The 57,671-nt window shown below is 56.1% G+C and carries 45 protein-coding genes, 2 tRNA genes and 1 pseudogene (2 of these 48 cut by a window edge); 21 read left to right on the top strand and 27 right to left on the bottom strand.

All coding sequences use genetic code 11. The features are described 5' to 3' along the window. From pdxH to anmK, 3 genes are all read right to left on the bottom strand, one after another. Positions 1-545: the 5' portion of a pyridoxamine 5'-phosphate oxidase gene (pdxH, locus tag SCU88_RS10855; protein WP_175341386.1), read on the bottom strand. Its footprint begins 112 nt before the window's first position; 545 of the gene's 657 nt are visible here — the first part of the coding sequence; it begins with the start codon at positions 543-545; its stop codon lies off the left edge, out of view. A 57-nt stretch (positions 546-602) separates the two neighbouring features. Next, positions 603-938 (bottom strand): MliC family protein, encoded by a 336-nt coding sequence (locus tag SCU88_RS10850; protein ID WP_175341385.1) that lies wholly within the window; start codon positions 936-938, stop codon positions 603-605. 156 nt (positions 939-1,094) lie between these two features. Next, entirely contained in the window at positions 1,095-2,210 is a 1,116-nt protein-coding gene (gene anmK, locus SCU88_RS10845; protein ID WP_175341384.1) for an anhydro-N-acetylmuramic acid kinase, read from the bottom strand. A gap of 294 nt (positions 2,211-2,504) precedes the next feature. Between anmK and slyB the strand changes: the two genes are divergently transcribed. Further along, positions 2,505-2,972 carry an outer membrane lipoprotein SlyB gene (slyB, locus tag SCU88_RS10840; RefSeq protein WP_175341383.1) on the top strand — a complete coding sequence of 156 codons (468 nt, stop codon included), beginning with the start codon at positions 2,505-2,507 and terminating at the stop codon, positions 2,970-2,972. Positions 2,973-3,064: 92 nt separating this feature from the next. Here slyB and slyA read toward each other — a convergent pair whose 3' ends face one another. Beyond that, positions 3,065-3,505, bottom strand: a complete 441-nt coding sequence (gene slyA / locus SCU88_RS10835; RefSeq protein WP_175341382.1) for a transcriptional regulator SlyA — start codon at positions 3,503-3,505, stop codon at positions 3,065-3,067. A 178-nt stretch (positions 3,506-3,683) separates the two neighbouring features. Between slyA and SCU88_RS10830 the strand changes: the two genes are divergently transcribed. The 3 genes from SCU88_RS10830 to SCU88_RS10820 are packed head-to-tail and all read left to right on the top strand — an operon-like array spanning position 3,684 to position 6,810. Next, a complete protein-coding gene (locus tag SCU88_RS10830) occupies positions 3,684-3,923 on the top strand; it encodes a DUF1656 domain-containing protein (RefSeq protein ID WP_138097288.1) in 240 nt (79 codons plus the stop codon). Next, entirely contained in the window at positions 3,920-4,777 is an 858-nt protein-coding gene (locus tag SCU88_RS10825) for an efflux RND transporter periplasmic adaptor subunit (protein ID WP_175341381.1), read from the top strand. Before SCU88_RS10830 ends, SCU88_RS10825 begins: the two co-directional genes overlap by 4 nt. Positions 4,778-4,782: 5 nt before the next feature. Then, entirely contained in the window at positions 4,783-6,810 is a 2,028-nt protein-coding gene (locus SCU88_RS10820) for an FUSC family protein (RefSeq protein ID WP_175341380.1), read from the top strand. Here the strand turns inward: SCU88_RS10820 and sodC are convergent. Both sodC and SCU88_RS10810 read right to left on the bottom strand, forming a co-directional pair. Further along, positions 6,807-7,328: a superoxide dismutase [Cu-Zn] SodC gene (gene sodC, locus SCU88_RS10815; protein WP_175341379.1), complete on the bottom strand. Its 522-nt coding sequence runs from the start codon at positions 7,326-7,328 to the stop codon at positions 6,807-6,809. The two genes, SCU88_RS10820 and sodC, sit on opposite strands and share 4 nt — an antisense overlap. 101 nt (positions 7,329-7,429) lie before the next feature. After that, positions 7,430-7,669, bottom strand: coding sequence for a DUF1289 domain-containing protein (locus SCU88_RS10810; protein ID WP_138097284.1), 240 nt, complete (start codon positions 7,667-7,669; stop codon positions 7,430-7,432). Between the two features lie 152 nt (positions 7,670-7,821). Between SCU88_RS10810 and eptA the strand changes: the two genes are divergently transcribed. From eptA to rnt, 5 genes are all read left to right on the top strand, one after another. Then, positions 7,822-9,474 carry a phosphoethanolamine transferase EptA gene (gene eptA / locus SCU88_RS10805; protein WP_175341378.1) on the top strand — a complete coding sequence of 551 codons (1,653 nt, stop codon included), beginning with the start codon at positions 7,822-7,824 and terminating at the stop codon, positions 9,472-9,474. 22 nt (positions 9,475-9,496) lie between these two features. Further along, complete coding sequence (locus tag SCU88_RS10800; protein WP_138097282.1) at positions 9,497-10,087, top strand: TetR/AcrR family transcriptional regulator; 591 nt, start codon at positions 9,497-9,499, stop codon at positions 10,085-10,087. 82 nt (positions 10,088-10,169) lie between these two features. Then, a complete protein-coding gene (locus tag SCU88_RS10795; RefSeq protein ID WP_175341377.1) occupies positions 10,170-11,273 on the top strand; it encodes an N-ethylmaleimide reductase in 1,104 nt (367 codons plus the stop codon). A gap of 99 nt (positions 11,274-11,372) precedes the next feature. Next, the gene (gene gloA, locus SCU88_RS10790) at positions 11,373-11,780 is read left to right on the top strand and encodes a lactoylglutathione lyase (protein ID WP_175341376.1); all 408 of its coding nucleotides are present in this window, start codon (positions 11,373-11,375) and stop codon (positions 11,778-11,780) included. A 96-nt stretch (positions 11,781-11,876) separates the two neighbouring features. Further along, complete coding sequence (gene rnt / locus SCU88_RS10785; RefSeq protein ID WP_138097279.1) at positions 11,877-12,530, top strand: ribonuclease T; 654 nt, start codon at positions 11,877-11,879, stop codon at positions 12,528-12,530. 61 nt (positions 12,531-12,591) lie between these two features. Here the strand turns inward: rnt and SCU88_RS10780 are convergent, their stop codons facing one another. Further along, a complete protein-coding gene (locus SCU88_RS10780) occupies positions 12,592-12,939 on the bottom strand; it encodes a Grx4 family monothiol glutaredoxin (RefSeq protein WP_138097278.1) in 348 nt (115 codons plus the stop codon). Between the two features lie 330 nt (positions 12,940-13,269). Here SCU88_RS10780 and SCU88_RS10775 point away from each other — a divergent pair, with 330 nt between their 5' ends. After that, positions 13,270-13,941 carry an NlpC/P60 family protein gene (locus SCU88_RS10775; RefSeq protein ID WP_175341375.1) on the top strand — a complete coding sequence of 224 codons (672 nt, stop codon included), beginning with the start codon at positions 13,270-13,272 and terminating at the stop codon, positions 13,939-13,941. Between the two features lie 31 nt (positions 13,942-13,972). Here the strand turns inward: SCU88_RS10775 and SCU88_RS10770 are convergent, their stop codons facing one another. Further along, positions 13,973-15,145, bottom strand: coding sequence for an MFS transporter (locus SCU88_RS10770; protein WP_175341374.1), 1,173 nt, complete (start codon positions 15,143-15,145; stop codon positions 13,973-13,975). A 191-nt stretch (positions 15,146-15,336) separates the two neighbouring features. Further along, positions 15,337-15,426, bottom strand: a complete 90-nt coding sequence (locus tag SCU88_RS10765) for a YnhF family membrane protein (protein ID WP_138097275.1) — start codon at positions 15,424-15,426, stop codon at positions 15,337-15,339. A 300-nt stretch (positions 15,427-15,726) separates the two neighbouring features. Between SCU88_RS10765 and purR the strand changes: the two genes are divergently transcribed. After that, positions 15,727-16,752 carry an HTH-type transcriptional repressor PurR gene (gene purR, locus SCU88_RS10760; protein WP_175341373.1) on the top strand — a complete coding sequence of 342 codons (1,026 nt, stop codon included), beginning with the start codon at positions 15,727-15,729 and terminating at the stop codon, positions 16,750-16,752. 35 nt (positions 16,753-16,787) lie between these two features. Here purR and punR read toward each other — a convergent pair whose 3' ends face one another. Then, a complete protein-coding gene (gene punR / locus SCU88_RS10755; protein ID WP_138097273.1) occupies positions 16,788-17,699 on the bottom strand; it encodes a DNA-binding transcriptional activator PunR in 912 nt (303 codons plus the stop codon). Positions 17,700-17,818: 119 nt separating this feature from the next. On the opposite strand from punR, the gene punC reads away from it, so the two are divergent. Beyond that, entirely contained in the window at positions 17,819-19,003 is a 1,185-nt protein-coding gene (gene punC, locus SCU88_RS10750; RefSeq protein WP_175341372.1) for a purine nucleoside transporter PunC, read from the top strand. Positions 19,004-19,318: 315 nt separating this feature from the next. Beyond that, on the top strand, positions 19,319-20,467 hold the full coding sequence (gene cfa / locus SCU88_RS10745; RefSeq protein WP_175341371.1) for a cyclopropane fatty acyl phospholipid synthase: 1,149 nt from the start codon (positions 19,319-19,321) through the stop codon (positions 20,465-20,467). A 47-nt stretch (positions 20,468-20,514) separates the two neighbouring features. On the opposite strand, the gene SCU88_RS10740 is transcribed toward cfa, so the two are convergent. Then, complete coding sequence (locus SCU88_RS10740) at positions 20,515-21,165, bottom strand: riboflavin synthase subunit alpha (RefSeq protein WP_175341370.1); 651 nt, start codon at positions 21,163-21,165, stop codon at positions 20,515-20,517. A 263-nt stretch (positions 21,166-21,428) separates the two neighbouring features. On the opposite strand from SCU88_RS10740, the gene mdtK reads away from it, so the two are divergent. From mdtK to SCU88_RS10720, 4 genes are all read left to right on the top strand, one after another. Further along, positions 21,429-22,802, top strand: a complete 1,374-nt coding sequence (mdtK, locus tag SCU88_RS10735; protein WP_138097269.1) for an MdtK family multidrug efflux MATE transporter — start codon at positions 21,429-21,431, stop codon at positions 22,800-22,802. Between the two features lie 151 nt (positions 22,803-22,953). After that, positions 22,954-23,030, top strand: a tRNA-Val gene (locus SCU88_RS10730). Positions 23,031-23,033: 3 nt separating this feature from the next. Then, positions 23,034-23,110 (top strand) — tRNA-Val (locus tag SCU88_RS10725). Between the two features lie 136 nt (positions 23,111-23,246). Beyond that, a complete protein-coding gene (locus SCU88_RS10720; protein WP_138097268.1) occupies positions 23,247-23,387 on the top strand; it encodes a hypothetical protein in 141 nt (46 codons plus the stop codon). Between the two features lie 46 nt (positions 23,388-23,433). Here SCU88_RS10720 and SCU88_RS10715 read toward each other — a convergent pair whose 3' ends face one another. From SCU88_RS10715 to SCU88_RS10685, 7 genes are all read right to left on the bottom strand, one after another. Beyond that, a complete protein-coding gene (locus SCU88_RS10715) occupies positions 23,434-24,705 on the bottom strand; it encodes an HlyD family type I secretion periplasmic adaptor subunit (protein ID WP_138097267.1) in 1,272 nt (423 codons plus the stop codon). Continuing rightward, the gene (locus tag SCU88_RS10710) at positions 24,698-26,962 is read right to left on the bottom strand and encodes a type I secretion system permease/ATPase (RefSeq protein WP_175341369.1); all 2,265 of its coding nucleotides are present in this window, start codon (positions 26,960-26,962) and stop codon (positions 24,698-24,700) included. Before SCU88_RS10710 ends, SCU88_RS10715 begins: the two co-directional genes overlap by 8 nt. Positions 26,963-26,986: 24 nt before the next feature. Next, positions 26,987-28,516 (bottom strand): TolC family protein, encoded by a 1,530-nt coding sequence (locus SCU88_RS10705; protein WP_175341368.1) that lies wholly within the window; start codon positions 28,514-28,516, stop codon positions 26,987-26,989. Next, on the bottom strand, positions 28,516-43,215 hold the full coding sequence (locus SCU88_RS10700) for an Ig-like domain-containing protein (RefSeq protein ID WP_431810130.1): 14,700 nt from the start codon (positions 43,213-43,215) through the stop codon (positions 28,516-28,518). The genes SCU88_RS10705 and SCU88_RS10700 overlap by 1 nt, the downstream gene beginning before the upstream one ends. Before the next feature lie 66 nt (positions 43,216-43,281). Continuing rightward, positions 43,282-44,226 carry an OmpA family protein gene (locus SCU88_RS10695; protein ID WP_175342165.1) on the bottom strand — a complete coding sequence of 315 codons (945 nt, stop codon included), beginning with the start codon at positions 44,224-44,226 and terminating at the stop codon, positions 43,282-43,284. Positions 44,227-44,263: 37 nt separating this feature from the next. Further along, on the bottom strand, positions 44,264-44,857 hold the full coding sequence (locus SCU88_RS10690; protein WP_175342166.1) for a LuxR C-terminal-related transcriptional regulator: 594 nt from the start codon (positions 44,855-44,857) through the stop codon (positions 44,264-44,266). A 20-nt stretch (positions 44,858-44,877) separates the two neighbouring features. Continuing rightward, on the bottom strand, positions 44,878-45,282 hold the full coding sequence (locus SCU88_RS10685; RefSeq protein ID WP_175342167.1) for a hypothetical protein: 405 nt from the start codon (positions 45,280-45,282) through the stop codon (positions 44,878-44,880). Between the two features lie 752 nt (positions 45,283-46,034). Here SCU88_RS10685 and SCU88_RS10680 point away from each other — a divergent pair. Further along, a complete protein-coding gene (locus tag SCU88_RS10680) occupies positions 46,035-46,820 on the top strand; it encodes a winged helix-turn-helix domain-containing protein (protein WP_175342168.1) in 786 nt (261 codons plus the stop codon). After that, positions 46,817-47,278, top strand: coding sequence for a hypothetical protein (locus SCU88_RS10675; protein ID WP_175342169.1), 462 nt, complete (start codon positions 46,817-46,819; stop codon positions 47,276-47,278). Before SCU88_RS10680 ends, SCU88_RS10675 begins: the two co-directional genes overlap by 4 nt. 8 nt (positions 47,279-47,286) lie before the next feature. Here SCU88_RS10675 and SCU88_RS10670 read toward each other — a convergent pair whose 3' ends face one another. Together SCU88_RS10670 and SCU88_RS10665 are read right to left on the bottom strand one after the other, a co-directional pair. Continuing rightward, positions 47,287-47,955: an RES domain-containing protein gene (locus SCU88_RS10670; RefSeq protein WP_175342170.1), complete on the bottom strand. Its 669-nt coding sequence runs from the start codon at positions 47,953-47,955 to the stop codon at positions 47,287-47,289. Next, entirely contained in the window at positions 47,948-48,613 is a 666-nt protein-coding gene (locus tag SCU88_RS10665) for an antitoxin Xre/MbcA/ParS toxin-binding domain-containing protein (protein WP_175342171.1), read from the bottom strand. Before SCU88_RS10665 ends, SCU88_RS10670 begins: the two co-directional genes overlap by 8 nt. A 477-nt stretch (positions 48,614-49,090) precedes the next feature. Between SCU88_RS10665 and pykF the strand changes: the two genes are divergently transcribed. Then, complete coding sequence (gene pykF / locus SCU88_RS10660; RefSeq protein WP_175342172.1) at positions 49,091-50,503, top strand: pyruvate kinase PykF; 1,413 nt, start codon at positions 49,091-49,093, stop codon at positions 50,501-50,503. Positions 50,504-50,816: 313 nt separating this feature from the next. Then, the gene (locus SCU88_RS10655; RefSeq protein ID WP_002908860.1) at positions 50,817-51,053 is read left to right on the top strand and encodes a major outer membrane lipoprotein; all 237 of its coding nucleotides are present in this window, start codon (positions 50,817-50,819) and stop codon (positions 51,051-51,053) included. 236 nt (positions 51,054-51,289) lie between these two features. On the opposite strand, the pseudogene ldtE reads toward SCU88_RS10655, so the two are convergent. The 7 genes and pseudogenes from ldtE to sufA all read right to left on the bottom strand — a co-directional run. Then, positions 51,290-52,302: pseudogene (gene ldtE / locus SCU88_RS10650) on the bottom strand (L,D-transpeptidase LdtE). A gap of 97 nt (positions 52,303-52,399) precedes the next feature. Continuing rightward, positions 52,400-52,828 (bottom strand): cysteine desulfuration protein SufE, encoded by a 429-nt coding sequence (sufE, locus tag SCU88_RS10645; RefSeq protein WP_175342173.1) that lies wholly within the window; start codon positions 52,826-52,828, stop codon positions 52,400-52,402. Positions 52,829-52,841: 13 nt separating this feature from the next. Then, entirely contained in the window at positions 52,842-54,062 is a 1,221-nt protein-coding gene (gene sufS / locus SCU88_RS10640) for a cysteine desulfurase SufS (RefSeq protein WP_175342174.1), read from the bottom strand. Next, a complete protein-coding gene (sufD, locus tag SCU88_RS10635; protein WP_175342175.1) occupies positions 54,059-55,339 on the bottom strand; it encodes a Fe-S cluster assembly protein SufD in 1,281 nt (426 codons plus the stop codon). The genes sufS and sufD overlap by 4 nt, the downstream gene beginning before the upstream one ends. Then, entirely contained in the window at positions 55,311-56,060 is a 750-nt protein-coding gene (gene sufC / locus SCU88_RS10630; RefSeq protein WP_175342176.1) for a Fe-S cluster assembly ATPase SufC, read from the bottom strand. The genes sufD and sufC overlap by 29 nt, the downstream gene beginning before the upstream one ends. A 24-nt stretch (positions 56,061-56,084) precedes the next feature. After that, positions 56,085-57,569, bottom strand: coding sequence for a Fe-S cluster assembly protein SufB (gene sufB, locus SCU88_RS10625; protein ID WP_138097249.1), 1,485 nt, complete (start codon positions 57,567-57,569; stop codon positions 56,085-56,087). A 2-nt stretch (positions 57,570-57,571) separates the two neighbouring features. Next, positions 57,572-57,671 carry the final stretch of a Fe-S cluster assembly scaffold SufA gene (gene sufA / locus SCU88_RS10620; RefSeq protein WP_138097248.1) on the bottom strand. It continues 278 nt past the right edge of the window, so only the last 100 of its 378 coding nucleotides appear in the window; its start codon lies off the right edge, out of view; its stop codon occupies positions 57,572-57,574.

The following is a 57,671-nucleotide window of genomic DNA, read 5'->3' as shown; positions in this document are numbered from 1 at the left end:
CGGAAGCCGCCCCAGAAGCTGGGCAGCGGAATATCGCCCTGACGAAACTTCTGACGCAGTTCCAGAAATTTACTTTCCAGCACGCCGCGCGCGGAAATACGGCTGGACTGTTTCGACACCCAGGCGCCGATCTGACTGTCGCGCGGGCGGCTGTGGAAATACTTCATCACTTCCAGCGTGGAGAGCCGTTCGGCATGCCCCTGTACGATCACCTGACGATCCAGCACGTGCCAGGGAAAGAGCAGGCAGATCCGGGGATTCTGTTCGATTTGCTGCGCCTTGCGGCTGCCGAGATTGGTATAGAACACCATACCGCGTTCGTCGAAGTGCTTGAGCAGTACGATGCGCTGGAACGGCTGGCCGCTGGCATCGACGGTCGCCACCACCATAGCCGTGGGATCGGCCAGCCGCGCTTCACAGGCCTGGCTCAGCCAGCGTTCAAACAGCGGTAATGGGGCATCGGTCAGATCGCGACGACGCAGGCCGCCGTGAGTATATTCACGGCGCAGATGGGCTATCTTCTGTAAATCTTGCTGGTCAGACATGTGGATTCTTCAGGAAATCAGCGGGTCACGCTATTGTGCGCCCGCCTCCCATAAATCTCAACTTTCGCCGTTTTGCAGCTGGCAGTTGTGCAGCACGATGCTATCCTGGCGCCAGACTGTCGCGTTATCGCCCTTCGACCAGAAGACGTAGATCCCGTCGCTGTAACGTGCGCCGGAGGCTGAAATGCCCTGCTTCAGGCGTAGCTCTTTATCGTTATAGAGGAAACTGACCTCATCGCGATTGCTGTTGTGGGTGACCGACAGCGGTTGCTCATCGCACTGGTACTCAAGGGTGTCCGTGTTCATCTTATCCATCACCGAGTTATAGACCGTATGGTAATAGCTACAGCCACCCAGCATGGCTGGCAGCAGAAGAATAAACAGTTTTTTCATTGGAAAATCCTTGAATGCTTTATTATGGCGCGGACAGCCCCCACACCTGGTTAATCAATAAGTCTAGAAGGTTCCGCTACGCTGTGATTTCGTCCCACTCCGAATCTGATGGTCATTCAGCGAATTTCGCACGCATTGCCTGGCCTGTATTCGCGCTCACTTCTCGTTATCCGCCGGATAAATGGCCCCGAGCAGCGTAGGACGCGAAGCGCCGGTCACCGACGGCAGATTCCCCGGCAGGCCTGACATTGTACGGGCCGCCAGCCAGGCAAAAGCCAGCGCTTCCATATCATCGCCGCTAATGCCCGCCTCATCGGTGGTCGACACTTCAATTCCCGGCAATAGTCCCGCCAGTCTGTTCATCAGCAGCGGATTACGGCTGCCGCCGCCGCAGACCAGCAGACGTTCGCAGCCACCGCCCAGCAGAACCTGTTCAGAGATGGTCACCGCCGTGAGCTCCGCCAGCGTCGCCTGGACATCCTCCGGCGCCAGTCCGGGGAAAGCGGCAAGCTGACGTTCCAGCCAGCCGTAATTGAAGTATTCGCGGCCGGTGCTCTTCGGCGGCGTCTGCGCGAAGAAGGGATCGCTGAGCATTTGCTGAAGCAGAGGTAAAACAACCTGCCCCTGACTTGCCCATTGGGCATCGCAATCGTATGGCAAGCCACGGCGACGCCAAATCCAGGCATCCAGTAGCATATTGCCGGGGCCGGTATCGAAGCCGCGTACCGGTCTGTCTGGAAACAGCAGAGACAGGTTGGCAATGCCTCCGATGTTCAACACCATCCGACGCTCCACGGGGTGCGCCAGCAGCGCCTGGTGAAAGGCGGGCACCAGGGGCGCGCCCTGACCGCCCAGCGCCATATCACGGCGCCTGAAATCCCCAACGACGGTGACGCCAGTCGCGGCAACGATCAGGTTGTTATCGCCAATTTGCATGGTGTGCGGCGCATCGCCTTCTGGCTCGTGCCATACGGTCTGCCCATGACAGCCGACAGCCACCACCTCTGCAGGCCGCAGCCCTTCGCGCTGCATCAGGGTCTGTACCGCCTCTGCGAACAGTAATCCCAGACGATGATCCAGCCGTCCCAGGGTCGAAAGCGTCAGAGGCTGTCCCTGACATACCGCCAGGATCTCCTGCTTCAACGCCATGGGAATGGGATGACAGTAACTGGCCTGCTGGGCCACCATGTTTTCATCAATGACGGCCAGTACCACATCCACACCATCCAGACTGGTGCCGGACATAACGCCAATATAGCGACCCGATCTCATCAGTAATTCCTTGATGCCACTCTATGTTGTGCGAATTAGTCCATCATAAAGTAGAGGTTAATACCATGAATTATTAATATTTTTTAACAAAGGCGATGGTTAATTCATGATTAACGGACAAATCATCCGTCGCCATGCTTTGTCGGTTCCGTTTACTCCCGGTTCAGGCGCCGTTTTTTACTATTTTTATCCGTGGGTATAAGAACCGTATGAAACAGAATGCTCAGATGCCGTATAATTAAGGGATGATGGATGCCCATCAGAGCATTTTATTGTGAACAGGAGATTCATAAGATGATTTCACGTGTGCTGGTAGTTTCACTGGTTGGTTTGACGCTGGTGGGTTGTGCTAACACGAGTACCCTTTCTGGCGACGTCTATAGCGCGTCTGAAGCCAAGCAGGTACAGAATGTTACCTACGGCACCATCGTTAGTATGCGTCCGGTGCAGATTCAGGCAGGTAACGATTCTAATATTATCGGTACCATTGGCGGCGCCGTATTGGGTGGCTTTCTGGGTAACACCATCGGCGGCGGCACTGGTCGTTCACTGGCAACGGCCGCAGGCGCGGTCGCTGGTGGCGTAGCGGGCGATCAGATTGAAAGCTCCGTTAACAAAACCCAGGGCGTGGAACTGGAAATCCGTAAGGACGACGGTAACACCATTATGGTGGTTCAGAAGCAGGGTAACACCCGCTTCTCTGCCGGTCAGCGCGTGGCGATTGCCAGCAACGGCCGTCAGGTTAACGTCTCCCCGCGGTAATGTTTCAGGCGGCGTCTGCGAAAGGCGCCGCTTTGAACTGTTGCAGGAAATAGCGTTCCACATCCGTCGGAACGCCTGCAGCAGTCCGGGGATTAGTCCCGAATCTGCAGCGCAATAATATTCTGCTCCAGCCGCGCAATCAGGCTTATCAGCAGCGCCTCTTCCTCCTGGCTAATTCCCGCCAGAATCTCACGACGGGTTTTATCAATAACGCTTTCCATTTCACTAATCAGCGGCTCGGCCTTTTCGGTCAGCTTAATGCGTTTAGCCCGGCGATCGTTAGCACAGGTGTGACGCGAAATCAGCCCCTTCTCTTCCAACTGATCGAGCGTACGCACCAGCGACGGCTGCTCAATGCCTATCGCTTTCGCCAGCTGGATCTGCGACTGTTCCGGCGGCAACTGATGAATGTTATGTAGCGTGACCCAGTGGGTCTGCGTTAATTCCAGAGGTTTCAGGCGATGGTCAATCAGAGCACGCCAGATGCGCACCAGCCGTGCCAGATCGGATCCCAGTGGCGATTCCAATTTCATCTCCTTTTAATATAATTAGTTTGCTAAGTTATTATAGCCATATTAAACTCGCTGCATAGCGCTTTTTTACCCAGGTATTACCCACTTAGCGCCTGTGCAGCCATCTCACATTTTAGCTATTCTATGGTGATGAGACAGTAAAGACAGCCATTATGTTCATTCTAAAGGATTATCGGCCATGAACGCCCTGTTATCCCCCTCCGGTATGCCGCTGCAGGATCTGGTTTTTGGCGCTTCGGTCTACTTTCCTCCGCTGTTCCGGGCCGTGCTGGTAGGTTTCTTTATCTGGCTGGTGGCCCACCGGCTGCTGAGAGGATGGATCTATTCCGGAGAGGTCTGGCACCCAACGCTGATGGATCTCTCCCTGTTCGTTATTTCCGTCTGTTTGGGTATGATGCTGCTGGTCTCGATACGATGAATTTGAAAACATTAAAATACTTTTCCACCCTTTTGGTTGTGGCCGTCGCTCTGGTGGCTGGCTGGTTGCTGTGGAACTACTATATGCAGTCGCCCTGGACCCGGGACGGCAAAGTCAGGGCCGAACAGGTAGGGATTGCCCCTCAGGTTTCCGGCACCATTACCGAATTGCGGGTGAAAGATAACCAGTTTGTCCGTGCCGGCGATGTACTGTTCCGGATAGATGCGACCCCGTTTCACATCGATGTGCTGAACGCCGAAGCGCAACTGGCGAAGGCGCAGTCCGATCTGGCAAAGGCCACCAATGAGGCGAATCGTCGCCATCATCTGCCGAAAAACTATATTTCCGCCGAGGATATGGATACCGCCGATATCAACGTGAAGGCGGCGAAAGCCTCGGTCGCCGTCGCCGAAGCGACCCTGAAACAGGCGCGCTGGCGGCTTTCCCAAACCACCGTTACCGCACCGGTAGACGGCTGGATTACCAATCTTTCCACCCGCCCGGGCAATTACGCTGCCAGCGGCTCACCGGTATTCGCACTGGTGGACAGCCACTCGTTTTACGTTGTGGGCTACTTCGAAGAGACCAAACTGAGCAATATCCGCCCCGGCGCCCGGGCTGATATCACCCTCTATAACGGCCATCAGAAGCTGGAAGGCAAGGTCTCCAGCATCGGACGCGCCATTTACGATCAGAGCGTAGAAACCGACAGCCAACTGGTGGCGGATATAAAACCCAATGTGCCCTGGGTGCGTCTGGCCCAGCGGGTGCCAGTGCGCATTGCGCTCGCCAGCGTACCGCAGAATATCACGCTGGTTTCCGGCACCACCTGTACCGTCTCTATTCAGCGCTGAAAATCATGAATCTGAGCTGGCTGGAGTGGCGCAATACGCCATGGGGCAAGGCGACGGCAGGCCAGTGGCGCTATGCGCTGCGTAACAGTATCGCCATGTGTCTGGCGCTGAGTATCGCTTATGGCCTCGATCTGGATCAGCCCTACTGGGCAATGACCTCCGCTGCGGTAGTGAGTTTCCCGACCGTGGGTGGCGTTATCAGTAAAAGCCTGGGGCGTATCGCTGGCAGTATTATTGGCGCCACCGCGTCGCTGATTATCGCCGGTCATACCCTGAACGATCCCTGGCTGTTCACCTTTGCCATGGCGACCTGGCTGGCTACCTGCACCTGGGTTTCCTGCCAGTACCAGAATAACGTCGCCTATGCCTTTGCGCTGGCGGGCTATACCGCGGCCATTATCGCCTTCCCGATGGTCAACACCCTGGAGACCACCGAACTGTGGGACATCGCCCAGGCCAGGGTATGCGAAGTGATCGTTGGGATTCTGTGCGGCGCCTTTATGATGATGGTGCTACCAAGCACCTCAGATGGCGAAGCGCTGCTTAAGGCACTGAAGAACATGCATGACCGGCTGCTGGAGCACGCCAGCATGCTGTGGAAACCGGAAACCACCGACGCCATTCGCACCGCCCATGAAAGCATTATCGGTCAGATTCTGACCATGAATCTGCTGCGCATCCAGGCTTTCTGGAGCCACTATCGCTTTCGCCAACAGAACCAGTTGCTCAACTACCTGCTGCATCAGCAACTGCGGTTGACCAGCATTATTTCCAGCATACGGCGGATGCTGCTTAACTGGCCCGACGCGCCTGCGCACCTGTGGCCGCTACTGGAAACCCTGCTGCACGATCTGGCGCGCCCGGAGGTCAGCAAATACGAGATCGCCCGACTGCTGCACCAGATGATGCCGGAGAGCCCCGACGATTACCGGCACCGGGCCTTCTGGCTAAGGCTCCGCTATTTCTGCTGGCTGTGGCTGGACGGGCGCCGCTGGCTGTGGCGGCTGGAAACGACCACCCCGGTGGAGTCGCTCAGTCCCCCAGGTGCTCCCTCCCTCGCCCGCCACACCGATAACGCCGAAAACAGCTGGAGCGCATTCCGTACCTTCTGCGTCATTACCCTGACCGGCGCATGGTGTATCGCCACTCAGTGGGAAGCCGGTAGCGCGGCCATGACCCTGGCGGCCATCTGCTGCGTGCTCTATTCTGCCTCGCCCTCGCCGACGGGCTCGGTCAGCATGCTGCTGCGTACGCTGGGGCTGCTGTCGCTGTTCAGCTTTATGGTTAAATTCGGTCTGATGATTCAGATTACCGAACTGTGGCAGTTCCTGATCTTCCTGCTGCCGCTACTGGTCACCATGCAGTTCTTTAAACTGCAGCACAAAAAATATGCCGGTTTATGGGGGCAGTTGATCGTCTTTATGGGCTCGTTTATCTCGGTGACCAATCCCCCCGAATATGACTTCGCCGACTTTCTGAATACCAATCTGGCCAAGGTGATCGGCGTGGCGCTGTGCTGGGTGGCTTTTTCCCTGCTGCGCCCCAGTTCCGATAAACGAAAAGGACAACGCCATATCCGCGCGCTGCGCCGCGGCTTTATCGATCAGCTTAGCCGTAAGCCGCAACGTAATGAGGGCGCCTTTGAATCCCTGGTCTACCATCACGTCAGCCAGCTCAGTAACAGTAAAGACGCGCTATCACGCCGCTGGCTGCTGCGTTGGGGGGTCGTACTGCTGAACTGCTCCCACGTGGTGTGGCAGCTGCGCGCATGGGAAACTCGTTCCGATCCGCTATCGAGAGTGCGCGATATCTGCATCACCACGCTGCGCGATGTGATGAGTGAACGCGGGGTCAGGCAGCGACCGCTGGCCGGGGCGCTGGCGGAACTACAGAAGATGTGCGACACGCTGTCCCGGCATCATAATCCGGCGGCGCGGGATCTGGCTGGGATTATCTGGCGTCTGCACGGTTCGCTCCAGCAACTGGAGCAGGCAGTGCCTGCCGATGAGGCACCGCCACAGGCAAAATCTTAGCCGATTACCCCGCAGGCAAAGCGGGCGCCGCCGCCGCCCAGTGGCTTCGGCATATCAGACATATTGTCACCGCCCACGTGAATCATCAGCGCCTTGCCTTTGATTTCATCCAGCGACTTCAGGCGCGGCGCGGTCACCGGTGAGGTGGCGCTACCATCCTGACTCACCGTCAGCACCGGCAAATCGCCCAGATGCCCGTCGCCTTCCGGCCCCAGATGCTTACCGGTATTGTGAGGGTCAAAGTGACCATCAGCCGCACCGGCGGGCGTCAGCTTACCGTCCACGGTTTTGGGATCGCAGCTACCATTGGCATGAATATGGAAACCATGCTCACCATCCGGCAGTCCTTTCAGATCCGGCGTGAAAGTGAGCCCATTGGCGCTTTCGCTGATGGTCACCGTACCGACAGCTTCACCCGCTCCCTGTTCGGTCGCCAGTTTCATCTCTACTTTCTCGCTTGCAGCCTGCGCTGCGCCACAGGCTACCAGCAGAGCCAGACCCAGAGTTAATCGCTTCATCGTTTTCTCTTCTCCTTAAGTTTTACAGAATGACTGGCTAAGCATAGCCAGCCTGGCCACAACATGCAGCCAGACGAATCATCTTTTTCATCATTGGGAAATTAAAATAGCGTGGGCTGTTCAGGGGTATCCTGCTCCGGCCCTTTCGCGGCACGCAGCTTGCGCAACCAGCGCTGGTGACACAGGCGCAACACCTCGCGCTTTTGGGCATCGCTCATATTTTGCCAGTTAAAGCGCTCGTCGCGACTACGCATGCAGCCACGGCAGTAGCCGCGTTCATCGGACTGACAAACGCCGCGACAGGGGCTCTGGACGGGGAAAAACTCAAGTTGCTCAGCCACGGCACGCCTCTTTAACGGAATTGCTACAATTGAAGCCTCTCAGGCGCCGCGATGCAAGCGCGGCGGCTCAAATTTTATCCATCGAGACATTAAGGTCTGATTAATCTTTTCTCAGCAAACTGTGCGCAGCAACCGTACAGGAAGAGCTCCCGATGCTGCTGAAAAATAAGTTACAGTGTAACGATTCACTATTTAATCTGCTGTGCGCCACCCTATTTACCCTGATTAATGCGCTGTTTATCCGTCGCAGTTGGCAGGCCATTGCCCCCCATTCTCCGCGCGAGTTTTTATTCGCCGCTTCGGTACCGCTGGTGCTGTTTTGCGCCTGGCTGGCAGTCTTTAGTCTGATAACCCTGCCGCTACTGCGTAAGCCTCTGCTGGCAGTGCTGATCGTCGGTTGTGCCATCGCCAATTATTTTATGTACAGCTACGGCGCGGTCATTGATACCAATATGATGCGCAACGTTTTCGAAACCGATACTCAGGAAGCGATGGCGCTGATTACGCCACAGTTCATTATGTGGCTGGTGCTGGCGGGGCTGCTTCCTGCGGTACTCATCTGTGCCCTGCGTATCCGCCGCGCCGCACGCTGGTGGTATCCGCTGTGTACCCGACTGCTGACTGTGTTGCTCAGCCTGCTGGTGATTTTGCTGGTGGCGGCGCTGTTTTATAAAGACTATGCTTCGCTGTTTCGCAATACCAAAGGCATCGCCAAACTGGTCACTCCGGCGAATTACATCAGCGCCCTGACGAATTACGGTAAAGAGCGCTGGTTTAACGGCGATCGGCGTTTGATTCGCATCGGTGAAGATGCCGGACGCGGCGCCACGCTTGCCAAAGAACGGAAAAAGACGGTGCTGATTGTAGTGCTCGGTGAGGCTTCCCGGGCGCAGAATTACTCGCTGGGCGGTTATCACCGTGAAACCAATCCGGAACTGAAAAAGCAGAATGTGATTTGGTTTGATAACGCGACGTCCTGTGGTACCGAAACGGCGGTATCAGTACCTTGTATGTTTTCGGGCATGACCCGGGCAGGCTACGACGCCAGTACCGCCCGCCACCGTGAAGGACTGATGGACGTTCTGGCTCACGCCGGCATCAACGTGCTGTGGCGCGATAACGACGGCGGCTGCAAAGGTGCCTGCGACAGGATCCCCCAAACCAATATGACGCTCTGGAACCTGCCGGAATGGTGCAGTAAGGGAAGTTGCCTGGACGATGCTCTGCTTTACCGCCTGGATAACATACTCGACGGCGTGCAAAGAGATACCACCATCGTCCTGCACCTGATGGGTAGCCATGGCCCTGCCTGGTACCGCCGCTATCCATCGCGGTTCCGGCGCTTTACGCCGACCTGTGACAGTAACCAGATTCAGGAATGCAGTCGCCAGTCGCTGATTAACACCTACGACAACACCATTCTGTACACCGACGATGTGGTCAGCCGCGTCATCGACACGTTAAAGGCCCGTCAGAGTCAACTCAACGGGGCTATGATCTATCTGTCCGACCATGGCGAATCGCTGGGCGAAGAGGGGCTGTATCTGCACGGCACCCCGCGTATGCTGGCGCCGGATGAACAGGTCAGGATTCCCTTTCTGTTCTGGCTGTCGGAGGATTACGCCCGCCAGACCGGTACCGATACCCGCTGCCTACGCCAGAGCGCGCGCAGTACGGCCATCTCACAGGATAATCTGTTCGATACCGTACTGGGCATGATGGATGTCCGTACCCGGATTTACCGCCCCGGACTGGACCTGTTGAACGGTTGCCGCAGCGTGCCCGAGCGCCTTGCGCGGGGGTAAAGAGCCTGGTAAAGTGAAAGCTATGAGCAAACATCCTGAACATGATACCCGCGAACACCTGCTCGCCACCGGCGAGCAGCTCTGCCTGCGCCTGGGCTTCACCGGCATGGGGCTGAGTGAACTGTTGCGTACCGCAGGCGTGCCGCGCGGGTCGTTTTACCACTATTTCCGCTCGAAAGAGGCCTTTGGCGTTGAAATGCTGAAACGCTATTACACCGCCGCCAATCAGCGGATGCGTGATGCGTTCGCCCGGGGCGAGACCCCCGCCAGCACGCTGCTGCTGGACTGGTATCGCCAGGCGCTGGAGCACTTCTGCCACAGTGGCATGATCGGTAACTGCCTGACGGTAAAGCTTTCCGCCGAGGTGTGCGATCTGTCGGAAGAGATGCGCGAAGCGCTGGAACAGGGTTCGTCGCAGGTGATTGCCATGCTGGCCCGGCTGATTACCAGGGCGCAGCAGGAAGAGGGATTAATGAAAGAGGACGACCCGCTCAGTCTGGCTAATGCCCTTTATGCCCTGTGGCTGGGCGCCAGCCTGCAGGCCAAAATTTCACGCAGCGCCATGCCGCTGGAAAGCGCGCAGGCTCAGGTCAGCCGACTGTTGCGCGGCTAAAAGTTCAGGCGACGGTGTACAAGCCGGCGCTTTTTCTTTACCCTGTAACTAGACGACCGGTCTACTCAAATCAGGAGTTAGCATGTCAAATCAACACCAGAAACTGTTTAGTCCCCTACAGATGGGGGCGATTGAGATCCCTAATCGGGTGATTATGGCTCCCCTTACCCGCCTGCGCAGCATTGAGCCGGGGGATATCCCCACGCCGCTGATGGGCGAATATTATCGCCAGCGCGCCAGTGCGGGACTTATCATCAGCGAGGCGACCCAGATTTCCGCCCAGGCGAAAGGCTATGCCGGCGCTCCCGGTCTGCACAGTCAGCCGCAGATTGATGCCTGGCGTCGCATCACCGATGGCGTTCATGCCGAAGGTGGTCATATCGCCGTTCAACTATGGCATACCGGCCGTATCTCCCATAACAGCGTACAGCCGGAAGGCAAAGCGCCGGTCGCTCCTTCCGCTATCCGCGCCGAGGGTCGTACCAGCCTGCGCGATGAAAATGGCAAAACCATTCGCGTGGATACCTCCACGCCGCGAGCCCTTGAGCGGGACGAAATCCCCGGCATTGTCGCCGACTTCCGTAAGGCGGTGGAAAACGCCCGGGAAGCCGGTTTCGATATGGTGGAACTGCACGGCGCGCACGGTTATCTGATTCACCAGTTCCTCTCCCCGGCCTCCAACCTGCGTGAAGACGAGTACGGCGGGAGCATTGAAAACCGCACCCGCTTTGCGCTGGAGGTGGTGGACGCCGCCATTGCGGGCTGGAGCGCCGATCGTATCGGGATCCGTATCTCGCCCCTGGGGCCGTTCAACGGGCTGGATAATGGACCCGACCAGGAAGAGGCCGCGCTGTATCTGATAGACGAGCTGAATAAACGCAAGCTGGCTTATCTGCACGTTTCCGAACCGGACTGGGCCGGTGGTCAGCCTTACAGCGACGCGTTCCGTCGCCAGGTACGCCAGCGCTTTAACGGCGTGATTATCGGCGCCGGAGCCTACACCCGTGAAAAAGCGGAACAGATGATTGAAGCAGGTTATATCGATGCTGCCGCCTTCGGACGCGACTGGATAGCCAACCCGGATCTGGTGGCGCGTCTGCATAACAATGCCCCTCTTAACTCTCAACGTACCGAAAGTTTCTACGGCGGCGGTGCTGAAGGTTACACCGATTACCCCACCCTCTGACCCTCTATCATTGATAGCGGCGCCCGTTCGCCGCTATACTCCTTAGTACGTTCTATTTTATCGACGGATAATAAAAAACCGTTAAATTACGAGGACTTTATGCGCTTACTCCATACCATGCTGCGCGTTGGCGACCTGCAACGCTCCATCGATTTTTACACCAATGTGCTGGGCATGAAACTGCTGCGTACCAGTGAAAACCCGGAATACAAATACTCCCTGGCCTTCGTAGGCTACGGCCCGGAAAGCGAAGAAGCGGTCATTGAGCTGACTTATAACTGGGGCGTGGAAAGCTACGATCTGGGCAACGCCTACGGCCATATTGCCCTGAGCGTGGATAACGCCGCTGAAGCCTGTGACCGTATCCGCAGCAATGGCGGTAACGTCACCCGTGAAGCAGGCCCGGTTAAGGGCGGCACCACCGTGATCGCCTTCGTGGAAGATCCTGATGGCTATAAAATTGAGCTGATCGAAGCTAAAGACGCCGGAAAAGGTCTGGGCGACTAATCTCCACGGGGCGCCACGGCGCCCCGCTTACTGCATTAAGCCCCAAAATTTGCCATAATACCCGCTGCTCGTTTTCCCCGTAACAAGAGACTCCGGATGTCCGACAACGCTCAACTGAACGGTCTGTGCGACCGCTTCCGCGGCTTTTATCCCGTTGTAATCGACGTGGAAACTGCCGGTTTTAACGCAAAGACCAACGCCCTGCTGGAGATAGCCGCCATCACGCTGAAAATGGACGAAGATGGCTGGCTGACAACCGACGAGACCCTGCACTTTCACGTTGAGCCCTTTGAAGGTTCGATTCTGGAGCCGGAAGCCCTGGCCTTTACCGGTATCGACCCCCATAACCCGCTACGCGGCGCGGTCAGCGAATACGATGCTCTGCATGCCATCTTCAAAATGGTGCGCAAAGGGATTAAGGCAAGTCACTGTAACCGGGCAATTATGGTGGCGCACAATGCCACCTTCGATCACGGATTTATGATGGCGGCCGCAGAACGCGCTGGCCTGAAACGCAACCCGTTTCATCCGTTCGTCACCTTCGATACCGCGGCCATGAGCGGCCTGGCGCTGGGCCAGACCGTACTGGCAAAGGCCTGCATCGCCGCCGGGATCGCCTTCGATGCCGAACAGGCGCACTCCGCGCTCTACGACACCGAACAGACCGCTCAACTGTTTTGTGAAATTGTTAACCGCTGGAAGCGACTGGGCGGCTGGCCGTTACCTCAGGTCGAAAGCAACGAGGCCTGATCCCTGGACGTAAAAAAGGCGGTTCATCATGAACCGCCTTTTTGATCGACAACAGAATCAATTATTCCGCGTCTGACTCTTCCGGCTTGTGCTTTGCCGCAGCCTCTTTGATCAGCGTCTGCAGTTCGCCGGCCTGATACATCTGAATGATGATATCGCAACCGCCAACCAGTTCACCTTCCACCCACAGTTGCGGGAACGTCGGCCAGTTAGCATATTTCGGCAGCTCGGCGCGAATCTCCGGATTCTGCAAAATATCCACGTAGGCAAAACGCTCGCCGCAGGCAGCCAGCGCCTGTACAGCCTGAGCGGAGAACCCACAGCTGGGTAATTTCGGTGATCCCTTCATGTACAGCAGGATGGGATTCTCGTTAATCTGACGCTCAATTTTTTCGATAGTGGTGCTCATTGTCATGCTTCCTCAAGCTTTTTACGGCGTTAGCCTTACATTGTAGCCACTCACGGGCAACGGTAAAACACCCACTTTCACAGGGTTATCCCCATCGGGCCACGCGGGGGTAAAGCTGCATGCAGAATAACACTTTAGCCGGGTCGTCGTGAACCGCCTCAGAGCTGCGTCCAGCCTGTTTTGGCGTAAAAACGTTCGCTTTGCTTCCATCGTCACGTCTGGAAACAAAAAAGCGGCTTCCCGCATGAGGTTTCTGTGGATTAGAATCCTCTGACTCCCGAAGCCGACGCCGCCCGGCGCCGCACTAACCATCGTTCAGGAAGTTAACGAGTGGCCCGAAACAGAAAATTTGCGCTTACCGTTTGCGCGCTGTTCCTGAGCAGCGCCCTGGTGCCCCATGCCCTGGCGGCAGGACACAGCCACCAGACGACCGAGCACAAGGCCCGCGCCCATAAATCCGGCGTCAGCCATAAAACGGTACTGCGCACCAGCAAACGCCACACCGGCGCCCGCAGCAAAAAACGCCCGACGCAGCGTAAAACCCGGCCCCATCATACCGGCACTACCTCAATTGCCAGCGCCCATAAGGACAGAATCGAAAAAGCCCGCAAAGTGGCGATGAATAAATTAATGAATCAGCTCGGTAAACCCTATCACTGGGGTGGAAGCTCACCGCGTACCGGCTTCGACTGCAGCGGTCTGATCTGGTATGCCTACAAAGATTTAGTCAATATTCGTATCCCCCGTACCGCCAACGGCATGTACCATCTGCGCGATGCAGCACCAGTGAACCGCAGCGAGCTACAGCGCGGCGACCTGGTCTTCTTCCGTATTCGCGGTCGCGGCACCGCCGATCACGTCGGGGTCTATGTGGGCAACGGTAAGTTTATCCAGTCCCCGCGTACCGGGCGCGACATCCAGATAACCTCTCTGAGTGATAACTACTGGCAGCGCCACTACATTGGCGCCCGTCGGGTGATGACGCCAGACACTCTGCGCTAACGCCCCCACTGACAAGGGGGCGTCGCTGTGGTTATTCGGCATCCGCCGCCAGCGTCTGATGCGGCGCTTTGCGCGATGAGAACAGCACCAGCAGCAGCCCCAGCGCGGCGATAATGCCCCCCATGACCGGCACGAAGCTATATCCCAGGCCACCGGAGATCACCGCCCCGCCCGCCGCAGCCCCCAGCGCATTACCAAGGTTAAAGGCGCCGATATTGACCGACGACGAGAGCCCTGGCGCCTCATGGGCCACTCGCATCACCCGCATCTGCAGTGGCGGAACCACGGCGAAGGTCGCTGCCCCCCAGACCACCATGGCGATGGCGGCACCGACTTCACTACGCGCCAGCCAGGGGATCGTAACCATAATCACGGTCAGCAGCAGTAAAAACCCTTTCAGGGTGCCGTTGACCGAGCGATCGGCAAAACGGCCGCCAAGATAGTTGCCCAGTGAAAAACCCAGCCCAACCAGCACCAGCATACCGGTAATAAAACCCGGCGAAGCATGAGTCACCCGCTGCAACACTGGCGAAATATAGGTATAAAGCGTAAACATCGCCCCCGCCCCCAGAACCGTGGTCAGCAGCGCCATCAGTACCTGAGGGCGCATCAGTACCCCCAGCTCGCGCTTCACGTCCGGACGATCGCCCGCGCCGCCCGCAGGCAGCGACAGCCACAGGCTTAACATCGCCACCACGCCAAGACCGGCGGTGGCCAGGAAGGACATACGCCAGCCAATGGCGCTACCCAGCCAGGTTGCCGCTGGCACGCCGCCGATATTGGCGATGGTCAGCCCCATAAACATGGTGGCGACCGCGCTGGCCTGCTTCTCTTTAGGGACCAGACTCGCCGCCACTACCGAACCCAGCCCGAAGAAGGCACCATGGTTAAGGCTGGTGATAATCCGGGAGGCCAGAAGCCAACCATAGCTGGGCGCCAGCGCCGACAGCACATTACCGACAATAAAGATTCCCATCAGAAACAGCAGCGCGCTGCGTCTGGCACGATGTGACAGCAGCAGCGTCATCAACGGCGCTCCCACCATAACGCCAATCGCATAAGCGCTGATCAGCATACCGGCCACGGGGATGGAGACACCCACCCCATCGGCGATAACGGGCAGCAGCCCCATGGGCGAAAATTCTGTTGTTCCTATACCAAATGCCCCAATGGCCAGCGCCAGTAAGGGGAAATTAAATTTCATTGTTATTTCTCCGGTAAATTCGGGAGACAGCTTCCGCCAGGGCGGAACTCACTGCTGCCGGAAATCGTCAGGCGGAGAATAATGACAGTCTGCGGGGGAAAGTTAAAGACGTGTTAAAAGCAAAAGGCTGTTGCGCAAATAGCAATAATAGAAAGGCCCGGATACGCAACGACGCGCATCCGGGTCGGGGATTAATGCAGTACGGCAGTCAGTGCGCCGCACACAATCACGCCGAGCGCGATAATAGTGGTGACCAGCGAGTATTTCAGTTCGGTACTCATGATTTTCTCCTGTGCTTTTTTCCATATTAGCGTAATGACTGATTCATTTTCCCACAAACGACCCTGAAAATCCTGTATCAAGTGGCCCTGAATGCAGATTTCCTCTTCCACTTTTAGCAAAGATAGGACAAAATCCCCGGCTAACGTGTTTTTACGCCGTCCGGTAATGCCCTCCTCCCGTCCAGTGTCGCTTCCCCGACATACCTGCAACCTGAAAAGTTGCGCCCCGGGATAAGTCCAGGCAAACGATTAACCGGCCGGTATTCAAGGAGACCAGGAAATGGCCGGGAGTGACGACTGATGGCAACAATCAAAGATGTGGCAAAGCGGGCAAACGTCTCCACCACTACGGTGTCGCATGTTATCAATAAAACCCGCTTTGTCGCGGAAGAGACCCGTAATGCGGTATGGGCCGCCATCAAAGAGCTGCACTACTCGCCCAGCGCCGTAGCCCGCAGCCTGAAAGTGAATCACACTAAAACCATCGGGCTGCTGGCCACCAGCAGTGAGGCCCCCTACTTTGCGGAAATTATCGAAGCCATAGAGAAAAGCTGCTTTGATAAGGGCTATACCCTGGTGCTGGGCAACGCCTGGAATAACCAGGAGAAACAGCGCGCCTACCTGTCGATGATGGCTCAGAAACGCGTCGACGGCCTGCTGGTAATGTGCTCGGAATATCCGGAACCGCTACTGGCGATGCTCGAAGAGTACCGCCATATCCCAATGGTGGTCATGGACTGGGGCGAAGCGAAAGCTGATTTCACCGACTCGGTCATCGATAACGCCTTCGAAGGCGGCTATATGGCGGGACGCTACCTGATTGAACGCGGCCATCGTGATATCGGCGCGATTCCCGGCTCCCCGCACCGCAATACCGGCGCGGGCCGTCTGGCAGGCTTTAAGAAGGCGCTGGAAGAAGCGCGCATCAAACTGAATGAAAAGTGGGTGGTGCAGGGAGACTTCGAGCCGGAATCCGGCTACCGCGCCATGCAACAGATTCTGTCTGCCGCCCAGCGCCCCACGGCAGTATTCTGCGGCGGCGATGTGATGGCGATGGGCGCCCTGTGTGCCGCCGATGAAATGGGGCTGCGGGTGCCCCAGGATATTTCGATTATCGGCTACGATAACGTGCGCAACTCCCGCTACTTTACCCCGGCGCTGACCACCATCCACCAGCCCAAGGACTCACTGGGGGAGACCGCCTTTAATATGCTGATTGACCGTATCGTCAATAAGCGCGAGCAGTCCCGCACCCTGGAGGTTCACCCGCGCCTGATTGAGCGCCGCTCGGTGGCCGATGGCCCGTTCCGCGACTATCGCCGCTAAGTACCACTATCGCCGCCAGGCACAGGGGAGCCCGCTCAACCGGGCTCCTTCAGCCACTCCGCATTCAGCGTTTCGCTATCCCCCAGATAATCCAGCAGCCAGCCCAGCACCGGTGAGTCTTCGTTCTGGCGCCAGCTCAGACAGCAGGCGGCATCAGGAAAGCGATTCTCCAGAGCCAGCGCTACCCACTGACCGCTTTTTATCCGCGGTTGCGCAACGTGGGCTGGTACCATGCCGACACAGAGCCCGGCATCCAGGCACTCTCTTGCCGTCTCCCAGTCCGGCACCACCATGCGCCGCTGGTTATCCAGCAGCCAGGTCGTACGCTTGGGGAGTGAGCGCGAGGTATCTTCCAGGACCAGCGACGGCCAGCGTCGCAGTCGTTCATCATCCAGCGCCCCCTCCGCTACCGCCAGCGGATGACCGGACGCCACCACGCAATGCCAGCGCAGCATCCCCATATCCCGAAAGGCGTAACGGCCACCAACCGGTACTGCCCGGGTGGCGCCGATCGCCAGCTCTACGCGCCCGTCCTCCAGCGCGTCCCATACGCCGTTAAACACTTCACGAGAAACCCGCAGCTCCACATCGGGGAAATGGCGGTAGAAATCCAGCACCAGTTGGCGGGTACGCGCCGGTTTAACGATGTTATCCACGGCGATGGAGAGCTGCCCGCGCCAGCCGTTGGCAATCTGCTGGCAGCGCTGACGGGTGGAGAGCATTTTTTTGATAACCTCCCGTCCTTCGCGCAGAAAAAAGGCCCCGGCCTCCGTCAGTTCGACATCTCGATGGCGGCGCACGAACAGCGGAACCGCCAGCCACGCCTCTAACTGACGTACCGTATAACTGACCGCCGAAGGCACCCGGTGCAGCTCCTGGGCTGCCGAACTAAAGCTGCCGTTGCGGGCAACAGCATCCACCACTTCCAGTGAGTATTCCGACCACATATCTGCCTGCAAAAAATTTGAATGCAACAGGCAAATATTAGCGTTTCACAAGCAATGATGCACTCCTTACACTGCGCCCATTCCCTGCATTCACCCAAAAAAGATCTTAGAGAGAAATCATGCAACCTGGAAAAGGATTTATGGTCTGGCTGGCCGGTCTGAGCATTATCGGCTTTCTGGCCACCGATATGTATTTGCCGGCGTTTTCCGCCATGCAGCAGAGTCTGAACACCAGCCCTGGCGCTATTAGCGCCAGTCTGAGCCTGTTTCTGGCAGGTTTCGCGCTGGCGCAGCTGATCTGGGGACCGCTGTCGGACCGTTTTGGCCGCCGTCCGATACTACTGGCGGGGCTGGCGCTGTTCGCCTTCGGCTGTCTGGGAATGCTGTGGGTCAAGAGCGCGACCATGATGTTGGCACTGCGCTTTATTCAGGCGGTTGGGGTCTGTGCCGCCACCGTAAGCTGGCAGGCGCTGGTCGCCGATCGCTATCCCGGCCCGCAGGCAAAACGGGTTTTCGCCTCTATTATGCCACTGGTCGCGCTTTCGCCAGCGCTGGCGCCTCTGCTGGGTAGCTGGCTGCTGGTGCATTTCGAATGGCAGGCCATCTTCCTCGCACTGTTTATCATTACCCTGCTACTGATGGCCCCCGCATTGCGTATGGCGCCGCAGCGTCCCAAACCGCACAGCGAGGTGGCGAAAACCGGGTTCCTGATGCTGCTGCGCTGCCGCAGCTATCGCGGCAACGTCATGATCTATGCCGCCTGCTCCGCCAGCTTCTTTGCCTGGCTGACCGGCTCGCCGTTCCTGCTACGCGAGCTGGGCTACGGGCCAGGCGCCACCGGCCTGAGCTACGTCCCTCAAACCATCGCCTTTCTGATTGGTGGTTACGGCTGTCGCAGCGCCCTGTCGCGCTGGGGTGGCGAACTGCTGCTGCCCTGGCTACTGGGCCTCTATGCCCTGAGCGTACTGGCAACCTGGGGCGTGGCGCTTTCCGGCCACGCAACCCTGACCCTGTTGCTGATCCCCTTCTGCCTGATGGCGCTCGTGAACGGTGCTATCTATCCCATCGTCGTTTCGGCGGCCCTGCTGCCTTTTCCGGGAGATGCCGGTCGCGCCGCCGCGCTGCAAAATACCCTGCAGCTCGGTCTGTGCTTTCTGGCCAGTCTGCTGGTCTCCTGGGGCGTTGAACAACCGCTGCTCACCACCACCGGAGTGATGATGGGAACCGTGGTGCTGGCGCTGGCAGGTTACCTGATGCAGCGCGTTTCGCACCAGCAATGGCACCCCTCACGCCAGGTAAAATAACGGGCTGGATAATGAGAATCGCCTCTAATTAGGGCGCTAACAATTTTTTATTGAATCACTTTTATCAGAGGCATATACTGAAAAACAGCTCTGGATAAATACCATAAATATTATGTATTAACGGGAGCACCCTGCCCCCGTTTTCTCTTGTTTGAGGGTCTTACAAGGAAGACTTCTCCTTTCTTTATTCACGTCGGTTATCAGACGCTCGGATTTTCCGTGAGAATTCTCACAAGGCCAAAATAGCGACTACGCTTTTTCTGATAGCGTGAGTGCTGTAATGGACCCGATCGCACATAGGTGATGGAGAAGGCTATGAGTTCATCGTGTATAGAAGAAACCAGCGTCACTGACAGCGAGTGGTATCGCATCGCCAGTGAAATGCTCGGACGGGCCGGTATCAACATAAATGGCGCCACTCCGGGCGATATTCAGGTTAAGAATCCCGACTTCTTCAAGCGTGTATTACAGGAAGGCTCGCTGGGTCTGGGCGAAAGTTACATGGACGGCTGGTGGGAATGCGACAGACTCGATGTCTTTTTTACCAAAGTTCTGCGCGCTGGCCTGGAAAATCAGCTGCCGCACCACCTTAAGGATACGTTGCGCATCGCCGCCGCCCGCCTGGTCAACCTGCAAAGCAAGAAACGGGCGTGGATCGTCGGCAAAGAGCATTACGATCTCGGCAACGATCTGTTTAGCCGGATGCTGGATCCCTGGATGCAATACTCCTGCGGTTACTGGAAAGAGGCCGACAACCTGGTGGACGCTCAACAGGCCAAGCTGAAGATGATCTGCGAAAAGTTACAGCTCGCCCCCGGTATGAAAGTGCTGGATATCGGCTGCGGCTGGGGCGGCCTGTCTGAATTCGCCGCGCGTCATTACGGCGTCTCCATGACCGGGGTAACGATCTCCGCCGAACAGCAGAAGATGGCTCAGGCCCGCTGTGAGGGGCTGGATGTCACCATCCTGCTCCAGGATTACCGCGATCTCGACCAGCGCTTCGACCGCATTGTCTCGGTGGGGATGTTCGAACACGTTGGTCCGAAGAACTACGATACCTACTTTTCTGTGGTCGACCGCAACCTGAAGCCGGACGGGCTGTTCCTGCTACATACCATCGGCTCCAACAGAACCGACCACAACGTCGATCCCTGGATCAACAAGTACATCTTTCCCAATGGCTGCCTGCCGTCGGTGCGTCACATCGCCGAAGCGAGCGAAGGTCGACTGGTGATGGAAGACTGGCATAACTTCGGCGCCGACTACGATAAGACGCTGATGGCCTGGTTCGAGCGCTTCCAGGCCGCCTGGCCGGAGATCGCCAGCAATTACAGCGAACGCTTTAAGCGGATGTTCACCTATTACCTGAATGCCTGCGCCGGCGCCTTCCGCGCCCGCGACATTCAGCTGTGGCAGGTAATGTTCAGCCGCGGCATCGAAAACGGCCTGCGGGTTGCCCGCTAAAAAAGACCCCGGCACAAACGCCGGGGTCTTTTTTATCTACAGGCGCATCAGGCCTGCTGCGCCTGCTCTGATGCCGCTTCAATCGCCGCTTCCCGGCTGGCCATCACCCGTTCGACGGTATCAACAATAGCCTGGGTTTGCGGATCGATCTCAATATTAATGCTGTCGCCCAGCTTTTTCGCCCCCAGGGTCGTACGTTGCAGCGTTTCCGGAATCAGATGCACGCAAAAGCGGCTGCTGGTCACTTCCCCCACCGTCAGGCTAATACCATCAATACCGATGAAACCTTTGTGCAGAATATATTTCATCAGAGTACGGTCCTGAGGTTTAAACCACACCTGGCGGTTATTTTCCGAGGTCAGCACTTTAACGATTTCAGCCGTGGTAATAATATGGCCGGACATCAGATGGCCGCCTATTTCATCGCCGAATTTCGCAGCCCGCTCCAGATTAACCTTATCCCCTACCTGCAGCTGGCCCAGATTGGTCAAACGCAACGTCTCTTTCATCAGATCGAAACTGATCTGCGCGCCGTTAATCGCAGTAACGGTCAGACAGCAGCCGTTATTCGCCACCGATGCGCCAGTCTCAAGCCCCGGTAGTAACGCTTCCGGCAGTTCGACGACGTGGGTGCGGAAGTTGTCTTTATCTTCGATGGACACCACCCGACCGGTGCCCTGCACAATACCAGTAAACATATTTCACTCCAGATACGCCGTGCGGCAAACACAGGCCGTGTCCCGCAATTATACATGAGCAGGCAGGCCGCTATGGCACAGAAGGCCATCACCATAGCAGCTGGCAATAAAGGTTGCCAGATATCCACAATAACCCGGTACTATTTCGCTGACTTAATGGCCAACAGCAGCTACAATATCCGGCTAAATTCCCGCTTTTTTTCTGGCTGCCTTTCACAGGCGGCCTTTTTGTCTCTCTATACAACAATAATACAGGTGTTTCCGTGCAGAAGTACTTAAACGAAGCGCGTCAGTTATTGGCTCTGGCTATCCCCGTGATCTTTGCCCAGGTCGCTCAGACCGCCATGGGCTTTGTCGATACCGTGATGGCTGGCGGCTACAGCGCTACCGATATGGCGGCAGTGGCTATCGGTACCTCTATCTGGCTGCCGGCAATCCTCTTTGGGCACGGCCTGCTACTGGCGTTAACGCCAGTGGTGGCGCAGCTTAACGGTTCCGGCCGTCGCGATCGCGTAGCGTCCCAGGTTCGCCAGGGGTTCTGGCTGGCAGGCGTGGTTTCAGTGCTGGTGATGGTGGTGCTGTGGAACGCAGGCTATATCATTCACGCCATGCACAACATCGACCCTCTGATGGCCGATAAAGCCGTCAGCTACCTGCGCGCCTTGCTGTGCGGCGCCCCCGGCTATCTGTTTTTCCAGGTCGCCCGTAACCAGTGCGAAGGACTGGCAAAGACCAAACCTGGGATGGTAATGGGCTTTATCGGCCTGCTGGTCAATATTCCGGTTAACTACATCTTTATTTACGGTCACTTTGGTATGCCGGAACTGGGCGGTGTCGGCTGCGGCGTGGCCACCGCGGCGGTCTATTGGGTGATGTTCCTGTGTATGCTGGGCTGGGTGAAGCGCGCCCGTTCGATGCGCGATATTCGCAATACCGAACGCTTTGGCGCGCCGGACTGGCAAATTCTGAAGCGCCTGGTGCAGCTGGGGCTGCCCATTGCGCTGGCGCTGTTTTTTGAAGTCACGCTGTTCGCCGTGGTGGCGCTGCTGGTCTCGCCATTAGGCATTATCGATGTGGCCGGGCACCAGATTGCCCTTAACTTCAGCTCGCTGATGTTCGTCCTGCCGATGTCGCTATCGGCGGCAGTGACGATTCGCGTTGGTTACCGACTGGGTCAGGGGTCGACGCTGGATGCCCGCACCTCAGCCTGGACCGGAATAGCCGTTGGCATCATCATGGCCTGCATGACCGCGCTGTTTACCATACTGCTGCGCGAGCCCATCGCCCTGCTGTATAACGATAACCCGGCAGTGGTGGCATTAGCCTCCCACCTGATGTTACTGGCGGCGGTCTACCAGATCTCCGACTCTATCCAGGTGATCGGTAGCGGCGTGCTGCGTGGCTATAAAGATACCCGCTCCATTTTCTTTATTACGCTGACCGCTTACTGGATTCTGGGACTGCCCAGCGGCTATCTGCTGGCCCTGACGGATCTCGTGGTTCCGGCCATGGGACCGGCCGGTTTCTGGATTGGCTTTATTATTGGCCTGACTGCCGCCGCTATTATGATGGTCCTGCGCATCCGCTGGCTTCAGCGTCAGCCTTCCCTGCTAATTTTGCAGCGCGCCGCACGCTAAACGATCAATGGCCGCCTGCGGGCGGCTGTTTTTTCAACGCATTGCGCAGTTGGTCAGCAATCGCGTGAATTTCCCGGGAAATTTATCATTTTCCCCTTGCCAGGCACCATCGCTGTCGTTAATATTCGTCCCCGCTGTCACCTACAGCATTGCGTTCATAGCTCAGTTGGTTAGAGCACCACCTTGACATGGTGGGGGTCGTTGGTTCGAGTCCAATTGAACGCACCATTCGCGTCCGTAGCTCAGTTGGTTAGAGCACCACCTTGACATGGTGGGGGTCGGTGGTTCGAGTCCACTCGGACGCACCATTTCAGGTGCATCCTCGCGTTTTACTCCTTAGTTTTCCGTTCGTTTTCCCCGCGATTGAATCGGCATCCGCTGGCGTAACGGCCGTTTTCCCCTATAATCGACCCGAAGTGAAACTGAACTGACTACAGGTGATTTATGGAAATCGATCTCGACAATCTGGTCATTAGCGGACTGGAAGAAGCAGAAGAGCGTAATGCTGAACGTCTGGAAGAGGCGGACAAAAAAGCGCAGGCTATCGTTGCCGATGACGACTGTGGTGACGCCTGTAAGATCTGATACGAAAATCGCCTGGCGTGGCCTCTGCCACACCAGGCATTTCCCGTTATTTTTCCCGGAAAGCCTCCTGTACCCGCAGTAAGGGTCGTAGCATATAGCTCAGCAGACTTTTTTCTCCGGTACGGATATCCACGGTGGCGGTCATTCCAGGTATCACGTGTAGTTTACGGCTTCCCGCCTTGGTTAAAGTGTTGCTTTCAGTTCGGACCATAACGCGATAATAGGTATCATCGGCACCTGAGCCACCTTTCTTCTGTACCCGACTCTCTTCATCTTTCAATGCACCCGGACTGATATTCTCAACCCGCCCTTTCAGCCCACCATATATGGAATAGTCATAGGCCGAAATTTTCACTACCGCTTCCTGGCCCGGAGCCAGAAACGCCACGTCCTGAGGCCTGATTTTGGTCTCCACCAATAGCTTGTCGTTCAGCGGCGTTACTTCCATAATTTCCGCTCCCGGCTGAATGACGCCACCGATAGTGTTGATCCGAATATTATTCACCACGCCGCGCACCGAAGAGCGCAACTCGGTACGCTCCAGGGTATCCTGGCGTCCCAGAGCTGTCTCCTCAAGGCTACTTAGTTCGACGTTCACTTTCGACAACTCATCATTTGCTTCGCTGCGGTAGCGGTTTTTACGTTCGGTGATTTGTAGTTCAGCATCATTCGCCTGGCGTTCGAGTTTTAACACCTCGGTATTGGAAAGCAGCGATTTCGCCGCCAACTGGCGGGCCATCTTCAGCTCTTTTTCAATCAGCGATTCGCTTTTCACGTAACCGGCAATGGATTCATCCAGCGCCTGTTTACGCAAATTCCAGGCGTCGGTTTCCCGCTGTACCAGCTCCGGAACGGCCTTAACATTATCCGGAAAAACAAGCGCAGTACCGGATGATTCGGCCAGCAGACGAGCGGCCTGGGCTTCCAGAGCCAGCATACGGTTAGCACTTTCCCGAAATGACGCTTCGGCACGGGTCGGATCGATCCGGGCAACGATTTGTCCCTTCTCAACCGTATCCCCTTCCCGGACCAGCATCTCTTGCAGAATTCCGCCTTCAAGACTTTGCAACACCTGTTCCCGGGAACTGGGTACAATCTGGGCCGAGCCGGTGGTAACCTCTTCAATATGACAAAAGGCGGACCAGGTAATAACGGCCGCAATCAACGCCACCGCCCCCCAGGTAATAAATAACCACCCTTCCCAGCGATCGTTTCCGGCCGCCCTGACAAGCTCGCTGGCGGTAATATGGTCAAAATCGTACTTCGCATCGGTACGGGCGATCTCCGTGGTTGGCGTGCGGCGCTTTTTATTAAACATCCTGTCGCTCCTCTTCCATCTGTATCACTGACTGCGGTTTTGCCGCCGCACGCACCACGGAGGCCGCAGGTATCTGGCCCGTGTTCAGTAAGCGTATAATCTCATCTTTCGGGCCGTCGGCCACTTTCAGTCCGTCATCCATCACCACGATACGATCGACATAATGGAGAATAGCCGGACGGTGCGTGACGATAACAACGGTGCGCCCTTCCATCACCGGTTTCAGTGCCTGGAGCACCGTACGTTCGGATCCCATATCCATTCCGGAGGTTGGTTCATCCAGCAGCAGCACATCCGGCTGCGCCAACAGGGCTCGCGCCAGAGCTATAGCCTGCTTCTGTCCGCCGGACAGGGTCTCCCCTTTTTCACCTATCGGCATGCCGTACCCCATGGGATGACGAGCGACGATATCGCTGACGCCGGTCAGCGACGCAACGCGCATCATTTCGGCGTCACTGGCATGAGGCGCCCCCATCAGCAGGTTATCACGCAGGGTGCCAAACATCAGGCGCGGCTCCTGGTTCACAAGAGCGATACGCGAACGTAGCTCCGCAGGCGCTATCTGCCGGATATCCACACCGCTGACGCAAATTTCACCCTGCTCCGGCTGATATAGCCCCACCAACAGACGCAGCAGCGACGATTTCCCGCTTCCCATTTTCCCCAGAATTGCCACCCGCTCCCCGTGCCGCAAGCGTAGATCGAGATGTTCGATAACGGCGGGCAGTCCCGGCTGGTAGTTAAAGCTCAGATTACGGCATTCGATTTCACTCTGACTGCCCTGAGGCAGTTGGACGTAAACCTTATCATCTTCCCGTTCGGTCGGCGTCTGCATCAGTTTATTCAGGATAGTCAGCGAGGTACGGGCCTGCTGAATACGTAACCCCAACGCAGCCAGGGTGGCGATGGGTGTAACGGCGCGACCCATCAGGGTCATTGTCGCAATAATACCGCCCATCGAAATCGTGCCGTCTCCGACCAGATAAACGCCCCATAGCAGCAGTATCACCGTGCCGAACTGCTGAGTGGTCTGGATGGCGCCGGCTCCCATACTGGACAGAAAGCGCGATTTCATCGCCACGCCGGAAAGCTTAACGCTGGCAATATCATGCTTGGCGGAAACCAGGTTTTCAGCCCGTAATGCCTTAATCGTTTCCAGATTATCCAGCGTTTCAATGACCAGACCGTAGCGGTTGCTGCCGATTTTCATCGACTCTTCTGCATGGCGTTTAAGCGGGATCTGCATCAATAGCACCATGGCAACAATGACCAGTAAAATCATCAGCACGCACCAGACCAAAGGCCCGGCCACCAGGTGAATCACCACCAGAAATAACAACACAAAGGGCAGATCGGCCACGGTAGTGAGCGCCGCGGAAGTCGAAAGATCGCGCACCGTTTCAAAGCTCTGCATCACATTGCCAAAAGCACCGTTCGACTGCGCCCGGTTTGCCATTTTACCTTCCAGTACATGGCGGAAAATTCTGGCGCCGAGCAACAGATCGATCTTTTTACCGGCGCGATCGGTGATCCAGGAGCGAGCCAGACGCGCGCCAAATTCGAATAACAGCGCAATGGCAACGCCAATAGCCATGGTCCAGAGCGTGACGTAAGTCTGATTAGGCAGTACCCGGTTATAAACGGTCATCGTAAAGATCGACATGGCCAGCACCAGAATATTGATCACCACCGACAGTGCAGCCGCCTCGACGATATAGCGCTTGAATCCCCACAGCGTGTGCCAGAACCAGTGCCTACCGCTAACTTTAACCAGATCGTCGGCACGGTGATCCATATGTGACTGGGGACGAATCAGTAATAGTTCACCGCCATATTCCTGTACCAGCTTGTCGGTTTCAATTTCAACCGGTCGATCGCTGACTTCCGGGATAATCACGCTACACTTGCTGGCATCATAGTGTGTTAATACCGCATAGCCACTTTCCAGGCGGATCACGGCGGGCAGCAGAAAAGATCGGATATCAGCCAGAGGCATTTTTTGCCATACGGCAACCATGCCGCGGCGCTGTACGGCCAGGATCGCCCACTGTCTTTGCTCCTCAAAGGATTCAGGACAACGGGGCATGCCCGATACCAGTTCGGTTAAAGTCAGGCGTACGTCGAACAAACGTAACGCACTCTGAATAGCCTGAGCCGGACCTCCCCCTCGGGAGGCCTTTACGCCAGGGATTTCGTCATTGGCTGCTGGCGCAATATTGCTATCCGTCACTTCTGCCTGAGTTTCTAAAATTGTCATTACATTGTCCCTAATCTGTTCTCACTATGGCCATTTACCCAGACCATCATGGCCTGTAATCTGGTGGCGGGTTACCGCAGTGGCATCACCCGTGCTTGCTGTCGTCAGCGAGCCGTACATCATTTCTGAACGACCCGGTTCGCTCTTTACCGTCGGCAAGGACGACGACGGTAGCGATCGCACATTTTTCGCCAGATCGGTTAACTTCCCGAGCGAAGCCACAATCTGCCACTGAGTGGCCACATACTGCACCCGCTGCTCTTCATAGCTGGCCAGGCTTGAGTAGTAATCCGTGGCGAAGGAGATCAGATCGGTCAGGGGACGCTGTCCGGAAAAAAACTGGGTTTCTCCCGCTTTCCAGGTTTGTAGCGCTGAAGCAGATTGCCGGGACAGCGCTGCAATCTGCCGTTCACGCAGCGGCAGCGAGACCCAAAGCTGTCCGAGCTGCTGTTTCAGCGTCAGAAGCGTGGCATCCATATTTTGTTCAGCTGAAGACAGGCGCTGGACGGCACCTTTGGCCGTGGCCATTCCCGATCCGCCATCCCACAGACTCATATCGCTGCTCACCTGCAGCGTAGCAGCCTTAAACGGTTCCAACTCGCCATGCGTACGCGGACTGTCGAGCGTCACCTGCACACTCCAGGTCGGGCGATTCCACTTGGAGGCCACCTGAACCGCAGATGTCGCCGCGTCGCGCTGATAACGAGCCGCCACATAGGAGGGATTATCCGCCAACGCCTTCTGGGCGACGTTAAGCGTGGCGGGCAGCAGGCCCGCCTTTTTCAAATCCGGCAGATCGTTGGTCAGCGTAACGGGCTGATTCACCAACAGCACAAGCTGTTGCCAGGCCTGCTGGAGCGCTATATTGCTAGATTCCCGACTGGCGATAACCGAACTTAACCGGGTGGCGACCTGGTTAACTTCCGAAGCACGCCCTGGATCTATACTGGCAATATTCTTTACCCTGTTTAGCAGTTCCTGAAGCGCCTCCACCTCCTGATCCAGCACATTTATCACCCGAACATAGGTCACTGCCGTGGTGTATAAGGATAGTGCCTGCTGATTCAGCGTTTCGCGCTGCACATTGATTTGCGCGCGCTGCATTTGATACTCCGCCTCTTTCCCCTTAACGGAATCATCAGTGCGGCCATGGTCGTATAAAACCTTGCTGACCTTAACATGTGGAGAAATAAAGTTGTTTTCATAGCCCGGCTGTCCAGAATATCCTGTAGAGCTTACTCCAGCGCTAAGTTGAAAATTATTTGGCGCTTTCGCAACATCGACATCAAACAAAGCCGCACCGGCACTATTCTGTGCGGAAAGTACGGCTGGATGATTTGCTGTCATACGAATAACATCAAGAAACTCGGTCGCATTCGCTTGCATGCAGTGGGTTAATGCAACCAATGAAATAACGATCTTCGGCAGAGAACAGGCCGAACGATTTAAGCGAATTAACCGTTTCATAAATTCCTTGTCACTTAAGTCCTTCAGGCCATCAATAGCCTGAAATATCCCGGATAAGCGGTGGCCGAAGCCACCGCCGCTTCCCATTAAAGAACATTCATGCCGTGCTGAATCATCAGTTTCACCGTAGAGTCATCGTTATGGACATAAACATCGTAAGTGACGCCATCCTCGGTCTGAGACGAAGAATTAGTCCATTCTGACTTATCTATATTGACGGTATCCTTAGCTCCATTTGAATTAGAATTACCATCATCGCCGGTAATATACAGCGTATGCGACTGGTCACCATTATCCCGGGTCATTTCAAGGATATCGCTAGCGCTAATTACCAGCGTTTGTGCTGAGTTGTTTCCCATATGGATAACTTCAATGGCACTAATTTTTGAAGAAACAGAGCCCAACTCCAGGTTATTACCTGAATCCCATACCAGTGTGTCGTGACCTTCCCCTCCGCTAATGCCGGTGAAATTTGTACTATTGATAAAGATGGTGTCATTGCCCTCTTTCGCATCGACGGAAATCGCGCCACGCGCATCCAGCGAATCATTCCCCTCTGTACCATTGACGTAATACTGCGCAGGCTGATACTCAATGCTCGTCACCCCTTCTCCGTCATCGGGCAGCCCCAGGGTTTCCCCCAAATCGACGATACGTCCCTTAATGCCCGAACCACTGCCATCGCCTACGCCTTCATCGGTCCAGGTGACATACAGCTGCCCGCCTTCCATAAAGGTGGCATTAACGTCAACCTGCTCCCCATAGGTCAACTGGTTGATTTCGAACTCCTGTCCGACTTTATTACCATCGGCATCGAAGTACTGAGCGTAGATACCATCGGTCCCCACACCGGCATCCGCATCACTGGCCGAAACAAAAACGGCCACGAAACTGCCGTCGGCACGACTGACCACCTGGGCCAGTTGCTGATCGCCGGCAGTCACGGTATTGATCAGGAACTCACTGGTGATGGCATTACCACTTGCACCATAGATACGCCCCCACACGCCATAACCATTCTGATCCGGACCACTATTGTCAGAGGAGTCCCAGGTAACCACATAGTTACCGTTATCCAGCGCACTGACGCTAGCCGAAGCCTGGTCGCCGCTGAGCGTCTGGTTAACGACAGAGGCGCCGCTCACCGTATGAGTGACCGTATCGTAAGAGACCACGCTCACGTCATAGCCCGTTCCATGTATGGCATAGGCAATCGCCACATCACCGTTATCCAACTGCGTTACCGAAGGATAGGAGCTCCAGGCCACGCTATTTCCAAGCAGGCCCGTCGTTAGCCCCGTTGAAGCGATAGCCATCTCGCCGGTCACCGGGGATCCCTCAGCATTGTACTGGCGGGCATAGATGGTGTATTCGCTATTCACCACCGCCTCCCAGACCACCATATAACCGCCATCCGCCAGCGCGGTCACCTCAGGATTGGCCTGGCCCGTAGCACCGACTCCGGAACTGATGTTGTACTCAGCACCGACCGCCGTTAAACCATTCACATTCCCGTCGTGATCATAGGTGTAGGTATACTGCTGGGCCTTGATATAGTTGACGTTGCCTGAAGCCGGACTGGTCCAGATAACTTCGATATTGCCGTTTGCCAACACGACCGGCGTTAACTGATTGCCGCTGGTCGTGGAATTGACCGTAAACTCACCGCCGATCGGCTGCCCCTGAGCATCCAGCATCTGACCTTTAATACTGGTACCGGAACCGTCACCGCTGGCAGATACCCACACTTCAAACAGCCCCCCGGTTGGCAGGGCTACCACAGTCGGGTTAGTCTGATCGCCGGAGGTCGTCGTGTTCACCGTAAACTCGGAATACCAGGCTGCATCCGGATTAACCACAATCCCTTCCACGCCCATACCGCTGCCGTCCACGTTATCCGACTGCCAGGTGACATAGACGCTGCCATCCGCCATCAGCGTGGCGTCCAGAATATGCGTCACGTCACTGGAGTCGCCGCCGGTCCCCTGATTGCCCGCCGTGGTGGTGTTGACGATAAATTCACGTCCCACTTTGTTATCGCTGGCATCATAACGCTGCGCGTAGATTGCCGAGCCATCGCCATCACCACCGTCTGAGCCCCAGATAATCAGATAGCCGCCATCTTCCAGCGCCACGCCGACCGGTTTGTACTGCTTGCCGTCACTGTAGGTGTTGACGATAAAGTCGCCGCTGCCCTGTACCGTGACCGCCCCCGTGCTGGCATCTACCGTATAGTGAACCGCACGGACGTCTGAACCGTTGGCGCCGGAATCATTGGTATCCCAGTACACCACGAAGCTACCATCGGCCAGGGTAATAACATCGGGATAGTTCTGGTAGGCATCCATGGTGGTGTTCACCTGGAAAGCGTTACCCAGCGCCTTGCCCTCAGCATCAAAAATCTGGCCGACAACCCCGGTGTAGCTACTGTCCGACGGGCCCGACGTGGCGTTCCAGACGGTGATATACATTCCGCTGTGCGCTTCATCGGTAAATGTCGCCATTTCCGGGCCACCGGAGGCCCCCATACCACTGCCGCTGGCAACCACCACCTCGTCGCTGGTCGGCGCGTCATCGGCGTCATAACTCCGCTGCACGATATTCTGATTCTGGTCCTGCCAGGTGATAATGTAGCCGCCATCCTCCAGCGCGATGGCTCCCGGTGAGTTCTGGTTGCCGCTGGTGGTCACATTGACCAGGAACTCATCCGTCGCCGCTTCGCCGTTCGCACCATAGCGACGCGCGATTACGCCATCGCCGCTGTCCAGACCGCCGTTATAGGACTCATACACCACCAGGAAGCCGCCATCGGCCAGCGCCACTACCTGCGGGCTGTCCTGGTTATTTGCGGTTCGCTGGTTTACCTGCTGCTCAGTACCGATCTTATGCACGCCATCGGCTTCATACAGCTGCATATAAACATCGGTTTGCGCCCCCAGTCCGCCAATCGTGCCACCCGATGTGCTCTGCCAGATCACCACAATACGGCCATCGGCCAACCGGGTGGTGGTGGGGTTTGCCTGATCGCTTTCGGTAGTGGTATTCACCTGCATGCTCTGATCCAGCAGATCATAACCATCCAGCGCAGTACCTTTGATTAGAATTGGCGAACTCTCATTACCACTCTTATCCGCCGCAGTAATATAGCCCTGCTCCCCGACAGACAGTGGGTTAGGCTCCATACTCCACACCCCGCTACTGTCTGCAACAGCGGTATACGTCTTACCGTCAGCATCCGTTACCGTGACAGTAGCGCCAGGCTCTGTCTGGCCCCCCAGTTTGTCTCCGGTATTGGTTGAAATCCCTACGTTGGGCGGCAGAGTATCACTGTCCGTAGTGGCTGCAGGTTGATAGTCGATGATTGTCGGATCGTCATTCCCTGCAGTTTCCTGCTCCAGACCGAGCGTTTCCACCAGATCGACGACCCGCCCCTTAATCGCAGAACCATCGCCATCGCCAACCCCCTCATCGGTCCAGGTCACATACAGCTGACCGCCCTCCAGGAAGGAGGCATCCACTTCCACCTGGTCGCCCCAGCTCAGTTGGTTGATCTGCATTTGCTGACCGACTTTATGACCACTCGCATCAAAATACTGGGCGTAAATACCATAAGTGTCGGCCCCTGGAGCGCTATCAGTACCGGAAACGAACACCACAACAAAGCTACCGTCGGCGCGACTGACTACGATAGGAAGATGTTGATCGCCCGAAGTGGCGGTATTGATGATGAACTCGTCAGTAACAGCCTGACCGCTCGCATCATAGATGCGCCCCCATACGCTATAACCCGTCTGATCCGGACCGTTGTTATTGTCTGAGTCCCATGTCACAACATAGTTGCCGTTACCCAGCGCGGTAATCACGGGTGAAGCCTGGTTGCTGGCCGTCGTCTGGTTTACCACGCCCAGGGAACTGGTGGTATGGGTTTCCGGGTTATACAGTAACGTGGTGATATCGTAGCCATCACCTTTGGTCGTATAAGCGATAGCCACGGTGCCATCCGCCAGTGTTGTCACCGACGGTAGCGGGTTCCAGTCGCCCGTTCCCAACAGCCATGGACCATCCAACGTCGTGGTAGCCAGCACCGTCTGCGCCGTTACCGGTGAACCGTTTTCATCGTACTGGCGACCATAGACGACCCAGACACCATTAACCGTTGCCTGCCAGACCACCATATAGCCACCATCATTCAGGGTCGCGATCTCCGGGTAACCTTGATTGCTGGCGTCAGTACCATTGTTAATGTTGTACTCAGTTCCCGAGGTCACCACCCCTGAGATATTGCCACTGGAATCATAGGCATAAGAAAATTTCTGCCCTTTGATATAAGTGCCGCTGCTCCAGACCACCTCAAAATCGCCATTCGCCAGCACGGTCACCTGAGGCGTTAACTGATCGCCGCTGGTCGTGGAATTGACCGTAAACTCACCGCCGATCGGCTGCCCCTGAGCATCCAGCATCTGACCCCTGATGCAGGTTCCCGAACCATCACCGCTGGTGGATTCCCAGACTACGATAGAGCCCCCACCGGGTAACGCGGAAACGGAAGAGAGAGTCTGGTCACCAGTGATGGCGGTATTTACGGTGGATTCAGAGTAGTAGGACGAATCAGGATCAATCACAATCCCTTCCACACCCATACCGCTACCGTCCACGTTATCCGACTGCCAGGTGACATAGACGCTGCCATCCGCCATCAGCGTGGCGTCCAGAATATGCGTCACGTCACTGGAGTCGCCGCCGGTCCCCTGATTGCCCGCCGTGGTGGTGTTGACGATAAATTCACGTCCCACTTTGTTATCGCTGGCATCATAACGCTGCGCGTAGATTGCCGAGCCATCGCCATCACCACCGTCTGAGCCCCAGATAATCAGATAGCCGCCATCTTCCAGCGCCACGCCGACCGGTTTGTACTGCTTGCCGTCACTGTAGGTGTTGACGATAAAGTCGCCGCTGCCCTGTACCGTGACCGCCCCCGTGCTGGCATCTACCGTATAGTGAACCGCACGGACGTCTGAACCGTTGGCGCCGGAATCATTGGTATCCCAGTACACCACGAAGCTACCATCGGCCAGGGTAATAACATCGGGATAGTTCTGGTAGGCATCCATGGTGGTGTTCACCTGGAAAGCGTTACCCAGCGCCTTGCCCTCAGCATCAAAAATCTGGCCGACAACCCCGGTGTAGCTACTGTCCGACGGGCCCGACGTGGCGTTCCAGACGGTGATATACATTCCGCTGTGCGCTTCATCGGTAAATGTCGCCATTTCCGGGCCACCGGAGGCCCCCATACCACTGCCGCTGGCAACCACCACCTCGTCGCTGGTCGGCGCGTCATCGGCGTCATAACTCCGCTGCACGATATTCTGATTCTGGTCCTGCCAGGTGATAATGTAGCCGCCATCCTCCAGCGCGATGGCTCCCGGTGAGTTCTGGTTGCCGCTGGTGGTCACATTGACCAGGAACTCATCCGTCGCCGCTTCGCCGTTCGCACCATAGCGACGCGCGATTACGCCATCGCCGCTGTCCAGACCGCCGTTATAGGACTCATACACCACCAGGAAGCCGCCATCGGCCAGCGCCACTACCTGCGGGCTGTCCTGGTTATTTGCGGTTCGCTGGTTTACCTGCTGCTCAGTACCGATCTTATGCACGCCATCGGCTTCATACAGCTGCATATAAACATCGGTTTGCGCTCCCAGTCCGCCAATCGTGCCAGCCGATGTGCTCTGCCAGATCACCACAATACGGCCATCGGCCAATCGGGTGGTGGTGGGGTTTGCCTGATCGTTTTCGGTGGTCGAGTTAACCTGCACACTTTCATTCATCAGGTCATAACTACCAAGCGCGGCTCCCTGGAAAGCGACTGGATCGCCCTGGTTACCGGTCGGATCGATGGCGTAAATTGTCCCGGACTCCCCTGCTGCAATGGGGTTAGGCACAAGAATCCAACTGCCGTTTTGATCGGCGGTTGTAGTGTATTTCGTTCCCGCAGCATCAATCACCGTAATAATGGCGCCAGGTTCCGATGATCCCGATAAAGATTCAGCCGCATTGCCTGAAATACCCACGTTTGGCCCGGTAACATCCAGAATAAAGTCCCAGGTTGAGCTCACCTCACTAACGTTACCTGCGGCATCTGTCGCCGTAGCGGTGATGCTGTGAGTGCCCTCCGTCAGGTCAGCGTCCGGAGTGAATTTCCATTTACCGTCTGAATCGGCCACCATACTGCCCAGGAAAGTCCCGCTATCGTAAAGAGTGACGATGGCGCCAGCTTCCGCCGTGCCGGTCAGGGTCGGAGTCAGATCGTCAGTAACGTTGCCCTGCACCGGGGAAACAAACTGAATGCTTCCTACATCATCGCCCAGACTGGTGATAACCGGTGCGGCAGGCGCCGTGGTGTCTACCGTCAGGGTGATGGTATCCCGGGCGGTATTGCCCGCAGCATTAGTGATTTCCGCCGTCCAACTGTGCTCTCCGTCAGCGACCTCATCCAGTTGGAACGTCCACAGGCCATCCGCATTCGCTATCGCGGTTCCCAGCACCGTACCCTCTGCATCCTTCACCGTTACAGTTGCTCCGGCGCTGGTTATACCCTGTAATTCAGGTGTACTGTCGTCGGTCAACCCGCCATCCAGTACCGCATCCGTAATGCTACCCACGTTATCATTGGCCTGATCGATAGTGATGGCAACACTGCTGCTATCGATAGTGAATTCCACTGGTTCAGCACGGGTTTCATTACCTGCCGTATCGGTAATTTTAGTCTGATAGCTGTGCGCACCATCAGCCAGCTCAGGTAATGCCAGCGTCCAGTTTCCGTCGCTGTTGACCACTACGCTGCCTGCCGGGGTACTACTACCGTCCAGATACACGCTAACGGTGGCTCCCACTTCGCCGGTACCACTCAGGGTAAGCAGGCGATCGTCCGTTACGCCGCCAGCCGTCACCGGCTCCTGTAGATCGCCCCGATCGTCATTCAGTACGGCAATAACCGCATCCGGCGCGACAGTATCCAGCACCACCGGGAAACGCTCGCTTTCCACAGAAGAGACACCAGCCGCGTTCACCACCGTAGCGCTCAGATCATAGTTGCCATCAGCCCCCAGTTCGTCGGTGGTGATATTCCAGCGACCATCGTTATCCGCCGTTCCTTCACCCACCTGAACCCGATTGCCGTCGCTGTCCGTAGCCCAAATCGTCACAATCATTCCTGCTGTTGCGCTACCTTTCAGGGTCAGTGTCGCATCATTGGTCGCCATCCCCTTCTGAAGGTTACCCGTATCAGCCTCTTCACCCTGGGTGTGATCGTCCATCACCGCGTCAATCAACGGCTGATCCGGCACGCTGGTCAGCAAGCTAAAGTTCCAGCTTTCATCATCGGTCCCGGAGAGCTGCGGCCCCTCATTGCCGGAGGCGTCCACCGCCGAGACGGTGAACTCGTGGCGCCCTTCCGCCAGATCGCTGTCCGGGGTAAAGCGCCAGTGGCCGTCGCCGTCCACCGCCGCGCTGCCGAGCAGCGTGCCGCCGTCGTAGATATTCACATGGTCAATATCCGCCGTGGCCTGGCCGCTGTAGGTCGGACGGGTATCGTTGGTCGCACTACCGTCGGTAATGAGGCCGGTCACCGGCTCCCTGTCGTCGGTCAGGGTGATACTGCCCGCCACAATGCCGGAGGTACTGTTATCCGGCGCCGTGGCGTCGAGGGTGAAGCTCCAGCCCGCGTCATCGGTCCCGGAGAGCTGCGGCCCCTCATTGCCGGAGGCGTCCACCGCTGAGACGGTGAAATCGTGGCGCCCTTCCGCCAGATCGCTGTCCGGGGTAAAGCGCCAGTGGCCGTCGCCGTCCACCGCCGCGCTGCCGAGCAGCGTGCCGCCGTCGTAGATATTCACGTGGTCAATATCCGCCGTGGCCTGCCCGCTGTAGGTCGGGCGGGTATCGTTGGTCGCACTGCCGTCGGTAATGAGGCCGGTCACCGGCTCCCTGTCGTCAGTCAGGGTGATGGAGCCCGCCACAATGCCGGAGGTACTGTTATCCGGCGCCGTGGCGTCAAGGGTGAAGCTCCAGCCCGCGTCATCCGTCCCGGAGAGCTGCGGCCCCTCATTGCCGGAGGCGTCCACCGCCGAGACGGTGAACTCGTGGCGCCCTTCCGCCAGATCGCTGTCCGGGGTAAAGCGCCAGTGGCCGTCGCCGTCCACCGCCGCGCTGCCGAGCAGCGTGCCGCCGTCGTAGATATTCACGTGGTCAATATCCGCCGTGGCCTGACCGCTGTAGGTCGGGCGGGTATCGTTGGTCGCACTGCCGTCGGTGATCTCCCCGGTCACCGGCTCCCTGTCGTCGGTCAGGGTGATACTGCCCGCCACAATGCCGGAGGTACTGTTATCCGGCGCCGTGGCGTCGAGGGTGAAGCTCCAGCCCGCGTCATCGGTCCCGGAGAGCTGCGGCCCCTCATTGCCGGAGGCGTCCACCGCCGAGACGGTGAACTCGTGGCGCCCTTCCGCCAGATCGCTGTCCGGGGTAAAGCGCCAGTGGCCGTCGCCGTCCACCGCCGCGCTGCCGAGCAGCGTGCCGCCGTCGTAGATATTCACGTGGTCAATATCCGCCGTGGCCTGGCCGCTGTAGGTCGGGCGGGTATCGTTGGTCGCACTGCCGTCGGTAATGAGGCCGGTCACCGGCTCCCTGTCGTCAGTCAGGGTGATACTGCCCGCCACAATGCCGGAGGTTTTGTTATCCGGAGGTGTAGTATCCGCCGGACCATCAACCATGGTGGAATTGCTGTTTCCTGCCTGGTCGGTAGCCACTACGCTGGCACTGCTGTCACCCGTCTCCAGCGGATTGGGCTGAATGCTCCAGTTCCCGTTCTCATCCGCCGTTACCGATGTTTCGCTACCATCGGACGGATCGGTGATCGTTACCGTCGCCCCAGGCTCCGCAGTACCGCTAATTTCCTCTGTGGTATTGGTTGTGATAACCGGAGCGCTGGTTACGGTATCCAGCGTAAAGTCCCATACCGGGCTATGAGCGCTATCATTACCGGCTTCGTCGGTACTGGTGGCCGTAATATGATGCTCGCCATCCACCAGATTCGTCGTCGGTGTATAGCTCCAGTTACCGTCTTTATCGGCAGTCACTGAACCCAAAACCGTGTCGCCGTCATAGATCGTAACGGTGCTACCAGTTTCTGCCGTACCGGCAAACGTCGGTGCCGGGTCGTCCGTCACCTTGCCCGGAGAGGTGATAATATCCTGAAGTGTACCCACATCGTCGGTCATCGTGATAATGGTCGGCGCGGCGGGCGCCGTGGTGTCTACCGTCAGGGTAATGCCAGCCTGAGCCGTATTGCCCGCATGATTGATCACTTCCGCCGTCCAGCTGTGCTCGCCGTCCGTCACCCTATCCAGCTGATATTTCCACAAACCATTCGCATCCGCTATGGCAGTGCCCAGGACCTTGCCATCCACATCTTTCACCGTCACGCTAGCTCCGGCAATTGTCGTTCCCTGCAATTCAGGCGTACTGTCGTCAGTCAGCCCGCCATTCAGCACCGCATCCGTAATGCTACCTACGTTATCATTGGCCTGATCGATAGTGATGGCAACACTGCTGCTATCTACGGTGAAGTTCACCGCTTCACTGCGGGTTTCATTACCCGCCGTATCGGTAACTTTGGTCTGATAGCTATGCGCGCCATCCTCTAGCGCGGGCAGCGCCAGTATCCAGCTTCCGTCGCTATTGACCACCACGCTGCCTGCTGAGGTGCTGTCACCATCCAGATATACACTGACGGTGGCCCCTGCCTCGCCAGTGCCACTCAAGGTCGGAGAACGATCGTCCGTTACCCCGCCGGCCACTACCGGATCCTGAATGTCCCCCTGATCGTCGTTGAGTACGGCAATAGCCGCATCCGGCGCGACAGTATCCAGCACCACCGGGAAGACGCCGGTTTCTGCCGAAGAGATACCCGAGGCATTCACCGCCGTGGCGCTCAGGCTATAGCGACCATCGGCCCCCAGTTCGTCGGTAGTGATACTCCAGCGGCCATTCTCATCGGCAGTTCCTTCACCTACCTGAACCCGATTGCCGTCGCTATCCGTAGCCCAGATCTTCACGATCATGCCCTCAGCTGCACTCCCGTTAAGCGTCAGCGTGGCATCGTTTGTTGCCTGACCCTTCTGAAGCGTGCCCGTATCGACCTCATCACCCTGAGTCCGATCGTCTATCACGCTTTCAATAGACGGCTGGGCTGGCGCGCTGGTCAACAAATTGAAATCCCAACCATCATCATCGGTACCCGAAACCTTCGGCCCTTCGTTACCGGCAGCATCCACCGCTGAAACAGTCAGTGTGTGATTGCCGCTGGCCAGCGCCATCTCTGGCGTAAAGCTCCAGGCTCCGGTGATCTGATCTACAGTCGTACTGCCGAGCAGCGTGCTGCCGTCGTAGATATTCACGTGGTCGATACCGCCCGCCAGACCATCAGAGGTAATCTTACCCGCATAGGTTGGCTGGGTATCATCAGTGGTGCCGCCATCGGCAATCGGACCAGTGAGAGGCTTCACATCATCGTTCAGGGTGATACTGCCCGTTTCAAAGGCATCCGCGCCAGGAGCAGTAGTATCAAGGGTGAAGCTCCAGCCCGCGTCATCCGTCCCGGAGAGCTGCGGCCCCTCATTGCCGGAGGCGTCCACCGCCGAGACGGTGAACTCGTGGCGCCCTTCCGCCAGATCGCTGTCCGGGGTAAAGCGCCAGTGGCCGTCGCCGTCCACTGCCGCGCTGCCGAGCAGCGTGCCGCCGTCGTAGATATTCACGTGGTCGATATCCGCCGTGGCCTGCCCGCTGTAGGTCGGACGGGTATCGTTGGTCGCACTGCCGTCGGTAATGAGGCCGGTCACCGGCTCCCTGTCGTCGGTCAGGGTGATACTGCCCGCCACAATGCCGGAGGTACTGTTATCCGGCGCCGTGGCGTCGAGGGTGAAGCTCCAGCCCGCGTCATCGGTCCCGGAGAGCTGCGGCCCCTCATTGCCGGAGGCGTCCACCGCCGAGACGGTGAACTCGTGGCGCCCTTCCGCCAGATCGCTGTCCGGGGTAAAGCGCCAGTGGCCGTCGCCGTCCACCGCCGCGCTGCCGAGCAGCGTGCCGCCGTCGTAGATATTCACGTGGTCAATATCCGCCGTGGCCTGGCCGCTGTAGGTCGGGCGGGTATCGTTGGTCGCACTGCCGTCGGTGATCTCCCCGGTCACCGGCTCCCTGTCGTCGGTCAGGGTGATACTGCCCGCCACAATGCCGGAGGTACTGTTATCCGGCGCCGTGGCGTCGAGGGTGAAGCTCCAGCCCGCGTCATCCGTCCCGGAGAGCTGCGGCCCCTCATTGCCGGAGGCGTCCACCGCCGAGACGGTGAACTCGTGGCGCCCTTCCGCCAGATCGCTGTCCGGGGTAAAGCGCCAGTGGCCGTCGCCGTCCACCGCCGCGCTGCCGAGCAGCGCGCCGCCGTCGTAGATATTCACATGGTCAATATCCGCCGTGGCCTGCCCGCTGTAGGTCGGACGGGTATCGTTGGTCGCACTGCCGTCGGTGATCTCCCCGGTCACCGGCTCCCTGTCGTCGGTCAGGGTGATACTGCCCGCCACAATGCCGGAGGTACTGTTATCCGGCGCCGTGGCGTCGAGGGTGAAGCTCCAGCCCGCGTCATCCGTCCCGGAGAGCTGCGGCCCCTCATTGCCGGAGGCGTCCACCGCCGAGACGGTGAACTCGTGGCGGCCTTCCGCCAGATCGCTGTCCGGGGTAAAGCGCCAGTGGCCGTCGCCGTCCACCGCCACGCTGCCGAGCAGCGTGCCGCCGTCGTAGATATTCACGTGGTCGATATCCGCCGTGGCCTGGCCGCTGTAGGTCGGGCGGGTATCGTTGGTCGCACTGCCGTCGGTAATGAGGCCGGTCACCGGCTCCCTGTCGTCAGTCAGGGTGATACTGCCCGCCACAATGCCGGAGGTACTGTTATCCGGCGCCGTGGCGTCGAGGGTGAAGCTCCAGCCCGCGTCATCGGTCCCGGAGAGCTGCGGCCCCTCATTGCCGGAGGCGTCCACCGCCGAGACGGTGAACTCGTGGCGGCCTTCCGCCAGATCGCTGTCCGGGGTAAAGCGCCAGTGGCCGTCGCCGTCCACCGCCGCGCTGCCGAGCAGCGTGCCGCCGTCGTAGATATTCACATGGTCGATATCCGCCGTGGCCTGGCCGCTGTAGGTCGGGCGGGTATCGTTGGTCGCACTGCCGTCGGTGATCTCCCCGGTCACCGGCTCCCTGTCGTCGGTCAGGGTGATGGAGCCCGCCACAATGCCGGAGGTACTGTTATCCGGCGCCGTGGCGTCGAGGGTGAAGCTCCAGCCCGCGTCATCGGTCCCGGAGAGCTGCGGCCCCTCATTGCCGGAGGCGTCCACCGCCGAGACGGTGAACTCGTGGCGGCCTTCCGCCAGATCGCTGTCCGGGGTAAAGCGCCAGTGGCCGTCGCCGTCCACTGCCGCGCTGCCGAGCAGCGTGCCGCCGTCGTAGATATTCACGTGGTCGATATCCGCCGTGGCCTGCCCGCTGTAGGTCGGACGGGTATCGTTGGTCGCACTGCCGTCGGTAATGAGGCCGGTCACCGGCTCCCTGTCGTCGGTCAGGGTGATACTGCCCGCCACAATGCCGGAGGTACTGTTATCCGGCGCCGTGGCGTCGAGGGTGAAGCTCCAGCCCGCGTCATCGGTCCCGGAGAGCTGCGGCCCCTCATTGCCGGAGGCGTCCACCGCCGAGACGGTGAACTCGTGGCGCCCTTCCGCCAGATCGCTGTCCGGGGTAAAGCGCCAGTGGCCGTCGCCGTCCACCGCCGCGCTGCCGAGCAGCGTGCCGCCGTCGTAGATATTCACGTGGTCGATATCCGCCGTGGCCTGGCCGCTGTAGGTCGGGCGGGTATCGTTGGTCGCACTGCCGTCGGTGATCTCCCCGGTCACCGGCTCCCTGTCGTCGGTCAGGGTGATACTGCCCGCCACAATGCCGGAGGTACTGTTATCCGGCGCCGTGGCGTCAAGGGTGAAGCTCCAGCCCGCGTCATCGGTCCCGGAGAGCTGCGGCCCCTCATTGCCGGAGGCGTCCACCGCCGAGACGGTGAACTCGTGGCGCCCTTCCGCCAGATCGCTGTCCGGGGTAAAGCGCCAGTGGCCGTCGCCGTCCACCGCCGCGCTGCCGAGCAGCGTGCCGCCGTCGTAGATATTCACATGGTCAATATCCGCCGTGGCCTGCCCGCTGTAGGTCGGACGGGTATCGTTGGTCGCACTGCCGTCGGTGATCTCCCCGGTCACCGGCTCCCTGTCGTCGGTCAGGGTGATGGAGCCCGCCACAATGCCAGAAGAACTGCTATCTGGCGGCAAACTATCGATCGTAAAACTCCATCCAGCATCGCTGGTACCACTTATACGTGGGCCTTCATTACCAGCGCGGTCAACGGCCGCCGCGGTATACTCATGAGTAGAACCCTCTGCCAGACTGGTTTTCGACGTGAAGCTCCAGTTTCCATCGCTATCCACGACCGCGCTGCCAACCAGTTTACCGTTATCGTAAATATTGACGTGATCGATATCCGCCGTGGCCTTACCAGAGTAAGTCGGGCGAGTATCATTCGTTACCCCGCCATCAGCAATCGTTCCTATGATCGGAGCAACATCATCGTTTAGCCCCAGGGAGTCCGCGACCAGGCCAGAAGTGATATTGTCCGGTAAAGTGACATCAGGGCGTTCAATCACCAAAGGAGGAGAAACATTGCCTGCCGGGTCTTGCGCAACCACCGTAACATTGCTGTCCCCCTCACTTATCGGATTCGGCTGAATACTCCAGTTACCCTTATCATCGGCGACGGTCGTTGTGGCTTCCCCTGTCGCTGGGTCCGTCACCGTAATGGTGGAACCCGGCTCAGCGGTGCCCGCCAGTTGGTCATCGTCATTGGCATTGATGATCGGCACCTCAGGCGCGGTGTTATCATGGTAGTTTCCAGAAGCGGAGCCACTATTACCCTCAGAATCCGTAACAGTCACGATAATGGTACCGTTCGGCTGAGAATTCGGTGACTCTATCGCCCAGTTACCGTTTTCATCGGTAGTTGTGGTAACGCGGCTCCCGTCCGGTAGAGTAATTTCTACTGTCGCATTAGGACTGGAAGAAGAGCCGGAAAACTCCGGTCGCCCGTCCTTGTCGGCGTCACTGGCAGGATGAATGGCGATCGTGATTTCACGGGCTTCATCGCTATGGCCGTGCCCATGACTATTTGATGCAATCGCAGCGCCGGCCATGCCAAGAGCACCGCCGCCAAAGATAATCCAGGGCAGCCAGGCAAAATGCTGATTATCCGCCGCCGGATCTGCCAGAGAAGAACCTTCACCGCCCAGAACCTGTTCACTGGAACTGCCATCAGCCAGAGCCGGGGGATAATCTGCCACATCCCCCGTTGTTGGAATAAATTCGTAATACTGGCCATTTTCAGCTTCACCGATCAAATGGATATCTTCATTCTGGTAATAATCTTCAAGAATGACATCAGAGCCATTTTCGTCATCGCCTTCAAATACCAGTACCAGATTATCGCCGACACGCTTGGTCATGATCACCTGCGGAGCATGCCCTGTCTGCTCATCGATAAGCTCAATATTGAAATGACCATGCTGAGGCACTTTAATGACCAGTGCTGCATTCTTACCTGTCACGACGTCGTGAGAAGCGATAATCCCCTGGGGTCCCCGAACATTTACTTTCACCATAGCATCCATATTTTTTCCCTTTGCATAAAGCCGCATTCTTAGCCACGTACACTTTCAACCAGCATTTAGTTAGTGTTATTTTTCTCTGATACCATAAACCTGCACATCAACCCGGCGATTGGGTTGATTACACTGACTGACCGCCTCGCCACCTTTATATTCATTACAATTTAAAACTGTCGACTCCCGGCTCCCAACCCCTCGGGAAGAAATAATATCCGCAGGAATTCCCGCCGCAATTAACCGGGTCATAATGGTATTAGCTCGCAACTCAGAGAGAGACTGATTATGCTGCTCATTACCAACCGGGTCGGCATGCCCAATAACGATAACCTTGCTGATCTGCCGATAGTCGGAAGTTATCGTCGCTACCAGTTTATTAATTTTCTTTATCACATCTGGCTGCAGATTCTCCGCACGATATTGATCAAGGTTGAACAATGCGGCTTCGCTAATGGTATAAAGTCCTGATGGGCAGTTATCCCCGGTGATTACGCGGGACAAGGTATGAGCCTGAATATCAATATTCGCTAACTCTTTCTTTGACTGTTCGGAATCCATCCAGCGTCCGATAATATCCCCGGAGTCCTCCATCGAAATTTGATAGAAATAGGTCATTCCGGCCTGAAGTTCAGGTGTCATCACTTCTGGGTTCTGCTCATACCCGACAATGCCCTTTTTACGGTTACCTGGCACAATGATCACAGAACTCTTACCCGGACACAGGGAAAGTCCCACTGCCTGGTGCTCAGGAAACAGGCTGGCATGATAATATTTATTGATATAAACATTCAGGGGTAACAATGCATACCGCTGATGCTGCTGTTGATGGCGAAAAATTATTACCCGGGCACGCGCATCTTCACTCTTCCACTGAGAAGGTAAAGCAGGCACATCCATTTTCCATGGAGTACCATTAACACTCTCATTAAAAGCAGCTGCGCTATTACCAGAAAAGGTAATACCCGAAAGGAGTAATAGTGACAATATATTGCGGATAGCTTTCCCGGGAGCCATCATAACCTTATTCCCTTATAATGACAAAAAATGTTATTAGTCAGCGTATACAGCTGACGACTCGATTGTTATAAACACTGAACAAAAGCCGTATTCGATCAATATACTCACTCGCAAAAAGTAATGACTTGCTGTTCATACGACAAATACCCAATTTATTCAACGCATTAATCTTGTGCCGTGATACCGCCTTCACAGAAAGATTAAGTTGTTTCGAAATTAAATAAGGTGACCGGCCATCAACCAACAATTGAATAATAATCTTTTCATGTTCAGAAAGATTACAATAATACCTCCCCCTGGGTTTATACAGATTTAAGCGATTAACAATACCAGCACAGGATATTTTGCGCGGAATAAAAATATCAAAATAGTCGGAACCAAGCACAGCACCATCATAGTCAGTGATGAAAAACAAATACGCCCTGTCAAGAAGAATGTTATTTAACATACTCTCCAGTCGTTGACGTTCATTAATATCAACAATCACAATAAATGGTAAGCTACAGAAGCTCCACAGAGTATTCAGCCCATCATCAGGCTCTAATCCATATGCATCATATCCCGCCCTGCGAAGTATCGATATCAACCCAAAGCTAAAGAAGAAGTTTTCAGATAATACGAATACTTTCATATACCATCTTCCTTTAGGCATTAACGTTCGATCTGTGAACAATTATCGTGGTAAAAGTAGAACGGTCTGATTAATTCAGACTTCAAGGTATAACCTTTAACACCGAAGGTCTCAATACGCATAATGAAGTCATGTTGCACACCAAGGGCAACAAGTCGCAGTTTCAAAGCCTGAATCACCTGCCATAACCGTTGATTTGATGACTTTAAACCATGCAAATCCCATACGTGATAAAGTATCTGTTCATTTGTTGCGATCTTTTCATTTCCATACTCCAGTAGATATAAGAACAATCGCATCATAGTTTCCCTGAGGATAAAAGAGTTCCCTGGGCGGGATTTCGAGTCAAAGTTACTTATCTTTCTATGAGCAATCTCTAACTGAACATTGTTTCCTATGTAGTAGCCAATAAGCTCTCTTCCCATAAAGACATTTCCATTCGAAGAAAATATGAAGATCTGGCGTTGTCAGGATAGACATTCCGGCAGTACCTATAATACAGATTGCCGTTCAAAACTAAATAAATAACCCCCTCAGAAAACCCATCAAAATTTAAGCCTATTTTATTATAAAAAATTGGATTTTAATTCTATTCAATAGCAAAATCCATCCACTTCATTAACATAAAAACAACATACAAGGAAAATTCCCTAAGAAATCATTTAAAAAAACAATAAAGACTTTACATTGTTTTATACGCAAATATTAGATGATTTCACTACCCTCTCCCCTAAACCATGGGGGGCTGAACCAGATAATATCCACTTCTCATCGCCAGGCAATTTGAAACGCTTTATTAAAAAACTTTATTTCTTTAAGAGCTCACATTAAGAAAATTATAAATTTTTTCAATTAAAATCATATAGTTACAAGAACACCCCTTAATAATTAAGAAGCCCGATTAAGATAAAAAAGAGTTTCACACCATAACTGACTTACTAAAAAAGCATTTTTTAACAAAGATCGCTAAAAGTTAATTTTTCCGATTAACGATACTGCAGTAACCAGGGAGAAATGGTTATGACATTGCAACAAAAAGATAAAATTGAACAATTAACACACAGAAAAACCAAGAAAGTTCTTAAACAAATTGCATCATCAGACAAGTTGCATTTATTATGCTAGTTATAAGGAAGGCCGCGTTTAAGGTTTCGTTACTTACAACTGGTGAACAAAAATGTGTGTTGGTTATCTGTTAGGTGAATGTGTGGAGTTTCATCCTGATGAAAATCTGCTGACTAATCGAAAGAGTAAACAACAACGAGCTGTGCTATCACCAACGACCACTCGCTGCTTATTATTACTGATAAAAAACAGGGAACTGGTAACGCAAAGTGAGCTATTCGAATTTGTCTGGGAGGAGAATGCTATTTCTGCCACCCCCAACAATCTCTATCAGAACATATCTTTACTCCGCCGGGCGTTAAAAAGCGTCAGCGAACGCAGTAATAGCTGGGTGGTTACCGTGCCGCGTAGAGGGTTTCGACTGGATAGAGACCTGGATATTGCCCCTCTGGATCTAACAGCAGCGGCAGAGCCCACTGATATAGCGCAAAAAATGACGGCAACGACCAAAGCTGTCGGGGAAAAATCACGTTACTGGAAGCTAAAACTCGAAAACCGTCGCTCCCTGCTCCTGTACGGCACCTTATTCATCATCTTCGCCATCACACTGTTCATACTCGACAACACCATATTTCCCGGGGCCTCTCTGGCACAGAATTTCATCTTCCATCAGGAACAGAACGGCTGTCGGATTTATATCAATAAGGATGCTCAGGAATCTAAGACTCATATGAACGTGTTCGCAGCGATACGCACTGACTGTCAACATAACCCTTATACCTATATCACTGCCTACCCTATTCTTCATTCAGCCTCGGTACTCTCCTGTACTGCATCGATAAGCAGTAAAGATCCATTCTGTATTTCACACGTGATCCGGGGGTTTAAATCCTCATGAGCAAGAAAATTATCATTATTATTATGGCAATGATCTTATTCGGTTCATTAATGATGGCTTACCGATATTATCAGAAACGCTACTTTTCGTGTAGCTCACAATACTATACCAACCAAAAAGAACTCTCGATGAAGGCCATTGTTCGTATGGCATTCAATGGAAAACAGGGGGTAATTGTCATGAGCGGTGAAGTGAAGGACGAGCAAGGCAGGCATCTGGCGTTAAATCGACAGATGATGTTTAATTTTAAAGTAGCCAACTCAAGCTACCTGATGCAATCGGTCAAAGCAATTCGTGAAAATTACGACGAAGTCGATGATGCACTGATGGGCCAGTTAATTAATGCTTTCTTCTATAAAGAGAATCGCGTCATCCAGTATAAGATTGCCCGTCAACCCAATGGCGACCTGGCCGTGCTTAGTGGCAAAGTGCCTGTCGCGTGGTGCCACAACACTTAACCAGCCTATTATCCATATCCTCCACCCGGCGGCAGTAACACGACCCCCATCTCATCCGCCAGGGTCTCGACTCGCTCCAGCAGTTCATCACACTGAATCAACGGTCGGGATGCCACCTCGACGTCAAACTGCCGCTGGGCCACGCGATCGCCGAATAGCATCAGCGCTTCGTCGCCGTGCTGGCGTGACGACCAGCACAGTCCCTGCGCTGTGGGATTCTGCTGCCACAGCGCCAGCGCCCACAGGCGAGTGATGGGGTACTGACTGGCATCACTGTCCAGCAGTTGTGAACGTTTGATGCCCAGGCGACGCAGGGTCATCGGCGTCAGCATAATCAAGGTCAACGGCCGTAACGGAATCAGCCGCGACCAGGCCAGACCGCCTAATCGTGCCAGGTCGAAAGGGGCCCCATCGCTGTGCTGGGGCAGATCGTGAAACAGGGTCTCCATAATGGCAACATCGGGCGAAGCCCCGGCATATAGGGTGGAGACAGGAAGCCCCTGAGCGTCGCGCAGTGGGCTGAAGCGGGCATCGCCCAGACCAGGGTTAAACTGGCTGGCGCCGAAACGCAAAGAGTGAATACGGTGTAGCGGGCGTCCGGCATCCCAGACGCCGGTCTTTACCCGGGTATCATGGCCGGGTAGCGGAATCAGGGAGGCGGGCCTTCCTTCAGCCATGCACCGGTCCCTGAATCTCTGCCTGAGCGGCCCGGCAAACGGCTTCGGGCTCCGATGTCAGCAGATCTTTCGGCTTGCGCCCGCCAAGCCAGCTATTATCTGACCCCAGCCAGACAGCCATTCCCCAGGGCGTTTTTCGTTCGCCAAACAGAGCTATCAGTCTGGCCATCACCGGCAACGGCGTATAGCCTTCATCCAGTCCGTAAGCCGGGTAGTAATCACGCCCATTCACCGATAGCGCGAAAATCCGTTTTTTCGCCTTCCAGCGATTAGGGGCCGCGCTCGGATTAGAGAGCGCCAGTCCGGCGCGTATCGAAATATCACGGGCCGTCAGCCATTCTGATTCACGCAGAATACGTTCGCTTAGCCGCGCCTGGGCATCGTCAGCGCTGGCTGTCGGCAATGTTCGGGGCGAGGCCTGGATCGCAACCCGCGGCGCTTCGCCACTCAAAGAGGCCGCCAGACGCAGCGCGCTTTCCAGCGCCAGCTGCAATACCCGCTCCTGGCCGGAGTCCGCCAGCGCATCGGGTAACTCCATCACCAAATAGTGACTGCCCTTCCCGGTTTTTAACTGACGCAGCTCTTCGCCATTCAGTCTGGAGAATTTCGGATAACCGCTGTCAGAAGCCGGGACCAGTGCCTGAGTTTTATCACTCATCGTCTACCTCCACATGCGTGATATGCATGATATTGGTTATCATACACCCTCATGGCCAATGGTCAAATCTTCACCACCGGATTTCTGTTCGAACAGAACCGGTCAGAACGCCGAAAAACCCGCCTCTTTCCGATTGCTTTTTTTGCCCGGAACCCGGCAATTGCCGCAAAACTGCGCTTGCAGCAGAATGAAACGCTGTTTTTAATTCCTTTTACCCCAACATCTGGCTTATACTAGGCGAAAATTGAACTTGAATGGTTTCAGCTTTTTGAACTGCATCCAGATGACAACCCGAGCCAACCTCCGGCGACCTTCACCAACGCCCGGACACTTTCTTCTGCACGCTCTGCTTCTGTCACCTATTCTTGTGGATGTGGCTCAACGTTTATCGAAATACCGTTTCCGGTTGCCGTTTCAGCGGTCACCGCAGCCGGAACTTAAATTCCCCATCCTTCACAACTTAAGACTAAGACTGTCATGAAAAAGACCAAAATCGTTTGTACCATCGGTCCGAAAACCGAATCTGAAGAGATGTTAACCAAGCTGCTGGAAGCAGGCATGAACGTCATGCGCCTCAACTTCTCCCACGGGGATTACGAGGAGCACGGCCAGCGTATTAAAAATCTGCGTAACGTCGTAGCAAAAAGCGGTAAATCCGCCGCTATTCTTCTGGACACCAAAGGTCCGGAAATCCGCACCATGAAGCTGGAAGGCGGTAACGATGTTTCCCTGAAAGCCGGTCAGACTTTCACCTTCACCACCGATAAATCCGTGGTCGGCAACAGCGACACCGTCGCTGTTACCTACGAAGGCTTCACCAGCGATCTTTCTGTCGGCAACACCGTTCTGGTTGACGATGGCCTGATCGGTATGGAAGTTACCGCTATCGAGGGCAACAAAGTCGTTTGTAAAGTGCTGAATAACGGCGACCTGGGCGAGAACAAAGGCGTAAACCTGCCGGGCGTCTCCATTGCCCTGCCAGCGCTGGCGGAAAAAGATAAAAAAGATCTGATCTTCGGCTGTGAGCAGGGCGTCGACTTTGTGGCGGCTTCCTTTATTCGTAAACGTTCCGACGTTGAAGAGATCCGAGCACATCTGCAGGCCCACGGCGGCGATCATATCCAGATCATCTCCAAAATCGAAAATCAGGAAGGCCTGAACAACTTCGACGAAATCCTGGATGCCTCTGACGGCATTATGGTTGCCCGTGGCGACCTGGGCGTTGAGATCCCGGTTGAAGAGGTCATCTTCGCGCAGAAGATGATGATCGAGAAATGCATCCGTTCCCGTAAAGTGGTTATCACCGCCACCCAAATGCTGGATTCGATGATCAAAAACCCGCGTCCGACCCGCGCTGAAGCCGGTGACGTGGCGAACGCCATCCTCGACGGTACCGATGCCGTCATGCTGTCCGGCGAATCCGCCAAGGGTAAATACCCGCTGGAAGCCGTTTCCATCATGGCGACCATCTGCGAACGTACCGATCGCGTCATGCATACCCGTCTCGATCACGCCAACAGCAGCCGTAAACTGCGTATCACCGAAGCCGTGTGCCGCGGTGCGGTAGAAACGGCTGAAAATCTGGAAGCGCCGCTGATCGTGGTCGCGACCGAAGGCGGTAAATCCGCGAAGTCAGTCCGCAAGTACTTCCCGAACGCTAACATCCTGGCGCTGACCACCAATGAGATCACCTGCCGTCAGCTGGTGCTGAGCAAAGGCGTTATCCCACAGTTGGTCAAGTCCATCGCCTCTACCGACGACTTCTACCGTCTGGGTAAGGAAGCCGCGCTGGCAAGCGGCCTGGCCCATAAGGGCGACGTGGTCGTGATGGTTTCCGGGGCGCTGGTACCGAGCGGCACCACCAATACCGCCTCGGTACACGTGCTGTAATAAAACGCGCATCCGTAAATCTCACAAGGCGCCATCCGGCGCCTTGTTTTATTTTTTTTACTTTGCGTAGTCGCTATCAATAAAAAATCAAATCGGCTTTTACTATTTAAGCCAGACTAAAGTTAAGATGAATCCGATGAAGTTCCCCGTTTTTAACTCAGACTTTTTAGCAATTTGCGGCAATTCGCTGCTTCTTTGAGCGAACGATCAAATTTAAGCGTATTAGCACAAAAAAAATATTCTCAAGCGAAAAAACTTTGTGTAATACTTGTAACGCTACATGGAGATTAACTCAATCTAGAGGGTATTAATAATGAATCGTACTAAACTGGTACTGGGCGCGGTAATCCTGGGTTCTACTCTGCTGGCTGGTTGCTCCAGCAACGCTAAAATCGATCAGCTGTCTTCTGACGTTCAGACTCTGAACGCTAAAGTTGACCAGCTGAGCAACGACGTGAACGCAATGCGTTCTGACGTTCAGGCTGCTAAAGACGACGCAGCTCGCGCTAACCAGCGTCTGGACAACCAGGCTCATTCTTACCGTAAGTAAGAGTACCTGTAATAAAAATGGCGCACACTGTGCGCCATTTTTTTGCCTGCTATCCCGCCCTTTGCTTTAACATTGCTCCCTTGCCCCTCAAACGCGTTCTGTCAGCATTCTGGTCTCTTTTAATCCAAGTCCATATCGCTCTGGCTACGTTGCGTAACGTGCCGCTCAGGCGCTCTGTGTCGCCATCGCATTACACTACCCCAAAAAGCGCTAAGGTTACATCCGGTAACAGCCCATTACTGAACCCCGGACAGTAGTCCTTCGCTCCGGGCTTCGGGGGCGTTGTGCGCGCTCTGAATCGGTGCCGTCGAAGGCACAGGCGATACAGCGCCCGACACTTCAACCGGATAGCCAGCACGCCGGGTCATGGCGTTATCTACTGCGCCGCGATCGCTGCGTCCGTCATCTATAAAGCGCCCGAAGCTGGCGCTAATGGCGATTGGCGCCGTTTGTGGGTTATCCCAGTCGTTGGTCGACAGCGGCTGGTGTACTTCCACATAGCGTCGGCCATTCGGCTCAACGGAATATTTCACCGGTTGATTAATAATCTGAACCCGGGTCCCCCAGGCCGCTTTCGAAAATAACGCTTTGATATCCTCGGAACGCAGGCGGATACAGCCAGAGCTTACCCGCTGACCGACGCTACGCCGTACGTTAGTCCCGTGAATTAAATATTCCCCGCCGCCTTTCTCAAGGCGTAATGCGTAGCGCCCCAGAGGATTATTTGGCCCTGCAGGAACCACCGCCGGTAGTTTTATTCCCTGGGCCTCTGAACGCGCCCGAATATTGGCCGTCGGCGTCCAGCTTGGATTAGGGATTTTCTGACTTATGCGGGTTACCATTTCAGGCGTTTCACGACCAAGCTGGCCAATGCCGATAGGTAAACCTCTACTTTATTCTGGCCTGGCGGATAGTAATAGAGCCGGAGCTCCGCCAGGTTAATCACAATGCCTTCACGGGGGGTGTCCGGAAGCAGCATTTGCGATGGGATGGTAATTTCGCTGCCCGCCTTCGGCAGCAGCGGGTCGACTTTATTGTTCGCCTCCAGCAACAGCAGAATACCGGTACCAAATTTATCCGCCACGTACTCCAGGTTCTTCCCGTTGTCGGGCATGATGTAGCGTTGATTATGGCCGATCAGTCGGCTGCCGGGCGGCGGCAGCGGATAGTCGACGGCGTGAACAGCAAGCGGGGCGAACGCCAGTGCGCACAGCACCCCAGTAATAGAGAGAGATAACGCGCGTTTCATACTGAACACCTCACCGGCAACGTGCCGGAATGCAGAAAAAGCGCGGGGAAGGGTTCCCTGCCCCGCATCCACAGAATGAAAGCTGTTATCTGAAAGTTTAGTTGAGAGTCGGGGCCAACGCGGCGGCTTTCGCGCGAATTGCACGAATCATTGCTTCCAGTCCCTGGGAGCGCGACGGGGTCAGGTGTTGGGCCAGATTCATCTTCTCGAACCAGGGGCGCACATCGAATTCAACGATATCGCGCGCCGTCATCTGGTGATAGAGAATAAACACCACGGCTATCAATCCCTTAACGATAGCCGCATCGCTGTCGCCCCGTAGCTGGATCACGCCATCCGGCGTCTGATCCATCACAATCCATACCTGGCTCTGACAGCCCTGGATAATGTTACCGGGGTTATGGGCCTCGTCACTGAGCGGCGTCAGACGCTGACCCAGTTCGATGATATAGAGATACTTCTCTTCCCAGTTGGCACAGCGGCTGAAGTTTCGCAGCAGCTTATCTTTGTCCGGCATAGCAGCCATCTTGGCCTCCCTGTTAACCCAAAAGACGGTGGATGCGGATCAGACCGGCCACCAGCCTGTCCACTTCCTCTTCGGTATTGTACATGGCGAGAGAGGCACGGCACATGGCCGGAACCTGGTAAAATTCCATCAGCGGCATGGCGCAGTGATGACCGGTACGTACCGCAATCCCGTAGTTATCCAGGAAGCTGCCAACATCATAGGCGTGATGCTGCCCCAGATTAAAGGCAATGACCCCGCGTCGATCCCCAGGCCCGTAGAGCGTCAGGTCCGGCACGGCCTGCAATTCCCGTAACGCATAGCGCATCAGCGTGGTTTCGTACTGTTCGATTTCGTCCAGACCCACACGCGAGACATAATCCAGCGCCGCCCCCAGCCCGATAATCCCTGCGGTGTTGGGCGTACCGGCCTCGAAACGCCAGGGGGCTCCCGTATAGGTCGTGCCCTCGCTCAGGCTGACGGTGGCGATCATCGAGCCGCCCCCTTCCCAGGGCGGCATCGCCTGCAGAATATCCTGCCGGGCATAGAGCACGCCGATACCGGTAGGACCGTAGATCTTATGACCGGAGAAAACATAAAAATCGCAGTCCAGCGCCTGCACGTCCACCGCATGGTGCATCACCGCCTGGGCACCGTCCACCAACACTTTCACACCGGCAGCCCGGGCTTCGGCTATCATCTCCCGCACCGGGTTTTCGGTCCCCAGCACGTTCGACACCTGGGTCATCGCCAGCAGACGGGTACGCTCGTCGATAAGACTCGCCAGGCGTTCCCGCTGCAGGGTGCCATCCTGATTAAGCGGAATCACTCGCAGTTCGGCGCCGACCCGTTCGCACAGCATCTGCCAGGGGACGATATTGGCGTGGTGCTCCATGGCGCTGATAATCAGATTATCCCCCGCTGCTACCGCCTGGTTGCCCCAGCTGCTTGCCACCAGGTTAATGCCTTCGGTGGTACCGCGCACGAAGACGATCTCTTCCGCCGAACGGGCGTTGATAAATTGCGCCACCCCGGCACGTACGTTTTCCATACGCTCCGTCGCCTCAGCGCTTAGGGTATGGATACCGCGATGTACCGCCGCATAGCCATGGCGGTAAAGATCCGCCTCGGCTTCTATCACCGCCAGCGGCTTCTGGGCGCTGGCGGCGCTGTCCAGATAGGCCAGCGGCTGGCCGTTGACCTCACGCGTCAGGATCGGGAAATCCGCTCGCACCTGTTCGATTGAGAAACTCATGACTGCCCCCCCGCCAGACGCTGGTCGATCCGGGCCAGAACCTGGCGCTTAAGCGCTTCATCGTCGATGGCTTCCGTCAGCTCTGCGGCAAAAGCGTGAATAATCATCTGCCGGGCAGCCTGGCGGTGAATACCGCGCGAGCGCAGGTAAAACAGCTGTTCGTCGTCGATGCGGCCCACGGTGGCGCCGTGGCTGCACTTCACATCGTCGGCATAAATTTCCAGCTGCGGTTTGGTGTCTACCTCCGCCAGCCTGCCCAGCAGCAGGTTGTTATTGGTCATCTGGCCGTCGGTCTTAACGGCGTGGGGCGCCACGTTTATCAGACCGTTAAATACCGCTCTGCCCCGGTCGCTGACGATGGTTTTATGCAACTGACGACTGTTGCACCAGCCCTGGTTGTGCTCAAGCCAGGTGCGGCTGTCGCACACTTCGCTACCAACCGGCATCGCCAGACTGTTAAGACGCAGAGTAATATTTTCGCCTTCCAGCCGGGTACTGGTGTGATGGCGCACCAGGCCGCTCCCCAGCAGGAAACTGGTGCTGGTCGCGCTGGCATCGCTCTCCAGCCACAGATCGTTGTGAGCGAAGTGGTAGCTCTGTGGGTTTTCGAAGGCCAGTTTAGCGTGGCGCAGACTGGCCGCCGGGGCCACCTGTATGGTCAGACGCCCGCCGGTAAAGTGGGGCCGGTCATCGGCGCTAACGTAATGTTCGATCACCTGCGCCTGCGCCCCCTGTTCCAGGGTCAGGTGGTGACGATAGTGCGCCGTGTTCATCTCATCGCCGTCCAGACCGCGGCTGATATGCATCAGCACCAGAGGCCGTTCCGGCCGCGTATTGCGGGGAACCCGGATATGGGTCACCTCGCCTGCCAGGCTTTCGGTCAGGTGCAGGAAAATCTCCGGCTGAACCGCCACCGGTAATCCCTGACGCCGATCGTTCACCGTAATCTCATAGCCGCTGCCGCTCAGTTCGTCGCTCAGCGCCTCGCAGTAACGCCCGTCGACAAAGACCAGCCTGATGGCATCGATGTTCAACGCCAGTGCATCTCGCTGCTGCTCCGTCAGGAATTCGCCCTGCGGCAGCACGAAACGGTGGGCCAGCAGTTTTTCCAGCGGCGTAAAGGTGTATTTCCAGTTTTCGTGCTTACGGGTCGGCAGCCCCAGGCGCAACAGTTGCTGCATATGCTGCCCGGCTTCCGGACTGCGGGTCTGCGAATTTTCGAACAGATGGTGCCACTGCTGTAGCGCGTTACTGCTGTTGTTCGGTAAGCCAGCCATAGCCCTGCTCCTCCAGCTGTTTCACCAGGGTAAAGTCGCCGGATTTCACGATGCGCCCCTGATATAGCACGTGTACGTGGTCAGGTTTGATGTAGTCCAGAATGCGCTGGTAGTGGGTCACGATCACAAATGAACGCTGACCGTCACGCAGGGAATTCACCCCATCCGCCACAATTTTCAGGGCATCGATATCCAGCCCGGAGTCGGATTCATCGAGGATGCATAGCGAAGGCGCCAGCACCGCCATTTGCAGGATATCGTTACGCTTCTTCTCACCGCCGGAAAAACCGACGTTAACCGAACGGGTCAGCAGATCTTCCGGCATCTTCAAAAGCTTGATCTTCTCTTCCATCAGGTCCTGAAAATCAAAGCGGTCAAGCGGTTCCTGCCCCCGGTATTCACGCACCGCGTTCAACGCTGTCTGCAGGAAAAACTGGTTACTGACGCCCGGAATTTCCACCGGGTACTGGAAGGCCATAAAGATCCCTTCCCCTGCCCGCTCTTCAGGATCGAGTGCGAGCAGATCCTTGCCCTTAAACAGCACTTCGCCGCCGGTCACCTCGTAATCTTCGCGGCCTGCCAGCGTCGCCGACAGGGTGCTTTTGCCGGAGCCGTTCGGCCCCATAATGGCGTGCACCTCCCCCGGTTTGACCTCCAGATTCAGGCCCCGCAGAATCGGGTTATCTTCCGCGCTTACGTGCAAATCTTTAATACTTAACATAGTGTTTCCTTTATAAAACTGCGGTTACCCGACGCTGTGCTCAAGGCTGATGGCCAGCAGCTTCTGGGCCTCTACCGCGAATTCCAGCGGCAGCTCCGAGAAAACATCCTTACAGAATCCGTTGACGATCATCGAAATCGCATCGTCTTCACTGATGCCGCGTTGCAGGCAGTAGAACAGCTGATCTTCGCCAATGCGCGAAGTGGTAGCTTCATGTTCCAGTTGGGCGCTGTTGTTGCGGCACTCCACATACGGGAAGGTGTGGGCGCCGCACTCTTCGCCAATCAGCATCGAATCGCACTGGGTGAAGTTGCGGGCGTTAGTGGCGGTCGGCATGATCTTCACCAGTCCGCGATAGCTGTTCTGGCTCTGGCCTGCGGAAATGCCCTTCGAAATAATGGTGGAGCGGGTGTTTTTACCGATATGAATCATTTTGGTGCCGGTATCCGCCTGCTGACGGCCGCTGGTCAGCGCCACCGAGAAAAACTCGCCGATGGAGTTATCGCCACGCAAAATACAGCTCGGGTATTTCCAGGTAATGGCTGATCCGGTTTCAGACTGGGTCCAGGACATTTTGCTGTTTTCCCCTTCGCACAGCGCACGTTTGGTGACGAAGTTCAGAATCCCACCGTTATTGCTGTCGCCAGGGAACCAGTTCTGCACCGTGGAGTATTTCACTTCGGCATCCCTGTGGATGATGACCTCGACCACCGCGGCATGGAGCTGGTAGCTGTCGCGTACCGGTGCCGAGCAGCCTTCGATATAGCTGACGTAGCTACCTTCGTCTGCCACCAAAATGGTGCGTTCGAACTGACCGGTTTTTTCGGCGTTAATACGGAAGTAGGTGGAAAGCTCCATCGGGCAGCGCACCCCTTTCGGGACATAGATAAAGGTGCCGTCCGATGCCACCGCAGCGTTCAGCGCGGCGAAAAAGTTATCGTTGCCCGGCACTACGGTACCGAGGTACTTCTTCACCAGATCCGGGTATTCGTGAATCGCTTCGCCAAAAGAGCAGAAAATAATGCCCAGACTCGCCAGCTTGTCGCGGTAGGTGGTGGCGACAGAGACCGAGTCGAAGATCGCGTCCACCGCCACCTCTCTCCCTTCCCGCACAGGTACGCCCAACTGGTTAAAGGCCTCTTCCACCTCTTTGGTCAGAAAGGCGCTCTCCTGGCCGGTCTGCTGCACGGCGCCCGGCTGCGATGCGCAGTTATCGTCGCAGTTGCCGCAGGAAGGCGCCGAGTAATAGCTGTAATCCTGATAGTTGAGCTTGTCGTAGTGCGCCTTCAGCCAGTGCGGCTCTTCCATTTTCTGCCAGGCGTGGAAGGCACTAAGACGAAACTCCAGCATCCAGTCGGGCTCGTTGCGGCGCGCTGAAATGGCGCGCACCACCTCTTCATTAATGCCTTTCGCCAGTTCATCGGTCTGTAGCTGTGTGAAGAAGCCCTCTTTATAGTTCAGGCTTCCGCTCCAGGTTTGTACATTGTCTTCTGTGGTATCTCTGGACATAACTATTCCGCCTGAACCCCAAAGCTTTCGCCGCAGCCGCATTCGTTCTGCGCTTTCGGGTTATGAAATTTAAAGACCTGGTTTAAACCTTCGTGCACATAA

It is taken from the genome of Jejuibacter sp. L23, from assembly GCF_050815825.1.
GTDB lineage: Bacteria > Pseudomonadota > Gammaproteobacteria > Enterobacterales > Enterobacteriaceae > Jejubacter > Jejubacter calystegiae.
This window is presented reverse-complemented; position numbering and strand designations above follow the sequence as displayed.

What these genes read in the sequence shown, in the direction of transcription:
- punR (WP_138097273.1), bottom strand. Translation starts at nt 17,699, where the DNA reads ATGTGGTCGGAATACTCACTGGAAGTGGTGGATGCTGTTGCCCGCAAC.
- cfa (WP_175341371.1), top strand. Translation starts at nt 19,319, where the DNA reads ATGAGTTCATCGTGTATAGAAGAAACCAGCGTCACTGACAGCGAGTGG.
- SCU88_RS10705 (WP_175341368.1), bottom strand. Translation starts at nt 28,516, where the DNA reads ATGGGAAGCGGCGGTGGCTTCGGCCACCGCTTATCCGGGATATTTCAG.
- SCU88_RS10700 (WP_431810130.1), bottom strand. Translation starts at nt 43,215, where the DNA reads ATGGATGCTATGGTGAAAGTAAATGTTCGGGGACCCCAGGGGATTATC.
- SCU88_RS10690 (WP_175342166.1), bottom strand. Translation starts at nt 44,857, where the DNA reads ATGAAAGTATTCGTATTATCTGAAAACTTCTTCTTTAGCTTTGGGTTG.
- pykF (WP_175342172.1), top strand. Translation starts at nt 49,091, where the DNA reads ATGAAAAAGACCAAAATCGTTTGTACCATCGGTCCGAAAACCGAATCT.
- SCU88_RS10720 (WP_138097268.1), top strand. Translation starts at nt 23,247, where the DNA reads ATGGAAATCGATCTCGACAATCTGGTCATTAGCGGACTGGAAGAAGCA.
- SCU88_RS10765 (WP_138097275.1), bottom strand. Translation starts at nt 15,426, where the DNA reads ATGAGTACCGAACTGAAATACTCGCTGGTCACCACTATTATCGCGCTC.
- SCU88_RS10780 (WP_138097278.1), bottom strand. Translation starts at nt 12,939, where the DNA reads ATGAGCACCACTATCGAAAAAATTGAGCGTCAGATTAACGAGAATCCC.
- eptA (WP_175341378.1), top strand. Translation starts at nt 7,822, where the DNA reads ATGCTGCTGAAAAATAAGTTACAGTGTAACGATTCACTATTTAATCTG.
- SCU88_RS10830 (WP_138097288.1), top strand. Translation starts at nt 3,684, where the DNA reads ATGAACGCCCTGTTATCCCCCTCCGGTATGCCGCTGCAGGATCTGGTT.
- gloA (WP_175341376.1), top strand. Translation starts at nt 11,373, where the DNA reads ATGCGCTTACTCCATACCATGCTGCGCGTTGGCGACCTGCAACGCTCC.
- sufD (WP_175342175.1), bottom strand. Translation starts at nt 55,339, where the DNA reads ATGGCTGGCTTACCGAACAACAGCAGTAACGCGCTACAGCAGTGGCAC.
- SCU88_RS10665 (WP_175342171.1), bottom strand. Translation starts at nt 48,613, where the DNA reads ATGAGTGATAAAACTCAGGCACTGGTCCCGGCTTCTGACAGCGGTTAT.
- SCU88_RS10770 (WP_175341374.1), bottom strand. Translation starts at nt 15,145, where the DNA reads ATGAAATTTAATTTCCCCTTACTGGCGCTGGCCATTGGGGCATTTGGT.
- SCU88_RS10655 (WP_002908860.1), top strand. Translation starts at nt 50,817, where the DNA reads ATGAATCGTACTAAACTGGTACTGGGCGCGGTAATCCTGGGTTCTACT.
- punC (WP_175341372.1), top strand. Translation starts at nt 17,819, where the DNA reads ATGCAACCTGGAAAAGGATTTATGGTCTGGCTGGCCGGTCTGAGCATT.
- sufC (WP_175342176.1), bottom strand. Translation starts at nt 56,060, where the DNA reads ATGTTAAGTATTAAAGATTTGCACGTAAGCGCGGAAGATAACCCGATT.
- SCU88_RS10825 (WP_175341381.1), top strand. Translation starts at nt 3,920, where the DNA reads ATGAATTTGAAAACATTAAAATACTTTTCCACCCTTTTGGTTGTGGCC.
- SCU88_RS10680 (WP_175342168.1), top strand. Translation starts at nt 46,035, where the DNA reads ATGTGTGTTGGTTATCTGTTAGGTGAATGTGTGGAGTTTCATCCTGAT.
- SCU88_RS10715 (WP_138097267.1), bottom strand. Translation starts at nt 24,705, where the DNA reads ATGTTTAATAAAAAGCGCCGCACGCCAACCACGGAGATCGCCCGTACC.
- SCU88_RS10670 (WP_175342170.1), bottom strand. Translation starts at nt 47,955, where the DNA reads ATGGCTGAAGGAAGGCCCGCCTCCCTGATTCCGCTACCCGGCCATGAT.
- anmK (WP_175341384.1), bottom strand. Translation starts at nt 2,210, where the DNA reads ATGAGATCGGGTCGCTATATTGGCGTTATGTCCGGCACCAGTCTGGAT.
- SCU88_RS10740 (WP_175341370.1), bottom strand. Translation starts at nt 21,165, where the DNA reads ATGTTTACTGGTATTGTGCAGGGCACCGGTCGGGTGGTGTCCATCGAA.
- purR (WP_175341373.1), top strand. Translation starts at nt 15,727, where the DNA reads ATGGCAACAATCAAAGATGTGGCAAAGCGGGCAAACGTCTCCACCACT.
- sufE (WP_175342173.1), bottom strand. Translation starts at nt 52,828, where the DNA reads ATGGCTGCTATGCCGGACAAAGATAAGCTGCTGCGAAACTTCAGCCGC.
- SCU88_RS10695 (WP_175342165.1), bottom strand. Translation starts at nt 44,226, where the DNA reads ATGATGGCTCCCGGGAAAGCTATCCGCAATATATTGTCACTATTACTC.
- SCU88_RS10685 (WP_175342167.1), bottom strand. Translation starts at nt 45,282, where the DNA reads ATGGGAAGAGAGCTTATTGGCTACTACATAGGAAACAATGTTCAGTTA.
- SCU88_RS10820 (WP_175341380.1), top strand. Translation starts at nt 4,783, where the DNA reads ATGAATCTGAGCTGGCTGGAGTGGCGCAATACGCCATGGGGCAAGGCG.
- SCU88_RS10710 (WP_175341369.1), bottom strand. Translation starts at nt 26,962, where the DNA reads ATGACAATTTTAGAAACTCAGGCAGAAGTGACGGATAGCAATATTGCG.
- rnt (WP_138097279.1), top strand. Translation starts at nt 11,877, where the DNA reads ATGTCCGACAACGCTCAACTGAACGGTCTGTGCGACCGCTTCCGCGGC.
- SCU88_RS10800 (WP_138097282.1), top strand. Translation starts at nt 9,497, where the DNA reads ATGAGCAAACATCCTGAACATGATACCCGCGAACACCTGCTCGCCACC.
- sufS (WP_175342174.1), bottom strand. Translation starts at nt 54,062, where the DNA reads ATGAGTTTCTCAATCGAACAGGTGCGAGCGGATTTCCCGATCCTGACG.
- slyA (WP_175341382.1), bottom strand. Translation starts at nt 3,505, where the DNA reads ATGAAATTGGAATCGCCACTGGGATCCGATCTGGCACGGCTGGTGCGC.
- sufB (WP_138097249.1), bottom strand. Translation starts at nt 57,569, where the DNA reads ATGTCCAGAGATACCACAGAAGACAATGTACAAACCTGGAGCGGAAGC.
- SCU88_RS10850 (WP_175341385.1), bottom strand. Translation starts at nt 938, where the DNA reads ATGAAAAAACTGTTTATTCTTCTGCTGCCAGCCATGCTGGGTGGCTGT.
- slyB (WP_175341383.1), top strand. Translation starts at nt 2,505, where the DNA reads ATGATTTCACGTGTGCTGGTAGTTTCACTGGTTGGTTTGACGCTGGTG.
- SCU88_RS10675 (WP_175342169.1), top strand. Translation starts at nt 46,817, where the DNA reads ATGAGCAAGAAAATTATCATTATTATTATGGCAATGATCTTATTCGGT.
- SCU88_RS10795 (WP_175341377.1), top strand. Translation starts at nt 10,170, where the DNA reads ATGTCAAATCAACACCAGAAACTGTTTAGTCCCCTACAGATGGGGGCG.
- sodC (WP_175341379.1), bottom strand. Translation starts at nt 7,328, where the DNA reads ATGAAGCGATTAACTCTGGGTCTGGCTCTGCTGGTAGCCTGTGGCGCA.